The 55909-nt window shown below is 71.4% G+C and carries 60 protein-coding genes and 1 pseudogene (2 of these 61 running past the window's edge); 20 read left to right on the top strand and 41 right to left on the bottom strand.

The window, feature by feature from the left end; translation table 11 throughout:
• The 6 genes from EDF47_RS14500 to EDF47_RS14475 all read right to left on the bottom strand — a co-directional run.
• Positions 1-925 carry the 5' end (the start) of an HtaA domain-containing protein gene (locus EDF47_RS14500; RefSeq protein ID WP_133937517.1) on the bottom strand. The gene continues 2693 nt to the left of window position 1, outside the view, so the window shows 925 of its 3618 coding nt (coding positions 1-925); it begins with the start codon at positions 923-925; its stop codon lies beyond the left edge, outside the window.
• A 70-nt stretch (positions 926-995) separates the two neighbouring features.
• Positions 996-1571, bottom strand: coding sequence for a hypothetical protein (locus EDF47_RS14495; RefSeq protein WP_133937519.1), 576 nt, complete (start codon positions 1569-1571; stop codon positions 996-998).
• 56 nt (positions 1572-1627) lie between these two features.
• Entirely contained in the window at positions 1628-2626 is a 999-nt protein-coding gene (locus EDF47_RS14490) for a hypothetical protein (protein WP_133937521.1), read from the bottom strand.
• Positions 2623-3426: a heme ABC transporter ATP-binding protein gene (locus EDF47_RS14485; protein WP_131844759.1), complete on the bottom strand. Its 804-nt coding sequence runs from the start codon at positions 3424-3426 to the stop codon at positions 2623-2625. The genes EDF47_RS14490 and EDF47_RS14485 overlap by 4 nt, the downstream gene beginning before the upstream one ends.
• On the bottom strand, positions 3423-4493 hold the full coding sequence (locus EDF47_RS14480; RefSeq protein WP_133937575.1) for an iron ABC transporter permease: 1071 nt from the start codon (positions 4491-4493) through the stop codon (positions 3423-3425). Before EDF47_RS14480 ends, EDF47_RS14485 begins: the two co-directional genes overlap by 4 nt.
• A 29-nt stretch (positions 4494-4522) precedes the next feature.
• Positions 4523-5650 (bottom strand): ABC transporter substrate-binding protein, encoded by a 1128-nt coding sequence (locus EDF47_RS14475; RefSeq protein ID WP_133937523.1) that lies wholly within the window; start codon positions 5648-5650, stop codon positions 4523-4525.
• A 118-nt stretch (positions 5651-5768) separates the two neighbouring features.
• Here EDF47_RS14475 and EDF47_RS14470 point away from each other — a divergent pair, with 118 nt between their 5' ends.
• Together EDF47_RS14470 and EDF47_RS14465 are read left to right on the top strand one after the other, a co-directional pair.
• A complete protein-coding gene (locus tag EDF47_RS14470) occupies positions 5769-6806 on the top strand; it encodes a glycerate kinase (protein ID WP_133937525.1) in 1038 nt (345 codons plus the stop codon).
• Positions 6807-6920: 114 nt separating this feature from the next.
• On the top strand, positions 6921-7967 hold the full coding sequence (locus EDF47_RS14465) for an NAD(P)-dependent alcohol dehydrogenase (protein ID WP_111085390.1): 1047 nt from the start codon (positions 6921-6923) through the stop codon (positions 7965-7967).
• A gap of 78 nt (positions 7968-8045) precedes the next feature.
• Here EDF47_RS14465 and EDF47_RS14460 read toward each other — a convergent pair whose 3' ends face one another.
• The 4 genes from EDF47_RS14460 to EDF47_RS14445 all read right to left on the bottom strand — a co-directional run bounded on the left by EDF47_RS14460 (position 8046) and on the right by EDF47_RS14445 (position 12133).
• On the bottom strand, positions 8046-9488 hold the full coding sequence (locus tag EDF47_RS14460) for a hypothetical protein (protein ID WP_133937527.1): 1443 nt from the start codon (positions 9486-9488) through the stop codon (positions 8046-8048).
• Positions 9478-10314, bottom strand: a complete 837-nt coding sequence (locus tag EDF47_RS14455) for a TIGR03943 family protein (protein ID WP_133937529.1) — start codon at positions 10312-10314, stop codon at positions 9478-9480. The genes EDF47_RS14460 and EDF47_RS14455 overlap by 11 nt, the downstream gene beginning before the upstream one ends.
• On the bottom strand, positions 10301-11320 hold the full coding sequence (locus tag EDF47_RS14450) for a permease (protein WP_133937531.1): 1020 nt from the start codon (positions 11318-11320) through the stop codon (positions 10301-10303). The genes EDF47_RS14455 and EDF47_RS14450 overlap by 14 nt, the downstream gene beginning before the upstream one ends.
• A gap of 234 nt (positions 11321-11554) precedes the next feature.
• A complete protein-coding gene (locus EDF47_RS14445; RefSeq protein WP_165932435.1) occupies positions 11555-12133 on the bottom strand; it encodes a TetR family transcriptional regulator C-terminal domain-containing protein in 579 nt (192 codons plus the stop codon).
• Positions 12134-12229: 96 nt separating this feature from the next.
• Between EDF47_RS14445 and EDF47_RS14440 the strand changes: the two genes are divergently transcribed.
• A complete protein-coding gene (locus tag EDF47_RS14440; protein ID WP_123293830.1) occupies positions 12230-12544 on the top strand; it encodes a multidrug efflux SMR transporter in 315 nt (104 codons plus the stop codon).
• 1 nt (position 12545) lies between these two features.
• Positions 12546-12917, top strand: coding sequence for a multidrug efflux SMR transporter (locus EDF47_RS14435; RefSeq protein WP_131881334.1), 372 nt, complete (start codon positions 12546-12548; stop codon positions 12915-12917).
• A gap of 231 nt (positions 12918-13148) precedes the next feature.
• Here EDF47_RS14435 and EDF47_RS14430 read toward each other — a convergent pair.
• Together EDF47_RS14430 and EDF47_RS14425 are read right to left on the bottom strand one after the other, a co-directional pair.
• A pseudogene (locus tag EDF47_RS14430) lies at positions 13149-14293 on the bottom strand (CE1758 family FMN-dependent luciferase-like monooxygenase).
• 85 nt (positions 14294-14378) lie between these two features.
• Complete coding sequence (locus EDF47_RS14425; RefSeq protein ID WP_123937365.1) at positions 14379-15278, bottom strand: phosphatase PAP2 family protein; 900 nt, start codon at positions 15276-15278, stop codon at positions 14379-14381.
• 238 nt (positions 15279-15516) lie between these two features.
• Between EDF47_RS14425 and EDF47_RS19900 the strand changes: the two genes are divergently transcribed.
• A complete protein-coding gene (locus EDF47_RS19900) occupies positions 15517-15966 on the top strand; it encodes a DUF4383 domain-containing protein (protein ID WP_165901145.1) in 450 nt (149 codons plus the stop codon).
• Between the two features lie 63 nt (positions 15967-16029).
• On the opposite strand, the gene EDF47_RS14415 is transcribed toward EDF47_RS19900, so the two are convergent.
• The 12 genes from EDF47_RS14415 to EDF47_RS14360 all read right to left on the bottom strand — a co-directional run bounded on the left by EDF47_RS14415 (position 16030) and on the right by EDF47_RS14360 (position 26329).
• Positions 16030-17361, bottom strand: a complete 1332-nt coding sequence (locus tag EDF47_RS14415; protein WP_123937364.1) for an AAA family ATPase — start codon at positions 17359-17361, stop codon at positions 16030-16032.
• Positions 17358-19295 carry a cytochrome c oxidase assembly protein gene (locus EDF47_RS14410; protein WP_133937535.1) on the bottom strand — a complete coding sequence of 646 codons (1938 nt, stop codon included), beginning with the start codon at positions 19293-19295 and terminating at the stop codon, positions 17358-17360. The genes EDF47_RS14415 and EDF47_RS14410 overlap by 4 nt, the downstream gene beginning before the upstream one ends.
• Positions 19296-19503: 208 nt before the next feature.
• Positions 19504-19791 carry an HU family DNA-binding protein gene (locus EDF47_RS14405; protein WP_111085379.1) on the bottom strand — a complete coding sequence of 96 codons (288 nt, stop codon included), beginning with the start codon at positions 19789-19791 and terminating at the stop codon, positions 19504-19506.
• A 278-nt stretch (positions 19792-20069) separates the two neighbouring features.
• Complete coding sequence (rpsN, locus tag EDF47_RS14400) at positions 20070-20375, bottom strand: 30S ribosomal protein S14 (RefSeq protein WP_111085378.1); 306 nt, start codon at positions 20373-20375, stop codon at positions 20070-20072.
• A gap of 2 nt (positions 20376-20377) precedes the next feature.
• Positions 20378-20548 (bottom strand): 50S ribosomal protein L33, encoded by a 171-nt coding sequence (gene rpmG / locus EDF47_RS14395; protein WP_017886456.1) that lies wholly within the window; start codon positions 20546-20548, stop codon positions 20378-20380.
• Positions 20548-20784: a 50S ribosomal protein L28 gene (gene rpmB, locus EDF47_RS14390; protein WP_111085377.1), complete on the bottom strand. Its 237-nt coding sequence runs from the start codon at positions 20782-20784 to the stop codon at positions 20548-20550. The genes rpmG and rpmB overlap by 1 nt, the downstream gene beginning before the upstream one ends.
• 230 nt (positions 20785-21014) lie before the next feature.
• Positions 21015-21707, bottom strand: coding sequence for an alpha/beta hydrolase (locus EDF47_RS14385; RefSeq protein ID WP_131881342.1), 693 nt, complete (start codon positions 21705-21707; stop codon positions 21015-21017).
• Between the two features lie 10 nt (positions 21708-21717).
• On the bottom strand, positions 21718-22161 hold the full coding sequence (locus EDF47_RS14380) for a transcriptional repressor (protein WP_123293457.1): 444 nt from the start codon (positions 22159-22161) through the stop codon (positions 21718-21720).
• Positions 22158-23129 carry a metal ABC transporter permease gene (locus tag EDF47_RS14375; protein WP_243834061.1) on the bottom strand — a complete coding sequence of 324 codons (972 nt, stop codon included), beginning with the start codon at positions 23127-23129 and terminating at the stop codon, positions 22158-22160. The genes EDF47_RS14380 and EDF47_RS14375 overlap by 4 nt, the downstream gene beginning before the upstream one ends.
• Positions 23129-23974: an ATP-binding cassette domain-containing protein gene (locus EDF47_RS14370; RefSeq protein ID WP_133937577.1), complete on the bottom strand. Its 846-nt coding sequence runs from the start codon at positions 23972-23974 to the stop codon at positions 23129-23131. The genes EDF47_RS14375 and EDF47_RS14370 overlap by 1 nt, the downstream gene beginning before the upstream one ends.
• A 47-nt stretch (positions 23975-24021) precedes the next feature.
• Positions 24022-24933 (bottom strand): zinc ABC transporter substrate-binding protein, encoded by a 912-nt coding sequence (locus EDF47_RS14365; RefSeq protein ID WP_133937537.1) that lies wholly within the window; start codon positions 24931-24933, stop codon positions 24022-24024.
• Between the two features lie 127 nt (positions 24934-25060).
• Positions 25061-26329, bottom strand: a complete 1269-nt coding sequence (locus tag EDF47_RS14360; protein ID WP_133937539.1) for a PTS transporter subunit EIIC — start codon at positions 26327-26329, stop codon at positions 25061-25063.
• Positions 26330-26507: 178 nt separating this feature from the next.
• Between EDF47_RS14360 and EDF47_RS14355 the strand changes: the two genes are divergently transcribed.
• A complete protein-coding gene (locus EDF47_RS14355) occupies positions 26508-26744 on the top strand; it encodes a PTS transporter subunit EIIB (protein ID WP_071253138.1) in 237 nt (78 codons plus the stop codon).
• Positions 26741-27193 carry a glucose PTS transporter subunit IIA gene (locus EDF47_RS14350; RefSeq protein WP_123293454.1) on the top strand — a complete coding sequence of 151 codons (453 nt, stop codon included), beginning with the start codon at positions 26741-26743 and terminating at the stop codon, positions 27191-27193. The genes EDF47_RS14355 and EDF47_RS14350 overlap by 4 nt, the downstream gene beginning before the upstream one ends.
• Positions 27194-27281: 88 nt before the next feature.
• Here EDF47_RS14350 and EDF47_RS14345 read toward each other — a convergent pair whose 3' ends face one another.
• From EDF47_RS14345 to EDF47_RS14320, 6 genes are all read right to left on the bottom strand, one after another.
• On the bottom strand, positions 27282-28016 hold the full coding sequence (locus EDF47_RS14345) for a GntR family transcriptional regulator (protein ID WP_123293453.1): 735 nt from the start codon (positions 28014-28016) through the stop codon (positions 27282-27284).
• A gap of 129 nt (positions 28017-28145) precedes the next feature.
• Positions 28146-28727: a GNAT family N-acetyltransferase gene (locus tag EDF47_RS14340; RefSeq protein ID WP_123293452.1), complete on the bottom strand. Its 582-nt coding sequence runs from the start codon at positions 28725-28727 to the stop codon at positions 28146-28148.
• 158 nt (positions 28728-28885) lie between these two features.
• On the bottom strand, positions 28886-30478 hold the full coding sequence (locus EDF47_RS14335) for a dihydrolipoamide acetyltransferase family protein (protein WP_133937543.1): 1593 nt from the start codon (positions 30476-30478) through the stop codon (positions 28886-28888).
• Positions 30479-30524: 46 nt separating this feature from the next.
• Positions 30525-31484, bottom strand: a complete 960-nt coding sequence (locus EDF47_RS14330; protein WP_133937579.1) for an alpha-ketoacid dehydrogenase subunit beta — start codon at positions 31482-31484, stop codon at positions 30525-30527.
• An 86-nt stretch (positions 31485-31570) separates the two neighbouring features.
• Positions 31571-32707, bottom strand: coding sequence for a thiamine pyrophosphate-dependent dehydrogenase E1 component subunit alpha (locus EDF47_RS14325; RefSeq protein WP_111087051.1), 1137 nt, complete (start codon positions 32705-32707; stop codon positions 31571-31573).
• A gap of 23 nt (positions 32708-32730) precedes the next feature.
• Positions 32731-33810, bottom strand: coding sequence for a histidinol-phosphate transaminase (locus EDF47_RS14320; protein ID WP_133937545.1), 1080 nt, complete (start codon positions 33808-33810; stop codon positions 32731-32733).
• Between the two features lie 72 nt (positions 33811-33882).
• Between EDF47_RS14320 and EDF47_RS14315 the strand changes: the two genes are divergently transcribed.
• From EDF47_RS14315 to EDF47_RS14295, 5 genes are all read left to right on the top strand, one after another.
• Entirely contained in the window at positions 33883-34281 is a 399-nt protein-coding gene (locus EDF47_RS14315; protein WP_123293450.1) for a phage holin family protein, read from the top strand.
• Between the two features lie 47 nt (positions 34282-34328).
• Entirely contained in the window at positions 34329-34841 is a 513-nt protein-coding gene (locus EDF47_RS14310) for a low molecular weight protein-tyrosine-phosphatase (protein ID WP_111087056.1), read from the top strand.
• Complete coding sequence (purB, locus tag EDF47_RS14305; RefSeq protein WP_123672158.1) at positions 34838-36223, top strand: adenylosuccinate lyase; 1386 nt, start codon at positions 34838-34840, stop codon at positions 36221-36223. Before EDF47_RS14310 ends, purB begins: the two co-directional genes overlap by 4 nt.
• 134 nt (positions 36224-36357) lie before the next feature.
• The gene (locus tag EDF47_RS14300; RefSeq protein WP_131922120.1) at positions 36358-37623 is read left to right on the top strand and encodes a hypothetical protein; all 1266 of its coding nucleotides are present in this window, start codon (positions 36358-36360) and stop codon (positions 37621-37623) included.
• Between the two features lie 2 nt (positions 37624-37625).
• Positions 37626-38435, top strand: a complete 810-nt coding sequence (locus tag EDF47_RS14295) for a L,D-transpeptidase family protein (RefSeq protein WP_243648943.1) — start codon at positions 37626-37628, stop codon at positions 38433-38435.
• A gap of 86 nt (positions 38436-38521) precedes the next feature.
• Here the strand turns inward: EDF47_RS14295 and EDF47_RS14290 are convergent, their stop codons facing one another.
• Positions 38522-39436: a LysR family transcriptional regulator gene (locus tag EDF47_RS14290; protein ID WP_131881940.1), complete on the bottom strand. Its 915-nt coding sequence runs from the start codon at positions 39434-39436 to the stop codon at positions 38522-38524.
• A 71-nt stretch (positions 39437-39507) separates the two neighbouring features.
• Here EDF47_RS14290 and EDF47_RS14285 point away from each other — a divergent pair, with 71 nt between their 5' ends.
• A complete protein-coding gene (locus EDF47_RS14285; RefSeq protein ID WP_131881938.1) occupies positions 39508-40497 on the top strand; it encodes an EamA family transporter in 990 nt (329 codons plus the stop codon).
• On the opposite strand, the gene EDF47_RS14280 is transcribed toward EDF47_RS14285, so the two are convergent.
• Both EDF47_RS14280 and EDF47_RS14270 read right to left on the bottom strand, forming a co-directional pair.
• On the bottom strand, positions 40466-41443 hold the full coding sequence (locus EDF47_RS14280; protein WP_133937547.1) for a DUF1731 domain-containing protein: 978 nt from the start codon (positions 41441-41443) through the stop codon (positions 40466-40468). The genes EDF47_RS14285 and EDF47_RS14280 overlap by 32 nt on opposite strands.
• A 174-nt stretch (positions 41444-41617) precedes the next feature.
• Positions 41618-42172, bottom strand: a complete 555-nt coding sequence (locus EDF47_RS14270; protein ID WP_131881934.1) for a DUF4166 domain-containing protein — start codon at positions 42170-42172, stop codon at positions 41618-41620.
• Between the two features lie 47 nt (positions 42173-42219).
• Here EDF47_RS14270 and EDF47_RS14265 point away from each other — a divergent pair, with 47 nt between their 5' ends.
• Positions 42220-43140, top strand: a complete 921-nt coding sequence (locus EDF47_RS14265; RefSeq protein ID WP_111086907.1) for a cation diffusion facilitator family transporter — start codon at positions 42220-42222, stop codon at positions 43138-43140.
• Between the two features lie 140 nt (positions 43141-43280).
• Here the strand turns inward: EDF47_RS14265 and EDF47_RS14260 are convergent, their stop codons facing one another.
• Together EDF47_RS14260 and EDF47_RS14255 are read right to left on the bottom strand one after the other, a co-directional pair.
• Positions 43281-43886, bottom strand: coding sequence for a hypothetical protein (locus EDF47_RS14260; RefSeq protein ID WP_131881932.1), 606 nt, complete (start codon positions 43884-43886; stop codon positions 43281-43283).
• Between the two features lie 131 nt (positions 43887-44017).
• Complete coding sequence (locus EDF47_RS14255) at positions 44018-45301, bottom strand: MFS transporter (protein WP_131881930.1); 1284 nt, start codon at positions 45299-45301, stop codon at positions 44018-44020.
• Between the two features lie 48 nt (positions 45302-45349).
• Between EDF47_RS14255 and EDF47_RS14250 the strand changes: the two genes are divergently transcribed.
• Entirely contained in the window at positions 45350-46261 is a 912-nt protein-coding gene (locus EDF47_RS14250) for a LysR family transcriptional regulator (RefSeq protein WP_165932470.1), read from the top strand.
• A 72-nt stretch (positions 46262-46333) separates the two neighbouring features.
• Here the strand turns inward: EDF47_RS14250 and EDF47_RS14245 are convergent, their stop codons facing one another.
• The 6 genes from EDF47_RS14245 to EDF47_RS14220 all read right to left on the bottom strand — a co-directional run bounded on the left by EDF47_RS14245 (position 46334) and on the right by EDF47_RS14220 (position 52561).
• A complete protein-coding gene (locus tag EDF47_RS14245; RefSeq protein WP_131881926.1) occupies positions 46334-47101 on the bottom strand; it encodes a hypothetical protein in 768 nt (255 codons plus the stop codon).
• Positions 47091-47630 (bottom strand): sigma-70 family RNA polymerase sigma factor, encoded by a 540-nt coding sequence (locus tag EDF47_RS14240; protein ID WP_131881924.1) that lies wholly within the window; start codon positions 47628-47630, stop codon positions 47091-47093. Before EDF47_RS14240 ends, EDF47_RS14245 begins: the two co-directional genes overlap by 11 nt.
• A gap of 123 nt (positions 47631-47753) precedes the next feature.
• Positions 47754-48017 carry a hypothetical protein gene (locus tag EDF47_RS14235; RefSeq protein ID WP_131881922.1) on the bottom strand — a complete coding sequence of 88 codons (264 nt, stop codon included), beginning with the start codon at positions 48015-48017 and terminating at the stop codon, positions 47754-47756.
• Positions 48014-48673 (bottom strand): DUF308 domain-containing protein, encoded by a 660-nt coding sequence (locus EDF47_RS14230; protein WP_123293438.1) that lies wholly within the window; start codon positions 48671-48673, stop codon positions 48014-48016. Before EDF47_RS14230 ends, EDF47_RS14235 begins: the two co-directional genes overlap by 4 nt.
• Positions 48674-48819: 146 nt before the next feature.
• Complete coding sequence (locus EDF47_RS14225) at positions 48820-50796, bottom strand: DUF11 domain-containing protein (protein WP_131881920.1); 1977 nt, start codon at positions 50794-50796, stop codon at positions 48820-48822.
• A 109-nt stretch (positions 50797-50905) separates the two neighbouring features.
• Positions 50906-52561 (bottom strand): glycoside hydrolase family 13 protein, encoded by a 1656-nt coding sequence (locus EDF47_RS14220; protein WP_243698154.1) that lies wholly within the window; start codon positions 52559-52561, stop codon positions 50906-50908.
• 106 nt (positions 52562-52667) lie between these two features.
• Between EDF47_RS14220 and EDF47_RS14215 the strand changes: the two genes are divergently transcribed.
• The 5 genes from EDF47_RS14215 to EDF47_RS14195 all read left to right on the top strand — a co-directional run.
• Complete coding sequence (locus EDF47_RS14215; RefSeq protein WP_131881915.1) at positions 52668-53225, top strand: NAD(P)H-dependent oxidoreductase; 558 nt, start codon at positions 52668-52670, stop codon at positions 53223-53225.
• Between the two features lie 152 nt (positions 53226-53377).
• A complete protein-coding gene (locus EDF47_RS14210) occupies positions 53378-53890 on the top strand; it encodes a MarR family transcriptional regulator (protein ID WP_123339939.1) in 513 nt (170 codons plus the stop codon).
• A gap of 119 nt (positions 53891-54009) precedes the next feature.
• Positions 54010-54516 (top strand): DNA starvation/stationary phase protection protein, encoded by a 507-nt coding sequence (locus EDF47_RS14205; RefSeq protein WP_123293434.1) that lies wholly within the window; start codon positions 54010-54012, stop codon positions 54514-54516.
• A gap of 8 nt (positions 54517-54524) precedes the next feature.
• On the top strand, positions 54525-55325 hold the full coding sequence (locus EDF47_RS14200; protein WP_111086919.1) for an SDR family oxidoreductase: 801 nt from the start codon (positions 54525-54527) through the stop codon (positions 55323-55325).
• A 14-nt stretch (positions 55326-55339) separates the two neighbouring features.
• A protein-coding gene (locus EDF47_RS14195) for an FAD-dependent oxidoreductase (RefSeq protein WP_123293433.1) crosses the window boundary here: on the top strand, positions 55340-55909 show its 5' end (the start). 624 nt of this gene lie beyond the right edge of the window; the window shows 570 of its 1194 coding nt (coding positions 1-570); it begins with the start codon at positions 55340-55342; its stop codon lies off the right edge, out of view.

Below are 55909 nucleotides of genomic sequence, written 5' to 3'. Positions count from 1 at the left end.
CGCGCTTGCCGTCGTCGTCTACGACGAAGTAACTTGCCTTGGCGGTTCCGGCAGCCGGTATCTGCACGACGTTCAGGGCGCGCGCGGCGTCCCGCACCACCGTGGTGACCCGGCCGATCGTGCTGTCACCGACCGTGGTCTGCACGCCGGTGCTCACGAGTCCCTGGACGCCGGGGTCGCTGAACCCCTGGTCGCCGTCGGCGCCGCCGTCACCGTCGGTGCCCTCGGCGGCCCAGTCGCCCGCCACGGCGACCGAGAGCGGGTCCAGCGCGGTGCCCGCGGCGTAGAACTGGGTCGGGTTGCCGCCGCCGGTGACGTCGGCTGCGAAGGCCGCTGCACCCGCCGCGGTGATCGTGGTGGGCAGGCCGGTCCACGAGTACTCCCCGTCGGTGACCGATCGGGTGCCCTTGGTGACGTCGATCGTCGCGAACGCGATGCGCTTCGTCCCCGGGTCGGACGTCGTGGCACCGGTCGTCGGGTCCACCAGCCGCACGTCGACCCCGGCGGTCAGGGTGCCGGTGGTCGGCGTGAGCTCGATCGCCGGGTCGCGCAGCGAGATCACGAACGTGTGCGCCCGGTAGTCGAACACCGCGGCACCGGAACCCGTGACGGTGAGCTTCCGCGTGCCGGGGTCGTAGCTGCCGCCCGACGCGGCGAACCGGAACGTGCCGTCGGCGTTCTTCGACGCACCGCCGGACACCGACTGCCCTGCGGCCGGCACGTAGTTCCGGAACGACTGCTTGAACCCCCAGTCGAGCGTGCCGCCCGTGACGGGCGTGCTCGGGCCCGAGGCCGCGGTGGCCGCGGTGGCGGCGGTCGCCGCGGTGGGCACGGTGCCGGCGACGGCCGCCGTCAGGCCGATGATCGCGGCGACGGTGGCGCTGAGCGCGCGGAGGCGACGGGCCGGTCTGGTCTGGGTGTGCATCGGTTCCTCGGGTCGGGTGGTGCGAGTGTGGGGAGACGGTGCCCCGGGCGGACCCGGGGCACCGCGATGGTCACCAGGTGACGGGGACCTGGACCTCGTCGAGGTCGACCGGGTCGTTCGTGACGCCGTGCGCCGAGAACGTCTGGACGAAGCACTCGTACTGCCCGAGGGCAGCGTTGGCGGTCGCGGTCTTCGTGGCGTCGTAGTCGCAGCTGACGGTCGCGGCCGCGTCGCCGGTGTGGTGCGGGTCCGCGGTGTAGGACTTCGCGACGTCGATCGTCGTGGTGAAGCCGCCGCCGGCCGTGAACGCGCTCTTCGACACCCACTGGGCGGAGCCGAACCAGCCGGAGTTGGTGGCGTAGTCCGCCTGCTTGGGCCCGTAGACGACGTAGACGCCGAAGCCGCGCCCCTGCGCGTCCCCGTCGAAGCCGCTGCCGGTGACCGTGACGCTGCCGTCCGAGACGCCGTGGAGCGCCCCCGGGCCGTCGGTGACGACCGAGGCCGGACCGCTGACGGACAGGCTGGCGCCGTAGTCGTTCGTGACCGCGGTGGCCGCGGACGCGCTGACCGCGGGCAGGACGGCGATCCCGACCGCGGCGACCCCTGCCGCCAGCGTGATCCCGAACGAGCGTGCGATTCGTGTCATGTTCGTGTTTCCCTCTCGATGTGGGCGCCCCCTGTGAGCACCCGGGTCCGGTGGTCCTACGGCGCGACGTCGGTCGCGGTGCGTCGTGCGGTGCGGCGGGAGTGCACGATCGCGAAGACGACGAGCGCCGCGACGGCCACGACGAGCGCGGACAGGCCGCCGAGGACGATCCGCAGGACGCTCGGGTCGATCCCGCCCGCGGAGCCGTCGGCAGCCGCGGCCGCCACCGCCGATGCGGTCGCCCCGGCCGGCACGGTGGGGGTCGCCGACGCGGTCGGCTCCGCGGTGGCGCTCGGCTTCGTCGTCGACCGCGCGGACGGCTTCGTGGCCGCGCGGGTGTCGGCGCTCGCCTCGGACGTCGGCTCGGCGGACGGACGGGAGGCACTGCCCGCGTCCGTCGTGTCGGCCGGCGCCTGCCCGGTGGTCGCCCTGGTGCCGCCACCGGCCAGCGTGCCGCCGCTGCCGTACAGGTTCTGCACGGAGACGGGTGTGAACGACTCGTTGTTCGCGTTCGCGACGCCGTGCGCACCGATCGTGATGATCCCGCACTGCACGACCGTGCAGTCGACGGTCTTCGCGGCGCCGTTCCGGTCGAGCGCCTGGAACGTCGAACCGGGGACCTTGAGGGTCGCGGACCAGGTGCCCGTGGCGGAGTCGACCGTGCCGCCGTTCGCCGCCGACGCGGTGGTGCTGCCCTCGAAGGCCACGAAGTCGAGGTACCCGGTGGGGTTCGACTCGTCGTCGGGCACGTAGCTGTAGTCCGCGCCCGTCGCCCCGCCCTTGCTCGGCTGCCAGGTGCCGTTCACGGTGCCGAACGCCACGTAGATGCCGCCGTACCCGTTCTTGATGCCCTGGAACCCGGAACCGCTCAGGCGCAGCGTCGTCAGGTACGTCGAGTCGACCTGGTTCGTGACCTCGGGGTGCCCATCGATCGCGACGCTGACACGGCCGGCTGCCGATGCGGGGGCGACGCCCACCAGGGCGGCTCCCCCGGCACTGAGCGCGACGAGCAGTCCGGCGAGCGCGAGCCGCAGCGGGCGGGTGCGGGTGGTCACGAGGAGGCCTCCTGGAGGGTTCGGGACGGCACGACGACGGGCGTGCCGGTGTTCGGGTCGGGCACGACGGTGACCGGGTGCCGGTAGACGGTGCCGATGCGGTCGGCGGTCAGGACGTCGGTCGGGGTGCCGTCGGCGACGATCCGGCCGCCGGCGAGCATGGCGACGCGATCGGCGTACGCCCCGGCGAGGCTCAGGTCGTGGAGCACCACGACGACGGCGCCACCGGCCCGGGCGTGTGCGCGGGCGACGGCCAGCACGGCCTCCTGGTGCCGCAGGTCGAGGGCGGCGGTCGGTTCGTCGAGCAGGAGCACCGGGGTCGACTGCGCCAGGACCCGGGCGAACGAGGCCCGGGCGCGTTCCCCGCCCGACAACGAGGGGAACGCCTGGTCGATCCGGTCGGCGAGTTCGACCTGGTCGAGCACCCGCGCGACCACGGTGTCGTCGTCGACCGCTCGCGGGGTCCCCCGCCACGGAGCACGGCCCATCCGGACGACCTCACCGACCCGGAACCCGAAGGCCACGGCGGTGTCCTGCTCGAGCACGGCACGCCGACGAGCGGTCGCGAGCGGTGCTTCGCCGCCGGTGCGCACGCCGTCGATCGCGACCGTGCCGCTGTGCGCGAGGTCACCGGCGATCGCCCGGAGCAGGGTCGACTTGCCGGCGCCGTTCGGACCGACGAGCGCCAGGACCTCGCCCGCGCGCACGGTCAGGTCGACGTCGGCGAGCAGCGGTCGTCCGTCGATGACGACGCCGATCCCGGAGGCGACCACGGCGCCGACAGCGCTCGTCTCGATCATGCCCAGCCTCCCGACCGTCGGCGGGCACGGCGCAGGAGCCAGAAGAAGAAGGGTCCGCCGACGAGCGAGGTCAGCATGCCGATCGGCAGGTCCGCGTACGGCACCAGGGTGCGCGCGAGCAGGTCGGCGATCGTCAGGAGCAGGGCGCCGCCGAGCGTCGAGACCAGCAGCAGCGGGCCGTGTGCCGGGCCGATGACCATCCGCATCAGGTGCGGGACGACGAGCCCGACGAACGCGATGATGCCGGCGAACGCGACCGCTGCGCCGACGAGCAGCGCGACCACGACGATCGCGACGACCCGGACGGCCTCGACCCGCACCCCGACGTGCCGCGCGGCCCGGTCACCGAGGGCGAGCAGGTCGAGCGAACGCGTCAGCACGACGGCGCCGACGAGGCCCGCTCCGATGACGGGGGCGATCGCTGCTGCCTGGTCCCACATCGAGCCGTTCAGGGACCCGAGCTGCCAGAACACGATCTGCTCGCGCGCCTGCTGGTCGCCGAGGAACGTCAGGAAGGCGAGCCCCGCGCCGGTGAACGCGTTCACGGCGATGCCGGTGAGCAGGAGTGTGACGACCTCGGTCCGGCCACCGGCACGGGACAGCCCGTAGACGAGCAGCGTCGCGACCAGCCCAGCGGCGAAGGCCATCAGCGGCGTCGTCCAGTACCCGGCGAACTGCAGGCCGAACACGATCGAGGCGCAGGCCCCGAACGCCGCGCCACCGGACACCCCGACGACGCCGGGGTCGGCCAGGGGGTTCGCGAACACGGCCTGCATGAGCACACCGGCTGCGGCGAGCGCGGCACCGATCAGCAGGGCCATCACCACGCGCGGGAACCGGATCGTCCACAGCGCCTGGGTGACGAGGTCGTCGGCGGGACCGTCCACGGGCAGCCCGAGCGACCGGCCGACGGTCCGGAGCACCTCGGCGGGCGAGATCCCGAGCTGCCCGACGCTCGCCGACACCAGCGTCGCGACGACGAGCGCCACCACGAGCCCGATGGTGAGGAGCGCGATGCGGCCGGCCCGCGACCTGGACGTGACCGCCGGTGCGGCGGGGACGTGCATGGCGGGCGCGATCCGTTCCTCCCGGATGGTCACGAGGCGTCCGCCGGACCGTAGATCGCCGCGGCCAACGCGGCCACGATCTCGGGCGTGCGCGGCCCGAAGCTCATCACCGTCGTGTCCGCCATGTCCACGATGCGGCGGTGCTCGCCCGCGGGCGTCTTCGCGATCGCGGGGACCCGCTGGAGCAGGCCGTCGACGCCGTCGACGGACTCGAGGCCCTTGGTCATCATGATGACGAGGTCCGGCTGCATCGCGACGAGTGCCTCGGCGTTGACGGGGCGCATGCCCGTCCAGTCCTGTTCCGTCGCGACGTCCCGCCCGCCGACGGCGTCGATGAGCGAGTCGGCGCCGGACTCGCTGCCGAACAGGTAGTAGATCCCGGCGTTACCCCGCACGTACAGGAACACCATCTTCAGCTTGTCGGCGCGAGCCGACGGCGCGATCCGGGCCACCTGCGCGGCGACGGCCTGCTCCTGCGCGTGCACCTCGGCGGCCAGGCGGTCGCCGGTCGCCGGGACGCCGAGCGCGGTCGCGACCTGCTCGATGATCGCGTCGGTGTTCGTGGTGTCCCGGTGCGGGTCCAGGACGACGACGGGGACGCCGGCCTTCCGGATCTGCAGCACGACGTCCCACGGGCCGAGCGAGGTGTCGGTCAGCAGCACGGTCGGGCGGAGCGCGAGGATCGCCTCGGCGGAGAGTTCGTGGCCGTTCTGGGTGACGAGCGGCAGGTCCTCGGTGCCCGCGAAGCCGGTCGAGACGTCCCGTCCGACCAGGTGGTCCCCCAGGCCGAGGCCGTACACGGTGGAGGACAGCGTGCCGGAGATGTCGAGCGCGAGGATCCGGTCCGCGCTCGTGACGGTCACCTCGGTGTCCTGGTTGTCGGTGACGGTGACGGGCAGCTCGGGCTCGTCCACCGTGCTCGCCGTCGGCGGCAGGTCCGTCGCCAGGGTCGCGGTGCGCTCGCCGGTCACGTCCTTCGCGTCGGTCACCGGGGCGATGGCCTGGAGGCTCGCGGCCGGGTCCGTCGCGCTCGTCCCGCGACCCGCCGCGTGCGTCGCACCCGCGGTGCCGGCGCCGCCGCCGGTGCAGCCGGTCGCCACGGCGAGGACGACGAGGGCGGACGCTGCGGCCGTGAGGGCGCGACGGAGTGACGACATGGAGATGATCCCGAGTGCTGGTTCGTGAAGTTAGGTGAGCCTCACCTAACCGTTAACTTAGGTGAGCCTTGCCTACCTTGTCCAGCACGTGTCGCCGTCTCCCCACTACGGTGGTCCCGTGCGCATCGTGGTGGCTCCGGACTCGTTCAAGGGCACCGCGACCGCGGCGTCCGTCGCCCAGGCGGTCCGCGACGGCTGGCTGACCGAACGCCCCGACGACGACGTGGTGCTCGTGCCGATGGCCGACGGCGGCGAGGGCACCCTCGATGCCTTCGCGACCGCGGTCCCCGGTGCGGTCCGGGTCCCCGTCACCGTGACCGGGCCCGCCGGCACCCCCGTCGAGACGTGGTGGCTCACGCTGCCCGACGGCCGTGCGGTGGTGGAGCTCGCGGCGACGAGCGGTCTGCCGCTGCTCGACGAACTCCTGCCGGACACCGCGACGAGCCGGGGGTTCGGCGAGGCGATCGCCGCCGCGCTCGACGCCGGCGCCACGGGGCTCGTGCTCGGCATCGGCGGCAGCGCCTCGACCGACGGCGGTCGGCCCGTGCTCGAGGCGCTCGGCTACGACGGTGACCGCGGCACGCTGCGTGCCCTGCCGTCGCTCGGCGTCACCGTCCTGACCGACGTGACCTCTCCCCTGCTCGGCCAGACCGGCGCCGCCGCGGTCTTCGGGCCGCAGAAGGGGATCGAGCCCTCGCGGGTCGCATCCTTCGACGACCTGCTGGCCGCCTGGGCCGCACGGTTCCCTTCGGTGGACCCCGCGACCCCCGGCGCCGGTGCCGCGGGTGGCGTCGGCTTCGGCCTGCTCGTCTGGGGTGCGACCCTGGCCCGCGGCGCGGACGGCATCGCCGAGGTACTCGGGCTGGCCGACCGGATCACCGGCGCCGACGTCGTGATCAGCGGCGAGGGCCGGTACGACGGCCAGTCCGCCGCCGGCAAGGTCCCGTCGGTGGTGCGGTCACTCACGGCGACGCACGCCCCCGGCGCCCGGTCGATGCTCGTCGCCGGCGCGATCGAGGCCTCGCTCGACGACTACGCCGCCGCCGCCTCGCTCACCGTCCTCGCCACGCAGACCACCGGCGAGCCGGACGACGCCCTGGCCGACCCGCTGCGCTTCGCCACGATCGCGGGCCAGCGCCTCGCACGGCTGGCCTGACCACTCCGATTCCCGCACTGGGGAGCCCCATTGGAACCTCCCACGCTGTGGCGCGCTCCATCAGACTGGTTCCGGGCCGGAACCGGCCCGCAACGCACCCCCACGAGGAGATCATTGCGCACCGTCAACGCGTACGCGGCACCGTCAGCGACCGAGCCGCTCGTCAAGACCACCATCACCCGTCGTGACGTCGGAGCGAACGACGTCGAGATCGACATCGCCTACGCCGGCATCTGCCACTCGGACATCCACACCGTCCGCGGTGAGTGGGGCCAGATCCAGTACCCGCAGGTCGTCGGCCACGAGATCGTCGGCCACGTCTCCGCCGTCGGCGAGAACGTCACCAAGCACCAGGTCGGCGACCGCGTCGGCGTCGGCTGCATGGTGAACTCCTGCGGCGAGTGCGAGAACTGCGTCGCCGGCGAGGAGCAGTACTGTCTCAAGGGCAACATCGGCACGTACACGAGCGTCGACCCGGCCGACGGCTCGATCACCCAGGGCGGCTACTCGCAGGCGATCGTCGTGAACGAGGACTTCGTCCTCCGCGTCCCCGAGTCGCTCGACATCGAGAAGGTCGCGCCGCTGCTCTGCGCCGGCATCACCACCTACTCGCCGCTGCACCACTGGAAGGCCGGCCCCGGCACGAAGGTCGCCGTCATCGGCATGGGCGGCCTCGGCCACATGGCCGTCAAGATCGCCGTCGCCCTGGGCGCCGAGGTCACCGTCCTGTCGCAGACCACGTCGAAGGAAGCCGACTCGCTCCGCTACGGCGCGAAGGCCCACTACGCGACGAAGGACCCGGAGACGTTCGAGAAGCTCGCGAACTCCTTCGAGCTCATCATCAACACCGTGTCGGCGAAGATCCCGATGGGCTCGTACCTCGGCCTGCTCAAGGTCGACGGCACGCTCGTCAACGTCGGCGCTCCGTCCGAGCCGCTCGAGGTCCCGGCGTTCGCCCTGATCCCGCGCCGGCTCAGCTGGGCCGGGTCCGCCATCGGCGGCATCCGCGAGACCCAGGAGATGCTGGACTTCTGCGCCGAGCACGACATCCTGCCGGAGACCGAGCTCATCAGCGCCGACCAGATCAACGAGGCCTACGAGCGCGTCCTGTCCTCGGACGTCCGCTACCGCTTCGTGATCGACGCGGCCACGCTGGCGTAGTCGGCACCACTTGCGAGACGGGAGGCCCGTTGCCAGCCGGCAACGGGCCTCCCGTCTGTCCGCCTGTCCGTCGGGCCGTCAGCCGACCTCGTCGCCGGACGGCAGCGCGCCGCACCAGTCGACGGAACCCGCGTCGATGCTCGCCTCGAGCGCACCGGAGGTCGCGTCGACGATGCTCACCAGCTCGTCGGTCGCCGACTTCGTCGCAACCGCGACGAACTGACCGTTCGGAGACGGGCAGACCGCCGTGACGCTCGCGTCGTCGGGGATGGTCACCGGCAGCCGGGAGGCCCGCCCACCGTCCACGCGCACGATCCGTGCCGAGACGGTCCCGTCCGACCGCACGTCCCCCAGCACGCGCAGGTACGTGTCGTCCGTCAGCGGGGCGATCCTGCCGAGCACCGCCGCGTCGGTGCTCGCGGCCGGCGCCCGCAGCGCCGTCTTCGCGCCGTCGGTCAGGTCGAGGCGCTCGATGCCCGTGCCGGTCTCGACGACGGCCGTGGTGCCCGAGCCGACGAAGCCATGCAGGTACGTGGCGCTGCCGAGCCGGACGGGGTCGGCGCGGCCGCTCATGTCGACGAGCACCAGGTCGTCGCTTCCCGTCCGCACCAGGGCGCTCTCGGTCCGGGGCACGTAGGCCCACTGCCCGACCGTCATCGGCACGGCGCCCGTCTGCGGCTTCCCGTCCTCGGCGATCGCGGTGGGCAGGTGCGTGCCCGTCATGTCGACCACGTACAGACCGGTGTTCCGCGACTGCCCGGTGGACGTGTCGGCGTACTCGAACCCGAACGAGGCCGCGTCGTCGGCGACGTGCAGCGCGGTGACCCGACCGTGCGAGGACGGCAGGGTGAGGTGCTCGACGGGGGCGTCCGGGTCCTGCACCCCGCCGGACAGCGCGACCACGTCGACCGAGGAGCTCGCGTCGCTGCCGCTGACCACCACCAGGGACCGTCCGAGCCGGGCGTACTCCGAGATGTCCGTGCCCTGGTACACCGTCGTCGCACCGCCGGCGTCGAGGGAGCGGCGCACGATGCGGTCCTTCGCACCGTCGGCTCCCGGCACGAGGGCGAGGACGTCGGTACTGCCGGTGCGGATCGCGGCGGTCAGGTCCGCGGTGGCACGCTGCCCCGGAGCCCGGACGTTCGCGACCGTCACCGTGTAGTCGCGGTCGTAGGCCAGGGGTCCGGCGAACTCGACCGCGATCGTGTTGCCGCTCGAGGTCACGGTGTGCGCGGCCGCGGGGCTGACCCGGACGTCGGCGGCGGACACCTGCTGCAGCGCCTGGTTCGCCGTCAGGATCACCCGCTGCGCCGGGCGCGACACCAGACCGGTGGCGTCGTACGACACGTCGCGCAGGCGCGGCCCCTGCTGCGACCCGGCGACGGCGGCGAGCGCGGCGACGACCGCCAGGACGAGCACGACGGCGAGGTACCGGCGGTGGAACCGGCGCGTGACCGGGCGGCGGTCGGTGCGCTCAGTACTCGTGCCCGTCTCAGTACTCGTGCCCATCTCAGTACTCATACGGGTCCTTCGGCTGCGCGATCTCGGTGACCTTCGCGGCCTTGATGACGATGCGGGCGTCGGCGGACTGGTCCGGGTTCGCCGCGAGTGCGCCGGTCACCGTGACCCACTGCCCCTCGTCGGGCTCCGCCTCGGTACGGTCGCCGCCCTCGGTCACCACGCCGAGGCCGACTGGCTGGGCGTCCACGGCGCAGCAGCTGATCACGAACCGGGTCAGGGTGAACGAGCCGTCCTGGCCGGGCACGACGAAGCCGGACAGCCGTACCTGCTTGCCGACCAGGGCCGTGGTGTCGGTGGTCTGCCGGATCAGCGCCGCCCAGTCCTTGACGCCGTACTCCGAGGTGTCGACGCCCTCGCTGCCGAGCAGGGAGACGGCCGCCTCGGAGCCCGTCGCGTTCGACAGGGTCGCCGAGTCCACGCTCCGCTGCTGCGCGGTGCGGGCGGACAGCGTCGTCGGGGGCAGGACCAGCATCGACACGGTGACCCCGACCGTGACGATCGCGGCCGCTCCGCCGAGGGCAAGGCGGACGGCGCGACCACGGCCGGGCCCGCGCCGCCCGTGGTCGTGGTCCGGCTCGTGCTCGTGCTCGTCCGCGTCGTCACCGTGCGTGTGGCCGTGGCCGCGTGCGATGACCACCAGGCCCGCAATCGAGGCGGGTACCGCGACGGCGGCGAGCACGATCGTGAACACCGAGTACCGCGGGTTGATGTACAGGTCGAGGTGGCCCACCAGCGCGAGCCAGAGCGTGCACAGGGCGACCGCCAGCACGGACCCGAGCCCGAGGTAGGCCGGAGCATTGCTGCTGCGTGCGTCAGACGAGGACATTCATCACCAATCCCACGGTGCCGGCGAACAGCACGCACACGACGGCGAGCAGCACCAGGAACCGGACCCGGAACGTCGTGCGGAGCAGGGCGATCATCTTCACGTCGATGATCGGCCCGATGATCAGGAAGGCCGTGATCGACCCGGGCAGGAACGTCGAGGCGAACGACAGCGCGAAGAACGCGTCGACGTTCGAGCAGAGCGACACCGTCATGGCGAGCAGCATCATCGCCGCGACGGACAGCACCGGGTTCGAGCCGATCGCGACGAGCGTGGAACGGGGCACCGCGACCTGGATCGCCGCAGCCAGGCCGGCGCCGACGAACAGGGCCGGCATCATCGTCGCGGTCTCGCCGCCGAACTGCGCGGCGCTCTCCCGCCAGCGGTTCCGGCTCCGTGGTGCGCCGATCGCAGCGCGGCAGCGGGCCTCGAACGCGGGCAGCAGCAGGTCGGCCGGACGGCGGTGTGCGGCGACGATCCAGCCGACCAGGTTCGCGATCACGAAGCCGCCGACGATCCGGACCGGCAGGATCCAGCCGGACCAGCCGAACGCCTGCGCGGTGCTGATGATCACGAGCGGGTTGAGGATGGGGGCGGCGACCAGGAACGTGACGGCCTCGGCAGGGGTGAACCCGCGCATCATCAGGCCGCGGGCGAGCGGCACGTTCCCGCACTCGCACACCGGGAACAGCATGCCGATCAGCGAGATCACGGCGCGGCGGCCGAAGGCGTTCTGCGGCAGGACCTTCTCGAGCGCACCGACCGGCACCCACACCTCGACGACGATCGACAGCACGATGCCGAGCACCACGAACGGCAGCGACTCGACCACCACGCTGATCGCCAGGGTCAGGAAGTCCTGCACGACGTCCGGCAGGCCGGCGGTCCCGATGCTCGGGGACAGCAGCCGGATCCCCAGGAGCACGACGACGGCGAGCAGCACGAGGCCCGGGCCCGTCAGGGAACGGGAGCGGGAGCGCTGCTGCGGCGGCGTGGTCGTCGTCACCCGGAAAGGATAGGCGACGCGTGCTGCGTGGCGGTCCGCGCGCGGCCGCCTGCGCACCGTGCGAGTTCGTTCACCCCGTGCAGGGTTGCTCGCTCGGTGCAGGCCTGGAGCGCCGCACGGAGCCACCAACGACGCACGGGTTCGCGGACCCGGCACCGTGCACGTGCTCAACCGCCAGCCACAACGCCGCACCGGCCCGCGAACCCGGCACCGTGCAAGCGCACCGTGCCGCAGTCAGCCCCGGGCGATGCCCGCCACGTGCCGGTCGAGCGTGTCGATCGCCCACGAGGCGTCACCCCCGGGATCGACCCGCACGATGTGCATCGCGAGCCCGTCCACCAGGGCGTGCAGCCGCCGGGTCTCGTAGGGCACGTCGGCGTCCGGCACCCCGAGCGCCCGCAGGAGCCGCCCGCACCACTCCCGCATCTCGTCGACGACCCGGTCGTGGAACGGCCGCAGCTCGGTGTCGGTCAGCGCCGCCGTGCCGAGGCCCAGGTAGACGTCGAGCTCGATGCGTCGCTCCTCGTCGAGGGGCAGGAGCTCGAGCAGGACCGCGTGCGCGTACGCCGTGCCCCGCAGGTCCGCGGGCACGGCGTCGATCCGGGCCGCGGTCGCGTCGAACACGAGCTCGAGCGCGTGCGACCGGACGCTCGCCTGGGTCGGGAAGGTGTAGCGGACGGTGCTCGGCGGCAGCCCGGCCTCCGCCGCGACGTTCCGGACGCTCAGCGCCCCGAGTCCGTCGCGGGCGAGCACCCGGCACGCCGCTTCGGACACGGTGCGGCGCCGCTGCTCGACGTCCATGCTCCTGGCCACGACGCCATACTCGCACAGTCGTACGAACTCGTGCTACCGTCGAGGTCGTTATCGCACAGTCGTGCGACTATGCGACCGAACGAAGGGAACATCGTCATGGCATGGGTCATCCTCGTGCTGAGCGGCGTGCTCGAGGCCGTCTGGGCCACCGCACTGAGCGCCTCGAACGGCTTCAAGAAGGTCGTGCCGACGATCGTGTTCATCGCCGGCATGGCGCTGAGCATGGTCGGGCTCGCGTTCGCGATGAAGTCGATCCCGGTGGGCACCGCCTACGCCGTCTGGGTCGGCATCGGCGCCTCGCTGACGGTCGTCGTGTCGATCCTGCGCCGGCAGGAAGCCGCGTCGCTCGCACGCCTCGGCCTCGTGTTCGGCCTGGTCGCCTGCGTCGTCGGCCTCAAGGTGGTGAGCTGAGGTGGCCTGGATCGCCCTGTTCCTCAGCGCCACGCTCGAGACCGTGTGGGCGACCGCCCTCGGCGAGAGCGACGGCTTCACCCGACCCGGCCCGACGCTCGTGTTCGCGATCACGATCGTGGTCAGCCTGGGCGCGTTCGGCTACGTCCTCAAGCACATCCCGATCAGCACCGCGTACGCCGTGTGGACCGGCACCGGAGCGGCGCTCACGGTGCTGTGGGGCATGGCCACCGGCGCCGAGCCCGTCACCCTGCTGCGCGTGCTGTTCATCGCCGGGATCGTCGGCTGCGTCGTCGGCCTGAAGCTCGTGCCGGCCCGTCCGGTCACCGAGCCCGCCGCCCCGCTCGCGAAAGCGACAGATCTCCGCCGATGATCGGCGGGCAACTGTCGCTTTCGCGAAGGTGACGGCAGTGCCATCCGCAGGACTGTCGCTTTCGCGACTCGCGCCGTGGACGTGCGCCGGGGCGGACGGGAGGCGCGGTGCCAGCCGGCGCCGTGCCTCCCGTCCGCCTGTGGTCGCGCCCACCCCGCATGGTGAGCAGAAAAGGTCGGGTCACCTCGCGGGACTCGACCATTCCTGCTCACGAACCGAGCGCTGGGAGCGTCAGACGGAGGCGCCCGTCCACTCGTCCTCGGCGGCGACGTGGTCGCTGCCGACCGTGCCGGCGGCGAGCGCCGCGGCGGCGCGTTCCGTGTGGCTCGGCGGGTTCGACGGCACGTCGGACGGACGGCCCTCGTCGTTCAGCTTGCGGAGCTCGGGGACGATGTCCGTGGCCAGGATGTCGATCTGCTCGAGCACGGTCTTGAGCGGCAGCCCGGCGTGGTCGACCAGGAACAGCTGGCGCTGGTAGTGGCCGACGTGGTCCTTCATGGCCGCGTACCGGTCGATGACCTGCTGCGGCGAACCGACCGTGAGCGGGGTCTGGGCGGCGAAGTCCTCCATCGAGGGGCCGTGGCCGTAGACCGGGGCGTTGTCGAAGTAGGGCCGGAACTCGTTGACCGCGTCCTGCGAGTTCTTCCGGGCGAAGAACTGCCCGCCCAGACCGACGATGGCCTGGTCCGCGCGGCCGTGGCCGTAGTGCTCGAAGCGCTGGCGGTACAGCCCGACCATCTGCTCGGTGTGCTGGATCGGCCAGAAGATGTTGTTGTGGAAGAAGCCGTCACCGTAGTACGCGGCCTGCTCCGCGATCTCGGGCGTGCGGATCGAGCCGTGCCAGACGAACGGGGGCACGCCGTCGAGGGGGCGCGGCGTCGAGGTGAAGCCCTGCAGTGGCGTGCGGAACTTGCCCTGCCAGTTGACGACGTCGTTCTCCCAGAGCTGGCGGACGAGCGCGTAGTTCTCGATGGCCAGGTTGACGCCCTGGCGGATGTCCTGCCCGAACCACGGGTAGACCGGGCCGGTGTTGCCGCGACCCATCATGAGGTCCATGCGGCCGTCGGAGATCACCTGGAGCATCGCGTACTCCTCGGCGATGCGCACCGGGTCGTTCGTGGTGATGAGCGTGGTGCTCGTCGAGAGCGTGATGTCCTTCGTCTTCGCCGCGAGGTAGGCCAGCAACGTGGTCGGCGACGAGGCGACGAACGGTGGGTTGTGGTGCTCGCCGGTGGCGAAGACGTCGAGTCCGGCCTGGTCGGCGTGCTGCGCGATCGTGAGGATGTCGCGGACGCGCTGGGTGTCGTCCGGCGTGGTGCCGGTCGTGGGGTCGGTCGTCACGTCACGTCACTGACCGTGAAGATGCCGAACTGCATGATGCGCCGCCTTTCGCGATATCGATGCGTTTGCATCGACTTGCTTGGTACAACGTAGCGTACGCCGGTGCATTCCCACCAGGCGTCAGCGAGCTGCGGACAGTGCTGCGGGGTCGGTCCGGGCCGCGTGGTGCATGCCGTCGAGGAACCACACCGCGGTCACCACCGCCAGGACGCTCGCGCTCGAGGCCAGTCGTCCGGCCATCAGGATCGCGGCGTGGTCGTGAGCGCCGTCCCCCGTCAGGCCGACGACGAGCGCGGCGACGCCGACGGCCAGCGTGACCCCGGTGGCGACGAGCAGGACGACGCTGACCACCCGGCGCGGTCCCCGACGGCCGTCCCGGTCACCTCGGAGTCCCCGGTCGACCCTCGGCCCGAACGCCCGGACGACGCCGAGCCAGAACATCGCGATCGCGCACGCCCCGATGATGTCGCTCACCCGGTGCCAGCCGTAGACGACCGTCTGGTTGGCGACGAAGACCGCGTAGGCGGCACCGAGCAGGGTGACGATCGGCCGGAAGCGACGGGGCGTGACCATCAGGACGGCGAACAGCGCGGCCAGCGCGATGGTCGCGTGCCCCGAGGGGAACGAGTTCGGCGTCGTCGACTGGGCGATCTCCGGGCGCTCGGCGATACGCTTGACGAGCGTCGAGGTGGCCGCCGACGCGAGCACCACTGCACCCGCGCCGAGCCCCACCGAGAGCCGTCGCCTGGCGAACGCCACCGCGACGATCACGACAACGAGCAACAGGATCACCGGCACCGAGATGACGTTGAGCGCAGTGTCCGAGCTGAACAGGTCGGACTCACGGACCCCGCCGAGGGCGGCGTCCTCCATGCGCTGCCCCACCGGCGTCAGCACCGCGGCCGCGTAGACGGAAGGCACGATCACGAACCCCAGAGCCGCCAGCACACCCCACCGCAACCGCCGCGAGACGCTCGGTCCACGCGACTCCGGTGCATTGCGCTCGGGTGTCAAGGTCACCGGGCTGGTCCTCCTCGGAGTGGTCGTCGTCGGTCTCGTCGCACGCCTGGTGACGGCGCTGCGATTCGGACGGTCGGGGTCGGACACGATACCGTTGACTCACCGGCCGGAGGCTGGGAACCGCGCGGCCGTCACCCGCGGATCCCGCGCTGTGCCGCTCAGTGCCGCGCCGCTCAGTCCGGCGGGCACCGCCGGACTGACGCACGTCGCGTCGGCAGTGTACGAGGAGGAGACCGAAGTGGCCATCAAGGAACCGGGCATCACCGCCTCACCGAACCGCGGGCTCGCGCTCACGGTCGGTGGCGTCCTCGCACTCTGGGGCATCCTGGGCTTCTTCTTCGCCGCCGACGGCGACCCCGGCTTCTTCAGCCGCCAGGGCGGGATGCTCTGGAACGCCTTCGGGGTGAACCCGCCGCTCGCCCTCATCTGGGTGCTGCTCGCCGCGGTCCTGCTCATCACCGGGCTCGGCACCACCATCGGTTCGCGGAACGGCAACCTGGTCGTCGGCGCCGTGCTCGTGGTGCTGGCCGTGTACGGCTTCGTCTTCGTGAACACCTCGGCGAACATCTTCGCGCTGAACACCACCGACAACGTGTTCCACGCGATCGTCGGGGTCATCCTGCTGCTGACGGCGCTCGGTGCCGACAAGGAGAACCTCCGCGCGCTGCGTGCGGCGGCTCGCGCCTGACGCACCGACACGCTCCCCGACGCCCGTCTGCCGCTCCGGCAGGCGGGCGTCGTCGTGTGTGCGTCAGGCGTCGTCGCCGGAGTCGGGATCCGGCGCAGGCTCCGGCTTCCGGGCTTCGAGTGCCGTCGCGACGATGCGTGGCGCCTCGGACATGAAGCGTCGGACATCCGTGTCGACGATGATGTCCTGCGGCCGCAGCGGCCGGGTCAGGTACAGCCCCTCGAGCGACGTCAGGCGTGACAGCGCGACGTACGTCTGTCCGGCGCTGAACACCCGGTTGCCCAGGTCGACCACCGCGCGGTCGTAGGTGCTGCCCTGGGACTTGTGGATCGTCACCGCCCAGGCGAGTCGCAACGGGAACTGCTGGAACTCACCGACGGTGTCCTTCTTGAGTTCCTTCTTGTCGGCGTCGTAGGAGTACTTGAACTTCTCCCACACCGACGGCTGGACCTCGAAGGACTCTCCGTCGACGTCGACCCAGACCGTGTCACGGATCGCCGTGACGATGCCGAGCGTCCCGTTCACCCATCGCTGGTCGGCGTCGTTGCGCAGGAACATCACGTGCGCGCCGGGCTTGAGCTCGAGGGCTTCGTCGGCCGGGAAGTTCCGCCCGCCGAAGTCGCCGTTGACGTCGGCCTTCGCGGTCTTCACCTTGCCGGGCAACCGTTCGAGCGCCGCCTTGTTGATGCGCGCGACGGTGTCGTTCCGGGTGGCGAGGGTGATGGCGTCGTCGGGCGAGGGCCGTGCGCCCGCGGTGTTCAGCTGGTCGGCGATCTCGGCGGTCACCCGGCCGTGCCGCACCGCCGTGAGCATGGCGGCGAAGGCGTCGTCGCGCTGGCGGTGCACGGTGGCGAGCTCGATGATGTTCAGCTTCGCCTCGAGCCACACCTTGGCGTCGAAGAACCACATCGACCGGTAGTGGTCGGTGAAGTAGGCGCGTTCGTCGGCACCGCCCGGGACCGGCGGCAACTGGTACGGGTCGCCGAACATGACCACCTGCACTCCGCCGAACGCCTCGAACTGCCGCCCGCGGGCCTTGCGCAGCGAGCGGTCCATCCCGTCGAGCAGGTCGGCGTTCACCATCGAGACCTCGTCGATGACCAGGGTGTCGATGGTGTTCAGGAGCTTGCGGGTGTCCGGTCCCTGGCGCAGCTCGGCATCGGCGATGAGCCCGATCGGCAGGCGGAACAACGAGTGGATCGTCTGGCCACCGACGTTCAGGGCCGCGACCCCGGTCGGTGCGCAGATCACGACCTGCTTCTCGGTGTTCCACGACAGGTGGTTGAGCAGGGTCGACTTGCCCGTGCCGGCACGACCGGTGATGAAGACGTGGTCACGGGTGTGCTCGATGTACTCGAAGACGGCCCGCTGCTCGTCGCTGAGCTCGACGCTCATCGTGCGTCCTGCTCGAGGGTCTGCGCGTCCGCTCCGAGCGTGCGCGCCGCCGATCCAGCGCGCCGCAGCTGCACGAGCACCACCACGACGACCGCCACCAGGAGCAGCACCCCGGCGACCACGAGCACGAGCCCACCGCGGGCCTGGTCGACGAGCGGATCGGGGCCCCACGTCCGCCCCATCGCCCCGAACCACGACGCCTGCAGCAGTCCGAGCGGCCCGCGCATCGCGACGCCGAGCGACACCGCTCCGGCGGCGACGACCGCGGCCCCGACGATCCGGACGATCGCTGCTGCGCGGGTCGGGTACTGCTGGCCGGCCGCGACCGGTGTGAAGAGCGTCGGCATCGCCAGGAGCCCGACGAGCAGGAAGCCCACGTCGATGACCGTGCGCCCCGTGGAGTCGCTCACCGACCACCGGACGGCATCGGTGGCGGAGTACGCCCACCACACCGCTGCGGCGAGCAGGAACGCCGGGAAGGGCTGCACCAGGTAGCGGACCGCGGCGTTGTCGACCAGCACACCGGTCCACTCGCGCACCCCGGTGCTGTCGTCGTCGCGCGGGTGCACCGCGGCCCGGATGAGCACGACGGGAGCCGCCGCCCACACCAGCGCCGGCACCACCAGGCCGAGCAGCACGTGCGCGCCGACGTTCGCCGACACCAGGAACCGGTCGTACTGGTGCAGCGAACCGGACGTCGCGACCACGAGCGAGATGATCGCGAGGGCCGCCGCCACCGAACGGCGCACCGGCCAGTGGACCCCGGCGCGGCGCAGGCGCACGACACCGGCCGCGTAGGTCGCAGCGAGCAGCACGGCGGCCATCAGCCAGAACAGGTCGATGTTCCACTGCGTCAGCCAGCCCCAGGCCCCGGGCGCGTGCGGCAGCAGGTCGTCGGTGAGCAGCTCGGCGGGGCTCGGGTCGGCCGTCTTGCTCAGCGCGATCTGGTCGACCGGCGTGGCCGTGCGTCCGAGCGCCGCGGCGAAGCCCGATGCGACGCCCATCACGGCGAGCTCGACCACGATCAGGGTCCAGAACGGGCGGTGCCGTGCCGGCGCCTCGGTCAGGGAGCGGATCGCACGCTGACGCTGCACGGCACCGAGGACTCCGATGACGACGATCGCGCCGATCTTGACCAGCACGAGGGTGCCGTACGGCGTGAACAGGTTCGACAGGGCACCCACGCGGATCTGTGCCGAGGCGACACCCGACACCGCCACGAGCACGAAGCACCCGAGCGCGATGCTCGAGTACCGCGCGACGACCACGGCCAGGCGGTCACCGGGCAGCACGCCGCGCAGGAGCACGAGCATGGTCAGGCCACCGACCCAGAGCGCGGCGCCGACCAGGTGCAGTCCGAGGGCGGTCACGGCGGCGTCGTGGCTCGCGGTGCCGGCGGCGTGGCCCTGCTGCGCGAGCGGGATGAGGCCGATCATCGAGACACCGGCGGTCAGGGCGACCATGCCCCGGGAACGGACGGCGAAGCAGAGCACCGTGACGGCAGCGGCGACGAGCACCGTCACGAGCCAGGCGAGCCCGAGGTCCGTGCCGGTGAGGAACACGCCCATCGACTGGCCGAACTGCTCATCGATGCTGATCTTCGAGCCGGCGACGCTCAGGAACGTGAAGAAGGTGGTGACCGCGGACGACACCGTCCAGAGCCCGCTGGCGGCGGCCGCGACGTCGATGGCGCGGTTCCACTCCGGGCCGGAGCGCGAGAGTCCGACGGTGGCCAACGCGAGGCCGCCGATCGTCGCAGCGGCAGACAGGTCCACGACCAACCGGGAGATCGGCAGACCGAAACGGACCAGGGCACCGGGGTCGGCGATCAGCGCTGCGTTCGCACCACCGCCGATGACGAGTGCCGTGAGCAGCGCCACGAACCCGACGAGCAGGAGCACGGCGGGACCGGCGATGCGCGCGATCCGATTCACCCGTCAAGCCTAGGCGGTGCCCACCCGGCCACCGAACCGGCCGGGCCGACCTGTGGGAACCGGCACGGGCCTCCCGGTCGACGCAGCGCGACGAACGCGACCCGACACGACGAACGCGACCCGACGAACGCGACCCGACGCACCGAACGCACCCTGGAAACGACGAAAGGGACGGCCGAAGCCGTCCCTCCCGATGCGCGGAACAGTCTTACTTGACCGCAGCCTTGAGCTTCGAGCCGGCGCTGACCTTGACCGAGTCGCTCGCGGCGATCTCGATGGCCTCACCCGTCTGCGGGTTGCGGCCGGTGCGGGCGGCGCGGTGCGTCTTCTCGAAGGCGATCCAACCGGGGATCGTGACCTTCGTGCCGTCCGCGACGGACGACGAGACGACGCTGAAGAGCGCGTCGACGACGCCGTTGACGGTGGCCTGGCTCTGGCCGGACTCGGCGGCGACGGCAGCGACGAGCTCGGTGCGGTTCAGTGACTTGTCAGCCATGGATGTCCTCCTCGGACTTCTTGCAGTATCGGTCGGACGGACGTGCCGTCCGGCGCCCGGAGCGGTTGCCCCGTGCCACGGTGCCAGTGGGCCGAGGGCCCGGCGGAACCGGAGTTGAACCTACCAGCCACATCGGACGTTTTCAGCCGACTCGCCCGGATTTCCGGGCTTGTCGCGGGTCCAACGGGGCAGATGTGACCCCTGAGGCGCCCTTGTACCCCGGACACAGCGAACGCCCCGCCACCAGGAGGTGACGGGGCGTCGGGTACTGCGAGTGCTTACCAGGAGCTCTTCGTGATGCCGGGGAGCTCTCCACGGTGGGCCATGTCGCGGAAGCGGACACGGCTGATGCCGAACTCACCCAGGTGGCCACGGGGGCGGCCGTCGATCGCGTCGCGGTTGCGGTAGCGGATCGGGGATGCGTCGCGGGGCAGCTTCTGCAGGCCGACGCGAGCGGCCTCACGCGACTCGTCGGAGCCGTTCGGGTCCACGAGGGCCTTCTTCAGCTCGAGACGACGCTCGGCGTAGCGCGCGATGATGACGGCACGCTGGTTGTTCTTCGCGATCTTGCTCTTCTTCGCCATGCTTAGCGCTCCTCACGGAAGTCGACGTGCTTGCGGATCACCGGGTCGTACTTCTTCAGCACGAGACGGTCGGGGTTGTTCCGACGGTTCTTCTTGGTCACGTACGTGAACCCGGTGCCCGCCGTCGAGCGGAGCTTGATGATCGGACGGATGTCCTGACCCTTTTTCGCCATCAGATCTTCTCCCCACGGGCGAGGACGTCCTTGACGACGGACTCGATGCCCCGCGCGTCGATGACCTTGATGCCCTTAGCGCTGACGTTGAGCGTCACGTTGCGACGCAGCGACGGCACGTAGTACGTCTTCTTCTGCACGTTCGGGTCGAAGCGGCGCTTCGTCCGGCGGTGCGAGTGCGAGATGTTGTGACCGAAGCCGGGAACGGCGCCGGTCACCTGGCACACTGCTGCCATGGTTTCCTCCTGAGGTACCGTGCGACCGGACGGCCGCACCCAAGTTCACTTGCCTGGTGCGCACGCGCAGGACCACCGAGGTGGTGCATGCGAGGGGGTTGTGCACACCGCCCAGACCCGCAGCCCCTGTCGAAGGGGGAACGGACACCACGCGACCGCGGCGTTCGCGACGGTCGGAGGGCTTGGAACAACGGGTCCGCCACGCGGACGTGGAGGACCAAGGGAAGAGCTTACGCGAGCTCCGGGCGTGTCGCAAGCGCACGCACCATGAGCTCCCCGAGTTCGCGCGGCGCCGTGAACATCGGCCAGTGTCCGGTCTCGAGTCCGACGATGCTGAGCTCCTCGGTCGCGACGAGTTCCGCGGCCCAGGTCTGGTGGTCGGCCACCATCGTCGCGAGCTCGGTCGCCGGGATCTCACAGGTGATCACCGTCGCCGGGATCGTGTGCCGGGCGGCGTCGGCGTAGTGGAAGCGGTCGGACGGCACGGCGGCCGGCTCCGGGATCGCCCGGTGCTCGAAGGACTCCCGCAACACCGGCGTCATCCCGCGCACCGTGGCCGGCTCCCAGACGTCCCACGACGGCAGCGGCACCACACCGTCCACCACGGGCAGTTCGTCGTTCACGCAGCCGCCGGCGGGACCGGGGAACGTGTCGACGTAGAGCAGGTGTTCGACGAGCGAGGGCCGCTGGTCGGCGGCCATGTACGCGATCGGTCCGGCGCCCGAGTGACCGGCGAGCACGACGGGCTCGTCCGGGCTGGCGACGTCGTCCAGGCGCTCCACGAGCGCCGCGACCTGCTCGTCGAGCGTGTCGCCGTCGCGGGTGATCGCCTCGACCGTGTGGCCCGCCTGCAGCAGCACCGGGGCGACGTCGTCCCACGCGCTCGCATCGAGCCAGAACCCGGGGACCAGGATGACGTGCATGGCGCGGACGCTACTCGCCGTCGGCGTCGCCGGTCCGCGGTCCGGCTGCAGCGGCAGATGCCGTGCACACCGCGCACTCGCCGAAGATGTCGACGACGTGGCTGGCGTTCGTGAACCCGTTGGCGGCGGCGACGTCCTGCGCCCACTGCTCGACGGGGTCCGCCTCGATCTCGACGGTCCGGCCGCAGTTCCGGCAGATCAGGTGGTGGTGGTGCGCGTCCGTCGTGCACGCCCGGTACAGCGATTCGCCGTCCTGCTGCAACGAGTCGGCGTCACCCTCGGTCGCCAGGTCGGCGAGCGCCCGGTAGACGGTGGCGAGGCCGATGGTCGAGCCCTCGTCACGCAGGTGTTGGTGCAGCGCCTGCGCGCTGACGAACCCCTCGGTGGAGTCGAGGGCACCGCGCACCGCTTCGCGCTGCCACGTGTTCCGCTTGACCTTCTGCACGGCGTTCATGCTGGTGCACCCACCTTCGTTTCGGCTGACGTTCCGGAACCGGTTCCGGCTCCGGTTCCGGTTCCGTTCGTTCCGGACGGGAGGCCCGGTGTGCCCCCGCCACGCTGGTCGCGGCGGACGACCCGGTCGCGTCCACGGCGGTCGCGCCTGGCCCCGACGATCCGGCAGACCACCCAGATCGCGAACGAGATCGTCGTCACGTAGGGGCTGATCGGCAGGCCGCCGCCGAGTGCCAGCAGGATGCCACCGACGACCGACACCACGGCGAACACCGTGGACAGCACCGGCACGACGACCGGGTGCGAGCTGAGCCGCAGGGCCGCAGCGGCCGGGGTGACGAGCAGCGACAGCACGAGCAGCGCGCCGACGATCTGCACCGACACCGCGGTGGCCAGGCCGAGGACGAGCATGAACACGATTGCGAGCGTCCGCACCGGGATGCCTGCGGCCGCGGCCACGTCGGGGTCGACCGACGCGAACATCAGCGGCCGCCAGATGACGAGCAGGGTCGCGACCACGATGGCGGCGATGACGATGAGGAACGTCAGCTGGGGGTTGTCCACCGACACGATCTGGCCGGTGAGCAGCCCGAACTTGTTGGCCGCACGTCCCTTGTAGAGCGCCAGGCACAGGATGCCGAGCCCGAGGCCGAACGGCATGAGCACGGCGATGATCGAGTTGCGGTCGCGCGCTCTCGAGCCGAGCACCCCGATGAGCAGCGCCGCGATCACCGACCCGACGAGCGAGCCCGTGACGACGTTGACACCGAGCAGCAAGGACGCGCTCGCGCCGGCGAAGGACAGCTCCGAGATGCCGTGCACCGCGAAGGGCATGTTCCGGGCGACGACGAACGGGCCGATGAGCCCGCCGACGATGCCGAGCACCGCGCCGGCCCAGATCGAGTTCTGCACCAGGGCCACGAGCTCGCCGTAGTCCTGGAACGAGAAGACCGTCGACAGGACGTCCATCAGATCCGCCCTTCGTCCGACGCCGGGGCGTGCGGGTCGACCTCGCCGTGGTGGTGGTCGTGCGCGTCGTTCGCGCCGACGATGACGATGCGTCCCATCGTGCGGACGACGTCGACGGGGGTGCCGTACAGGTCGCTCAGGACGTCGGCGCGCAGGACCTCGTCGGAGGAACCGATCCGGAACCGGCCGCCGGCGATGTACAGGACTCGGTCGACGACGTCGAGGATCGGGTTCACGTCGTGCGTCACGAAGAGCACCGCGGCACCCTGCTGCCGACGCTGCCGGTCGATGAGCTCGGTGACGCCGCGCTGGTGCCGCAGGTCGAGTGAGATGAGGGGCTCGTCGCACAGCAGCAGTGCCGGGTCGGCGGCGATGGCCTGACCGACGCGGGTGCGCTGCTGCTCGCCGCCGGACAGCTCGGCCACCGGGGCGTCCGCGAACGCGGTGGCGCCGACCTCGTCGAGGATCCGGTCGATGCGGGCGCGGTCGGCCTTCGACGTCGGCAGGACGCCCCACCGGTGCCCCGTCACGCCCTGCGCGATCATGTCCCGCGCGCGCAGGGGGGTGCCTGCCTCCATGAGCCGCTGCTGCGGGATGTAGCCGATCTTCCGGTGTCCACGCCGGACGGGCTGGCCGAGGAACGACATCGTGCCGCTCGTCAGGCGCTGCTGCCCGAGCACCGTGCGCAGGAGCGAGGTCTTGCCGGCGCCGTTCGGGCCGAGGACCGCGACGAACTCCCCCGGCGCGATGTCCAGGTCCAGGTGTCCCCAGAGCTTCCGTTCGCCGAAGGACAGCCCGGCGTCGCGCAGTGCCAGGACCGGACGGGCCGCAGCCCGGTCGTCCACCGAGGTGGTCGCCGGGCTGTCGGTCGTCGCTGCTGCGGTCGAGGTCGTCACTTCTGGAGCGCCGCCTGCACCGCGTCGATGTTCGCCTGCTGCCACGAGACGTAATCCTGCCCCTTGGGGAGCGTCTCCGTGACACCGACCACCGGGACGTCGTTCTGGTCGGCGGCCTTCTTGACCTGTTCGGTCTCGGCACTCGAGGTCTGGTCGTTGTAGGCGAGCAGCTCCACGCTCTTGCCACTGAACAGCGCGAGGGTGTCCTTGAGGGCTGCCGGCGGGACGTCGTCGCCCTCCTCGATCGCCTCGGAGAACGCTTCGGGGGTGACGTTGTCGAGACCGATCGCGTCGAAGAGGTAGCCCGGCACCGGCTCGGTGTACGCCACCTCCTCGCCGTCGTACGTCTTCTTCAAGTCGGCGGTCTGGGACTCGAGGCCCTCGAGTTTCGTCGTGAGCGCGTCGGCGTTCTGCTCGAACGTGGTCTTGTCGCCCGCGTCGAGCGCGGACAGGCGCTTCGTGACGTCGTCGACCAGCTTCACCATCGTCGGGTAGCTGTAGAACACGTGCTCGTTGAACTCGGCGTCGCCACCCTTGTCCAAGCCCGAGAGCTTCACGACGTTGATGGTGTCGGCCTTGGTGTCCGAGGCGTCGGCGAGCGTGGTCATGAAGTCGTCGTACCCGCCGCCGTTCTCGATGAGCAGGTCGGCCTTCGACACCGCGAGCTGGGTGCGAGCGCTCGACTCGAACGAGTGCGGGTCCTGCGAGGGGTCGTTCAGGATGCTCGTGACCGACACCTGGTCGCCGCCGATCGACTGGACGATCGAGCCGTAGACGTTGGTCGAGGCGACGACGGCGATCTTCCCGTCGCTACTGGCGTTGCCCGAGGCCGAGGAGGTCGCGCAGCCCGTCAGAGCGAGCGCGGCGGCGCCGGCGACGAGCGGGAGGGCGAGGAGGCGGTTGTGCATGCTCCGACGGTAGCGCTTGCTGATAACGATTGTCAAAACCGGTATCAGCGCTCTGGTGGTGACGACAGACGGACAGGAGGCGCGGTGCCAGCTGGCACCGCGCCTCCTGTCCGTCACGTGGTGACGTCTACGGCTTGGTGGCCGCGTCGATCGTGTTCTCGGCGATCGTGTCCTCTTCACGCCCGGGCGTGCGGAGGTTCCACTTCTTGATCACGAAACTGAACAGGAAGTAGTACACGACCGCGTAGCCGAGGCCGATCGGGATGAGCCAGATCGCTCCGTCCGCCTTGCCGAAGTTCAGCACGTAGTCGATCGCACCGGCCGAGAACGAGAACCCGTCGTGGATCCCGAGCGCGTTGACCAGCGCCAGCGACGTCCCGGTGAGCACCGCGTGGATGACGTACAGCGGGAACGCCACGAACATGAACGAGTACTCGAGCGGCTCGGTGATGCCGGTCACGAACGAGGTGAGCGCGGCCGAGATCATGATGCCGCCGACGAGCTTGCGGTTCTGCGGCTTGGCGTTGCGCCAGATGGCGAGCGCACCGGCCGGCAGCGCGAACATCATGATCGGGAAGAAGCCGGTCTGGAAGATACCAGCGGTCGGGTCGCCGGCGAGGAAGCGCGGGATGTCGCCGTGCACGATGTCGCCGGCCGCGTTCGTGAAGCTGCCGAGCTGGAACCACGGGAAGAAGTTGAGCAGCTGGTGCAGGCCGATCGGGATGAGCATGCGGTTCGCGAACCCGAAGATGCCGCCACCGATCACAGCGTTGTCCGCAACGGCGGTACCGGCAGCCGTGAGGGCGATGTCGAAGTAGCGGTAGACGAATGCCATGAGCACGGCGATGACGAGACCAGCCGCAGCGGTCAGGATCGGGACGAGGCGACGACCGGAGAAGAAGCCCAGGAAGTCGGGCATCTTCGTGCGGTGGAACTTCTCCCACATGACCGCCGAGACGAGCCCCATCACGATGCCGCCGAGGACACCGAAGTTGATGGTCGCCTGGTCACCGTTCGCGTCCTTGACCCCCGCGAGCACAACCGGCGACATGACTGCGAACACCTGGTACATGACCATGTACCCGACGACTGCGGCCAGAGCGGTCGTGCCGTCCGACTTCTTCGCCCACCCGATCGCGATGCCGACCGCGAAGAGGAGCGGCAACCAGGTGAAGATGGCCTGTCCGGCAGCCGAGATGACTCCCGCTCCCGTCTCGAAGCCGGGGATCGCGCCGAGCAGATCAGGCTGCCCGATGCGGTTCAGGATGCCCGCGGCGGGCATGACCGCGATCGGCAGGAGCAGGCTCCGTCCGAGGCGCTGGGCGTTGGCGAAGAGCCGGGACTGCTTCTTCGGCTTCTTCTTCTCCGGCACGTCCGTGGCAGTGGTGGCGCTCATCGGAGGTCCTCTCGTCATTGGGTGGAGCTGTCGGGGTGAGTTGAGTCGTGCAGCCAGCGCAGGTAACCTCGGCGGTGTCGCCAGGTCCGGTCCTGTCCGGTCATGACCAGTTCCGTAGTCTGAACCGAGACCGGTCCCGTGTCAACCTGGTACGAAAACCCTTAACGAGGAGGAAACGATGGCCGACATCAAGGCAGCCGACATCATCGCCGCGCTCGGCGGTGCCGACAACATCGAAGAGGTCGAGGGCTGCATCACGCGCCTCCGTGTCGAGGTCGAGGACGGCGACCTCGTCGACAAGGCCGCGCTGCAGGCTGCGGGCGCCCAGGCCGTCGTCGGCGGCGGCACCGGCTGGCAGGTCATCGTCGGCACGGTCGCCGACAACCTCGCGCAGGACATCCAGGACGAACTGTGACGGCGGTCCGCACGCCGTTCGCCGGCCCGGTCGTCGCCCTCGCTGACGTGCCGGACCCGGTGTTCGCCGGCCAGCTCGTCGGCGCCGGTGTGGCCGTCGACCCGACGGGCGTCGAGGGCGCGGTCACCGCGGTGGCCCCGGTCGACGGCACCATCGTGAAGCTGCACCCGCACGCGTTCGCCCTGCAGGGCTCGGCGGGCACGGACGTCCTCGTGCACGTCGGTATCGACACCGTGAAGCTGTCGGGCGAGGGCTTCGAGCTCCTCGCCACCGAGGGCTCGACGGTCACGGCCGGCGACCCCGTCGTCCGGTTCACCCCGTCGGTGATCTCGGCCGCCGGCTACTCGCCGATCTGCCCCGTCGTGGTGCTCGGCTCCGCGCCGGACACCGTCGACCAGGGCACGGTGGGCACCTCGGTGCTCGACGGCGACACCCTGTTCGAGGTCTGACCCGGGCGCACCCCGGTTCTTCCTTGCCGAAGCGACTCTGTGCTGCGGAACGTTCGCAGCACAGAGTCGCTTTCGCGTTCGTGCCGGACTACGCGACCGCCGGGGTCGCGGTGACCTCCATCTGCACGCGGTAGCGGTCCGAGCGGTACCAGCTGCGGGTGTGCTCCACGGGGCGCTCCCCCGCGTACGACACCCGGTCGAACTCGAGCACCGGAGCACCGGTCTTCGTGCCGAGCAGGGTCGCGACGTCGTCGGCGGCCGGGTTCGCGGCCACCGTCTGCTGTGCCCGGTCGATCGGGGTGCCGTACTCGTTCGCGATGATCGAGTACACCGACCCGGACAGGTCGTGGTCGAGCAGGCCCGGGAACGCATCGGCCACGAGCCAGGCGTCGTCGATCGACACCGGAGCGCCGTCCGCCATCCGGAGTCGCTTCACGTGGAAGGCCGACACCTCGGCGTCGAGCCGCAGCGCCGCCACGGTGTCACTCGGCGGCACACGTTCCTCGCGCACCAGCACAACCGTGGTCGGGACGTGGCCCATCGCGCGCATCTCCTCGGTGAACGACGCGAGGTGCAGCGTCGACTGCACGGGGCGGTGCGCCACGAACGTGCCCTTGCCGCGCACGCGCTCGAGGTAGCCCTCGTTGACGAGCTGCCCGAGTGCTTCGCGCACGGTGATCCGTGAGACGCCGTACTCGGCGATGAGCTGGCGTTCGGACGGGATCGCGGCGCCGGGGGCCAGGCGCGCGGTGGCGAGGTCGAGCAGGATGCGCCGCAACTGCTGGTGCTTCGGTTCGGCACCCTCGGTGATGCGGCTCGTCATGCGTCCCTCGTGCTCCGTTGCTGGTCCTGGGTGGTGGTCATGCGCGGACATGACCAGTTCCCATCACAGTAGCGAGTCGACCTCGGAACGCCAACGTGCGTGACGTTCCGCGTGGACCGGCGGGAGGGTTCAGGCGTTGCGGACGAGCCAGGCGAACTGTTCGTCGGAGAGCAGCCGGTCGGTCCAGACCTGCCCCTCGACCCCCGCGGCGGACGACGTCTGCACCCCGGGAGCCCCCTGCCACACGAGTGACAGCCCGGCACGACGGAGCACCGCGGCGGACGCGGGGTTGTTCGTGAGCACGCGACCCGTCACGGGGACGTCCGGCGCGGTCTCGCCGGCGGCTCGCACGGCAGCGAGGGCGATCTCGGACGCGAAGCCCTGCCCCCAGGCCGCGGGAGCCAACCGGTACCCGAGGTTCCAGACCCCACCGGCGGTCATGTCGACCCCGCCGACCCCGACGAACGCGTGGTCTGCAGCCGTGCGGACGGCCCACGAACCGAGTCCGTGTCGGGCCCGACCACCGATCTTCCGCTGCACCAGGTCCACGCTCGAGCTCCGGGCGACGTGCCGTCCGCTCGGCAGGTGCTGCCAGGTGCGGGCGTCAGCGAACACCGCGTGCACGTCGTCGATGTCGGCCGGCGTGAGCGGGGTGAGCAGGAGGCGATCCGTTCGGATCTCCTGCGAGGGGGTCAGGAGCTGGTGGACCATGCCCCGATCATCCCCCGCACCACCGACATCCGTGTGAACACCACGCGACGTTTGCGGAAGGCCGCAGATGGTGAGCAGAAATGGTCGAGTGGCTCGAAGCCACCCGACCATTTCTGCTCACGAAGCGGAACGACCGACGCATCGACTCCTGAACGCGCTCAGTCGAGCAGGAGCGCGGGCTCCTCGAGCACCGAGGCCACGTCGTGCACGAACCGCGACGCCACGTCGCCGTCGACGACGCGGTGGTCGAACGAGGCGCCGATGGTCGTCACCATGCGCGAGCGGACCTCGCCGTCGACGACCCACGGCTTCGGCTTGATCGTGCCCATGGCGACGATGGCGACCTCGCCCGGGTTGAGGATCGGGGTGCCGGTGTCCATGCCGAACACGCCGATGTTCGTGATCGAGACGGTGCCGTTCGCCATCTGCTTCGGCGTCGTCTTGCCGTCACGGGCGGTGAGGGTGAGTTCCTCGAGCGCCTGCGCCAGCTCGAGCAGCGACATGTCCTGCGCGTCCTTGATGTTCGGCACGATGAGCCCGCGCGGGGTCGCCGCGGCGATGCCGAGGTTCACGAAGTGGTGGACGATGATCTCGCGATCGGTCCAGGTGGAGTTCACCGAACGGTTGCGGCGGACGGCCCAGATGACGGCCTTCGCCACGATGAGCAGCGGCGACACCTTGACGCCGGCGAACGTCGGCGACGCCTTGAGCCGCTTGACGAACTCCATCGTGTGGGTCGCGTCGACGTCGACGAACAGCGACACGTGCGGTGCGGTGAACGCCGAGGAGGTCATCGCGGTCGCGATGGCCTTGCGGACGCCCTTGACCGGGATCGTCTCGCTGCGCACCTCGCCCCACTCGGGCGTCTCGATGTTGCGGAAGACGCTGGCCTGCTTCGCGTGCCGGATGACGTCGTCGCGGGTGACCTCGCCGGCGAACCCGGTCGCGACGATCTCGGTCAGTTCGACACCGAGGTCCTTCGCGAGCTTCCGGATCGGCGGCTTCGCGAGCACGTTGGTCGCGAGGGTCTGCTTCCGCGCGGGCGCGGAGGCCAGACCGGCGATCGCCTCGGCGGTGGTGTCCTCACCGGGATCGCTGGCCGCTTCGGCCGCTGCTTGCGCATCCACACTGGAGGCACGGCTCGCCTCGGCAGCCAGGGCTGCGGCCCGGCGGGCGCCCGGCTTGCGACGGGACGGCGACGAGGTCGCCGAGCCGTAGCCGACGAGGACGGCGCCGGAGGACTCGTCCGTCCCGACGACGGAAGCGCCGTCGGCGACGGGCTGCACCGGCGCTGCCGCGGGGGCGGCAGCGACGACGGGAGCAGGTGCAGCAGCGGGTGCCGGGGCCGCCGCGGGGGTGGGCTGGGTCTGCGCGACCGGAGCCACCGGGGCGGGCGCTGCCGGCGGGGTCGGGGCGACCACGGGCGAGGTCGGGACGCTGTCGGCGACCGGTGCCGGGCCTCCCGACTGGGCGGCCGGAGCCGTGACCGGCGCGCCGGACGCGACCGACGCATCGGACTCGACACGGATGATCGGCTTGCCGACCTCGACCGTGTCACCCTCGGAGACGAGCAGCCCCGTGACGGTGCCGGCGAACGGCGACGGCAGCTCGACGAGCGACTTCGCGGTCTCGATCTCGACCAGGACCTGGTCGACGGTGATCTCGTCCCCGATCGCGACGCGCCACTGCACGATCTCGGCCTCGGTGAGGCCTTCGCCCACGTCGGGCAGGGGGAATTCGGCGACGGCCACTTACGGCTCCTTCGGCGTTCGGACGAGTTGGGTCAGTCGAGCTGGATCAGTACGCGAGGGCGCGGTCGACGGCCTCGAGGACGCGGTCGGCGTCCGGCAGGTGCATATGCTCCAGCTTCGAGACCGGGAACGGGATGTCGAACCCGGACACCCGTAGCGGCGGCGCCTGCATCGTGTAGAACGCCTTCTCGGCGACCGTGGCGGCGATCTCGCTGCCGACACTGACGAAGCCGGACGCCTCTTGCGCGATGACGAGGCGCCCGGTCTTGCGGACCGAGGTGAGGATCGGGTCCCAGTCGATGGGCGAGATCGAGCGGAGGTCGATGACCTCGCAGCTCGTGCCCTCGGACTCGGCGAGCTCGGCGGCCTGCATGAGGGTCGCGACCATCGCACCGTGGCCGACGAGGGTGACCTCGGTGCCGGTGCGTGCCACACGCGTGGTGTGCATCGGGACGTGCCCGTCGACGAGGTCGACCTGGCCCTTGGGCCAGTAGCGCGACTTCGGCTCGAGGAAGACGACCGGGTCCTTCGAGGCGATGGCCTCTTGGATCATCCAGTAGGCGTCGTTCGGGGTGCTCGGGCTGACCACGCGCAGACCAGGGGTGTGCGCGAAGTACGCCTCGGGCGACTCCTGGTGGTGCTCCACGGCGCCGATGTGGCCGCCGTAGGGGATGCGGATGACGACGGGCAGCGACATGTGCGCTGGCAGCCGGTTCGCCATCTTCGCGAGCTGCGAGGTGATCTGGTCGAAGCCGGGCCACACGAACCCGTCGAACTGGATCTCGACGACCGGGCGGTAGCCGCGCAGGGCGAGGCCGATCGCGGTGCCGATGATGCCGGCCTCGGCGAGCGGGGTGTCCCGCACGCGCTCCGGGCCGAAGCGGTCCTGCAGGCCCTCGGTGATGCGGAAGACACCGCCGAGCTGGCCGATGTCCTCGCCCATCAGCAGGACCTTGTCGTCCGCCTGCATGGCCGCGGCGAGCCCGGCGTTGAGGGCCTTCGCCATCGGCAGGGTCGGCGTGGGGTCGCTCGGGACCTCGCCGGCGCCCGGGTGGGACCGCAGCGTGTAGTCGAAGAGCTGCTCGGTGGTGCTCATGCGTGGGCGCCCCCTTCGAAGCCGGCCTCGTACTGTTCGAGCCAGGCCTTCTGCTCGGCGACCAGCGGGTGCGGCTCGCGGTAGACGTTGTCGAACATGACGTCGACGGACGGCGGGGTCAGCGCCACGGTGCGGCGGCGGACGTCGGCGGCGATGTCCTCGCCCTCTTCGTCGAACGCGGCGAACTGCTCGTCCGTCGCGCCCTTCGAGCGCAGGTACGCCTCGGAGCGGACGATCGGGTCGCGGCGGACCCAATCCTCGAGTTCGCCGTCCGCGCGGTACCGGCTCGGGTCGTCCGAGCTGGTGTGCGCGCCGATGCGGTACGTGTCGGCTTCGATGAAGGCCGGGCCCTGGCCGCTGCGGGCGTGGTCGGTGGCGACGACCGAGGCCGTGTACGACGCGAGGATGTCGTTGCCGTCGATCAGCACGCTCGGGATCCCGAAGCCGCGGGGACGGTCGACGAGCGGCGTCGGCGACTGCACCGACACCGGCACCGAGATCGCCCAGTGGTTGTTCTGCAGGAAGAAGACGACGGGGGCCTTCGTCGACGCCGAGAACACGTACGCCTCGTTCACGTCGCCCTGGCTCGTCGCGCCGTCGCCGAAGTAGACGATGGAGCACGCGTCACGGTCGGGGTCGCCCGTGCCGACGTCGCCGTCGAGCTTCTGGCCGAGCGCGTAGCCCGTTGCGTGCAGGGTCTGCGAGCCGATCACCAGGGTGGAGATGTGCGTGTTGCCGCGCTGGTCCGGGTCCCATCCACCGTGGGTCTGCCCGCGGTACATCGCGATGATCTCCATCGGCTCGACACCGCGCTGCATCGTGACGGCGTGCTCGCGGTACGAGGGGAAGACGTGGTCCTGGGCGCGCAGGGCGAAGGCGGAACCGGTCTGCGCCGCTTCCTGCCCGTGACTCGGCACCCAGAGGCCGAGCTGGCCGGTGCGCTGCAGGTTGTGGCCGGCGTGGTCGAACCGTCGGGTGAGGACCATGCGGCGGTGCATCGCCAGCAGGGTCTCGTCGGGGATCGCCCGCGCGGCGGCGGCGAACTCGGCGTTCTCGTCGGACTCCACGAACCGACCCTCGGGGTCGAGGAGCCGGACGGTGGTCGTCGCGGGAGCCGCGGCGCGGAATGACATGCGGGCCAGCGTAGCGGCAGGCATCAGTCGGCCACCTGGAGGTCCCCCACAAGCGAGCGGGCCGTTTCGAGGAGCGTTTCCACAGCCTCGTGCTCGCCGATCGAGATGCGGATGCCCTCCGGCGGGAAGGCCCGCACGATGATGCCGGCCTCCTCGAAGGCGGTGGCCGCAGCGACCGTGCGGTCCCCCGTCGGCAGCCAGACGAAGTTGCCCTGGGCGTCCGGCACGGCCCACCCTTGCTCGCGCAGCTCGGTGACGATGCGGTCCCGCAGCGCGGCGATCTCGGAGACCCGCTCGAGCAGTTCGCCCTCGCGTTCCAGGCTGGCCAGTGCGGCCGCCTGCCCCTGGGCCGTGACGGAGAGGGGGATCGCGCACGCGCGGACCGCCTCGAGCACGTACACCGGGCCGAGGGCGTAGCCGACGCGCAGCCCGGCGAGACCGTACGCCTTCGAGAACGTCCGGAGGACGACCAGGTTCGGGTAGCGGGCCAGCAGCGGGTGCCCGTGCACGGCGGCCTCGTCGGTGGCGAACTCGGCGTATGCCTCGTCGAGCACGACCAGGACGGACTGCGGCACCGCGGCCATGAAGGACGCGAACTCGGACTCGGTCACGATCGGGCCGGTCGGGTTGTTCGGCGTGCACACGATCACCATGCGGGTGCGGTCGGTGACGGCGGCGGCCATCGCGTCGAGGTCGTGGCCGCCGTCCGGTCGGTTCGGCACCTGCACGCTCGTGGCACCCGCGACGGTGACGACACCGGGGTAGGCCTCGAACGACCGCCAGGCGTAGACGATCTCGTCGCCCGGGCCGGAGGTCGCGCGGGCGAGCTCGTGCAGGATCGCGACGCTGCCGGGTGCGACGTGCACCTCGTCGGCGGTCAGTCCGAAGCGGTTCGCGAGCGCGGCACGGACGGCCAGGGCGGTGGCGTCCGGGTAGCGGTTGAACGCGGTCTGCGCCTGCACGGCCTGGACCACCCCGGGGAGCGGGGGGAACGGGTTCTCGTTGCTCGACAGCTTGAAGGCGTCGTCGGCGGCCTGGCGTCCCTGCTTGTAGGCGGGGAGGACCGCGATCTCGGGCCGGATGTGCACACGCTCGTCAGTCACCTGCACAGGGTAACCCGCGGCCGTGCGGGCAGTGTCGGTGACTGCGCGGGTGTCGGAGGGCATCATGGGTGCATGCGATTCCTCGTCCGCCTCGTCGTCAACGCCGTGGCCCTCTGGCTCACCACGCTCATCGTCAGCGGCGTCTCCGTCACCGCGTTCGGCGACGGCGGGACCACGGCGACCGTGCTCACCTACCTGCTCGTGGCCTTCGTGTTCGGGCTCGTCAACGCCGTGATCGGCACGCTGATCCGGATCGTGGCGTTCCCGATCTACATCCTGACCCTCGGGCTGATCTCCTTCATCGTGAACGCGGTCCTGCTGCTCATCGTCGCGGGCATCTCGGACGCGTTCGGCTTCGGGCTCGAGGTCGAGTCGTTCGGCTGGGGCATCGTCGGCGCCTTCGTGCTCGCCGTCTTCGCCTGGCTGATCGGGCTGTTCGTCCGTCCGGTGCTGAACCGCCAGCGGGCGTGACGCGGACGGACCTCGCGGAGGAACCCTCCCTGCGTCATGATGTGACCATGGCCCCGGACGTCGACGCCCCGTTCCGCGTCTCGTTCGTCTGCAGTGGCAACATCTGCCGGTCCCCGATGGCCGGCGTGGTCTTCGCGCAGATCGCCGCGGACGCCGGGCTCGCCGACCGCTTCCACGTCGAGTCAGCAGGCACCGGTGACTGGCACGTCGGCGAACCGGCCGACGAGCGCACGATCGCAGCCCTCGCGGCACGCGGATACGATGGCAGCAGGCATCGCGCCCGTCAGTTCGACCCGGACCGGTTCCCGGACCTCGATCTGGTGGTCGCACTCGACCGCTCCCACGAACGCGTCCTGCGATCGTGGGCACCGACCATGGACGACTCCGCCAAGGTGACGCTCCTGCTGCGGTACGACGACGCCTGGCCCCAGCAGACCGACGTGCCGGACCCGTACTACGCGGACCGGCACGAGTTCGACCGAGTGCTCTCGACCGTCGAACGGGCCTGCCGGGCGCTCTTCCACCAGCTCGAGCCGGCCGTCCGTCAGGGAGCCCCATGACCCCCCTTCCCCCGCAGCCGATCAGCCCGCTCGACGGGCGCTACTACCCGATCGTGCACACGGTGGGCGAGCACCTCTCCGAGGCCGGACTCAACCGTGCGCGCATCGTGGTCGAGGTCGAGTGGCTGGTCTTCCTGACCGACCACGCGATGTTCACCACCTCGCCGCTCAGCGTCGACGACAAGGCCGCGCTCCGGCGCATCGTCGAGACCTTCGGCCACGACCAGATCGCCGAACTCGCCGAGATCGAGGCGACGACCCGCCACGACGTCAAGGCCGTCGAGTACTTCGTCCGCCGCCGGCTCTCGGAGCTCGGGCTGGACGCGATCGCCGAGCTCACCCACTTCGCCGCCACGAGCGAGGACGTCAACAACCTGTCCTACGCCCTGACCGTGCGCGACACCGTCGACCAGGTCTGGCTGCCGGCGTACCGTGCCGTGCTCGAGAAGCTGCGGACCCTCGCGGTCGAGCTGCGCGCCGTCCCGATGCTCTCGCACACGCACGGGCAGCCCGCGACCCCGTCGACGCTCGGCAAGGAGCTCGCGGTCGTGGTCTACCGGCTCGAGCGCGTCCTGGCCCAGATCGAGGGCGGCGAGTACCTCGGCAAGTTCTCCGGCGCGACCGGCACCTTCTCGGCCCACCTCGCCGCCGACCCCGAGGCCGACTGGCCGACGCTGTCGCGCGAGTTCGTCGAGGGCCTCGGGCTGACCTGGAACCCGCTCACCACGCAGATCGAGTCGCACGACTGGCAGGCCGAGCTGTACGACCGGATCCGGCACGCCAACCGCATCCTGCACAACCTGGCGACCGACGTGTGGACCTACATCTCGATGGGGTACTTCACGCAGATCCCGGTCGCCGGTGCCACCGGGTCGTCGACGATGCCGCACAAGATCAACCCGATCAAGTTCGAGAACGCCGAGGCGAACCTCGAGATCTCGTCGGCGCTGTTCTCCACCCTGTCCGAGACCCTCGTGACGAGCCGTCTGCAGCGCGACCTGACCGACTCGACCACGCAGCGGAACATCGGCGTCGCGTTCGGGCACTCGCTGCTCGCGCTCGACAACCTGCGCCGCGGCCTGGGCGAGATCTCGGTGAACGAGGCCAAGCTCGCCGACGACCTGGACCACAACTGGGAGGTCCTCGCCGAGGCGATCCAGACGGTCATCCGTGCCGAGGTCACCGCCGGGCAGTCGAACATCGAGGACCCCTACGCGATGCTCAAGGACCTCACCCGCGGCAAGCGGGTGACCCAGCAGGACCTCATCGTGTTCGTGAACGGTCTGGACATCTCGGACGGTGCGAAGGCCCGGCTGACGAACCTGACGCCGGCGACGTACACGGGCCTGGCGGACGAGCTGGTCGACCACCTCGACGTCTGACGCTGTTCACCTGCACGATGTGAACACTGTGCTCCAAAGGGGTGCGGAATCCTCATGAAGTCGGTAGGTTCGTTCCGCTGAGCATCGTCTCAGCACGGGGGCGTCACAGAGGACGACCCCTGTCCTCTGACCGGATGGATCTCCACACCGTGCTTCGTTCCCGCATCACCGCGGCCGCCGTCGGCGCCACCGTGCTCGGCGTCACCGCTGCGCTCGTCCCCACCGTCTCCACCGCGAACCAGACGACCACCGCCGCGTCGGCGATCGTGACCTGGACCGACTCGGCCGCCGACTTCACTGCGGCACCCGAGGGCACCGTCCCGCTGAACGACAAGTGGTACTGGGCGGCGCTGTCCGACCCGACCGCCGGCGGGGAGATCACCGACTTCGCGACGCTCGACGAGGACGGCCTGTCGGTCTCCGACGGCGAGGCCGTCGGCCTGGTCCGCGGCCTGACGAAGCCGGTGCCCGGCGGCGAGGTCGGGGCGCTCGCCTCCGGCCTCAGCACCACGACGACCGGGGCGACGAGCTTCGGCCTCGCGATCCAGGAGGGCGGCGACACCAGCGCCCAGACCGTCGTCTTCGCCACCGACGCCCGCAACACCGACGGTGTCAGCGACGGCCTCACCCGGTGGATCGACCCCGCCACCGGCGAGGTCGAGTCGACCTCGAAGCTCGCCACCGACCTGAAGGCAGCAGACGCCGAGGTCGTCGGCTACGTCGTCTACGTCGGCATCGACATCACCGCCGAGGTCCCCGGACCGCCCGCGACCGACGAACCGACCGAGACGCCGGCCCCGACCGAGACGCCCGCCCCGACCGAGACCCCGGCTCCGACCGAGACCCCCGCGCCCACCGAGACGCCGACGACCGCCCCGACGCCGCCGACCACCGAGGCTCCTGACGCGACCACCGCCCCCGGCGGCGAGCTGAAGAGCCTCGCCTCGCCGCTCGAGTCCGACGCCCAGGCCCTCGCCGCCGACGCCAGCGGTTCGATCTCGGCCCTGCGCATCGACGACACCACGACGTACTTCACGCCGCAGCCCACCGCGGCAGCACGTCTGCTCACCACCTCCGCCACGCTGACCGAGGCCACCACCACCGGTGTCCGCGTGCAGGGCTCGGGCTTCGCCCCGAACGAGGTCGTCACCGCTGCCGTCGGCGACGCAGCCGACGCCGTCGCGATCCCCGGCGTCCAGTTCCGCGCCGACGCTGAAGGCAACGTCTCCGGGACCATCGTCCTGCCCGCCGACCTCGTCGACTCGGCCGGCACCTACGTGCTCGGTCTCGTCGGCCTGTCGTCGGGGCAGACGGCCGCGACGACCCTCACCGTGACGGCCGACGCGGCCACGGCGCCGGTCGCCGTGCCGGTGCCCGGAACGGCGACCTTCACGGGCTGATCTTGCCGATCCTCCCGACCGAGCCACGGCGGCGCGCGACACTGATCGCCGCCGCCGTGGCCGTCGTCTGCGCCGGGGCGGTGGCGTTCGTCGCCCTCGGCCCCCTGTCGGCGGCCCCCGCGCCGACCCCGACACGGTCCGTCGCCGCGAGCGCGACGCCGACCCCCACGGCGACACCGGGCCCGACGCGCTCCGCAGGCCCCACCGATGCGGTCGACGCGCCCGCGAGCACGACCGTCGCGGCCGTCCGCGGTGACAGCGTGCCGGTCAGCCGTACGCCCGGTGGCGCGGCCACGACCACCCTGTCGAACCCGCAGCAGTCCGGCGCACCACTCGTCTTCCGTGTGGTCGACCAGCGGGACGGCTGGGCGCAGGTGCAGCTCGCAAAGCGTCCGAACGGCAGCACCGGGTGGGTCCCGACGAGCGCGGTCGCCCTCACCGAGGACCCGTACGCCATCGTGGTCACCCGCGCGGAGAACACGCTCGACCTGTACAAGGACGGCAAGGTCGTCGACAGCTACCCCGTCGCGACCGGCACCGGCGGCACCCCGTCACCGACCGGCCGCTTCGCCCTGACCGAGCTGCTCGCCCCGACGAACAGCGGCTACGGCCCGTACGCGTACGGCACGACGGCGTTCTCGGACGTCCTCAACTCGTTCGGCGGCGGCCCGGGCCAGATCGGCCTGCACGGCACCGACGACAGCTCGAGCATCGGGACCGCTGCCTCGCACGGCTGCATCCGCATGCACAACGCCGACATCAGCGCCCTGGCCGAGCTCCTGCCGCTCGGCACACCGTTCCAGGTGCGCTGAGCGCGTTTCCGCGCACGGAGCGGGTCTGCCGTGGTGCACACCCGGACTGGAGGCACGGCGTGCGCCCGGCAGTGGGCGCGACCGTCTCAGGTGGTGACGTCCAGGGCCTCGGCGACCAGCGCCTCCAGGACGGTGCGCACCACGGGGCGGACCGCACGGTCGGGGCGGACCAGCGCCTCGATCCGGCGACCCGCACGCACGTCGGCCAGCTCGGCCAGGTGGAACCGGCCGGACGCCCGGGTGCCCGAGGTGTACCGCGGCACGAGCGCGACGCCGTGGCCCGCTGCGACCAGGTTCTCGATGACGGGCAGGTGGATCGTCCGGAAGGCGACGCTCGGCGGGGCGTCCGACGCCGCGGCCATCGCCTGCAGGACCCGGTCGATCGGGTAGCCCTCGGGCACGCCGATCCACGTCTCGCCGACGACCTCGTCGATCCCGACCCGCTCGCGACCGGCGAGCCGGTGCCCCGGCGGCACCGCGACGTCGAGCGGTTCGCGCAGGAGCGGCACGGTCTCCACCGATCCCTGGTCCGCCAGCCGCACCCCGTCCGACCGGTGTCCGACGACGACGTCGTGGTCGGCGGCCAGGGGTGCGAACTCCCCCTCGCTGACGTCCACGTCGACGAGGGTCAGCTCGATACCGGGGTGCGCGCGCATCCTGGTGAGGACTCCGGGCAGCAGCAGTTCGGCCGCCGACGGGAAGATCGCGAGGTCGACGCGGCCCGTCGCGCCACCCAGATGCTCCTGCCACGCGGCGTCGACCCGGGCGATCGCTGTGGCGACGCCGGCGGACAGGCCGGCCAGCACCTCGCCGTCGGCAGTGAGCCGGACGCCGCGTCCGATGCGCTCGACGAGCGGGACGCCCACCTGCCGCTGCAGCGTTTGCAGCTGCTGCGACACCGCGCTGGGCGTGCGGTGCGTGGCCTCGGCGACGGCGGTGACGCTGCCGCGCTCGGCGAGTTCGCGGAGAACGGCGAGCAGCTGCACGTCGAAGTCGACCATGCAGGGAGGCTACAACGTCGGTTGCGAACAATTCGCTGGTCCTACACGTTCGGAGCCGTCACGATCGGAGCATGACCACCCGTGACCGCCTCCTCGCCCTGGTCGTCGCCGTCGTCTGGGGCCTGAACTTCCCCGCGACCGCGCTCGCCCTCGAGCACTTCCCGCCGTTCCTGCTCGCGGCCCTGCGGTTCACGATCCTGGCGATCCCGACGCTGCTGTTCGTGCCGCGGCCGAAGATCCCGTTCGGACGGCTGCTGCTCGTCGGGTTCGGGCTCGGGGTGCTGCAGTTCTCGTTCCTGTACCTGAGCATGGCGTCGGGGATGCCGTCCGGGCTCGCCTCGCTCGTGCTGCAGGCCTCGGCGCCGTTCACCGTGGTGCTCGCCGGGGTGTTCCTGCGCGAACGACTCACCGGGCGACAGGTCATCGGCGTGACGATCGCAGTCGCCGCCCTCGGCCTGATCGCCCTGCACCGCTCGCAGACGGCGGCCCTGCTGCCGGTGGTGCTGGCGCTGTGCGGCGCGCTCGGGTGGGCGATCGGCAACGTCGCGACCCGACGAGCAGGAGCCGCGAACCCGCTGCACCTGACGCTCTGGTGGTCGGTCGTGCCGCCGATCCCGATGGCCGTGCTGTCGCTCGTGGTCGAGGGGCCGGACCGCATCGGCGCCGCACTCGGCACGGCCTTCACCACCGAGGCCCTGCCGGCGGACCTCGGCCTGCTCTACATCGTGCTCGTCGCGACCCTGGTCGGCTACGGGATCTGGTCGCGACTGATGGCGACCTACCCGTCGAGCACGGTCGCCCCGTTCTCGATGCTCGTGCCGGTCGTCGGTGTGCTCGCGTCGTGGGCGGCCTTCGGCGAGGTGCCCGACCTGGTCGAGGTGCTCGCCGGCGCCGTCGTGGTCGGGGCGGTGCTGTGGTCGTCGCGACCGGCGCGCGCGTCGCGACCGGCACGCGCGTCGGGTCCGTCGCACTCGTCGCCTTCCGAGGTCCTGGTGCCGACGCCGATCGACGGGGTCCCGGTGCCGGCGCTCAGCCCCGGTGCTGGCGACGCTCCGCGATGATCCCGGCGAGCGCACCGCGCAGGTGCGGGTACCGGAACTCGTAACCCGCCTGGGTCAACCGGGTCGGCACCACCCACCGGCTCTTGAGCACCAGTTCGGTCTCGGTGCGGATGGCGAAGGAGCCGACCTCGAGCATCCACCGCGGCGTCGGCAGTCCGAACCGGCGGCCTACGGCGTCGCGGATCGTCGCCATCACGGTCCGGTTGTCGGACGGGTTCGGGCTCGACACGTTCACCGGCCCCTCGAGCTCCGGGTGGTCGCGGACGAACCGGATCGTGCCGAGCACGTCGGCGATGTGCACCCAGCTGAACCGCTGTCGGCCGCGGGTCGGTCGGTGGTGGTGGTACGTCCCCGCCCGCAGCCGGGACCGGGTCGGCACCCAGGCGCCGTCGTACTGTGGCCCGCCGAGGCCCGTCTGCGCCAGCCGGAGGAGCGGCACGAGTGCGCTGCCGTCGCCGAACACGATCGCCATCCGGAGTGCCACCCGACGGGTCGACGGCAGGTCCGCGCCGAAGAAGGCGTCCTCCCACGCGCGTGCCACCGAGACCGAGAAGCCCTCTCCGAGCTCGCCGGTCAGTTCGTCCTGTGGGCGGTCGTCGGCGTGCCGGTAGATCGTCGCGGTCGAGGCGTTCAGCCACAGCGGTGGCGGCTGCTCGGCGGTGCGGATGGCCTCGGCGAGCTCGAGCGTGGTGTCCACCCGGGAGCGCGTGATCTCGGCGCGGTTCCGGCGGCCGTACCGGCAGTTGACGCTCTTGCCCGCCATGTTCACGACGAGGGCTGCACCGTCGACGAGCTCGCGGATGCGCAGGGTGTTGCCCCACACCGAGTCACCGGTCCGGCCGACCGTGACGACCTGGTAGCCCTCTTCGGTGAAGGCATCGCGCAGGTACTGCCCCACGAACCCGCTCGCTCCCGCGATCACGACGCGGCCCTTCTGGTCGCTCATCTCATCCCCGTCCTGTGTCCGGCGCGATCTCGTACCGGAACGCCCCCTCGTACCGGTACAGCGTGCCGAGCACCGGTGCCGAGAGCACCAGGGACACGCGCTGCAGGTCCGCTTCGTCATCGAATCGTTCTGTGAGCGTCACACGTGGTGACAGGGCGGCCGGGCGCGGCCCGCTCAGCGGCGACGCGCCAGCGGCGCGCGGGCCGCGCCGAGCGAGCCTGCGAGCCCGGTCACCTCGCGGCCCAGCGCACGGAACGTCACGCGCGTGGAGACCAGGCGCAGGGCGCCCGCGTCCGGCCCGTGCGCGTCGACCTCCGCCCGGAGCCGGGCGCTGACGCGCCCGTGGCGACCGAGGTGGTCGACCAGGCCGTCCGGTTCGGCGGTGATGGCGTCCACCATCGTGCGGCTGCCGGAGCGGAACCGGAAGGTGCGGTGCGCGCGGACAGCGGGGTGAGCCTCCCGTCCGGCACGACCACGACGGACGTGAGCCGGCCGGTTCTCGACCGTGAAGGGGACGTCCCGTTCCCAGACCGGGAACATGACGGCATCGCGGGCGAACCAGGCGAGCAGCGGCCACAGCCACCGGCGCGGTGTGCCGACGACGTCGAACACCCCTTCACCGCGGCCGACGTGGCCCGGCGGGATCGCGCCGAAGTACGCCGACAGCCGCGGGTGCAACCGGGCCAGCACGTCGGATGGTGTGGACAGCTCGTAGGGCGACCGGGTCACGTCCCGATCCTGGCATGTCGTCGGTGCCGATCCCTACGATGTGGCACATGGGTCACGACCACGGAGCAGGGCACTCGCACGGGCACGCGTCCGAGCGCGCGCTGCTCATCGCGTTCTGCATCTCGGCGACGATCCTGCTGGCCGAGGTCGTCGGCGCCGTCGTCACGGGTTCCCTCGCGCTGCTGGTCGATGCCGGGCACATGGTCGTCGACACCGGTGGGCTCGGCATCGGACTCGTCGCGACGCGGCTCGCCCGCCGCAGCCCGACGACGCAGCGCACGTGGGGCTTCCAACGCGCCGAGGTGCTCGGTGCCACCGCCCAGGCGGCGATCCTGCTCGCGGTCGGCGTCTTCGTGATCATCTCCGCGATCCAACGGCTGTTCGTGCCCGCCGAGATCCACTCCGGACCGCTCCTCGTGTTCGGCATCATCGGACTCGTCGGCAACCTGGTGGCCTACGGCGTGCTGCTGCGGGCCTCGGGCGAGGGCTTCACCTCGCGCGCCGCCCGGCTCGAGGTCCTCAACGACACCCTCGGCTCGGTCGCCGTCATCGCCGCCGCGGTCGTGCTCATGCTCACCGGGTGGGAGCGTGCCGACTCGGTCGCTGCGATCCTCATCGGCCTGCTCATCCTGCCGCGGGCGATCCGGCTGTTGCGTGAGACCGCGAACGTGCTGCTCGAGTCCACGCCGCCGGGGCTCGACCTCGACGACGTGCGGGGCCACATCCTCGAGCTCGAGCACGTCATCGCCGTGCACGACCTGCACGCGACCCTGGTGGCGACGGGGGTCCCGAACCTGACCGCCCACGTGGTGGTGGACGACGAGTGCTTCTCGACGGCGCACGCTCCGCGGATCCTCGACGAGCTGCAGCAGTGCGTGGCGGAGCACTTCGACGTGCCCGTGGAGCACTCGACCTTCCAGCTGGAGCCCGCGTCGCACCGGCGGCACGAGCACGAGGTGCACGCGTAGGGGTGCTGGCGCGGGTCCGTCGCTGGTGCGGCGGGCCACACCCGTTCTGCGACGGTGCTCGAGTCGATCGACGCATGTTCTGTCGGAAGATGCGCACGCAAGCACTCACGCCCGCGACCTCGACCGCGCCCCCGCCCGCGTCAGCAGTCGTCGGTGCGCGTCGGGTACGCCGTGATGACGCGGTCGGTGGTGGCGGAGACGATGACCTTCACGAACGGGTCCGCCTCCGGGCGCGACCCGTCGTCGAACCGCACCGGCGCCGCGTAGCAGACCTTGCCGTCGCCGGCGTCGACCGGGAACCCTGCTCGCGGCGACACCAGCGCCGTCTGCACGGCAGTGAGCATCGCGTCGTCCCAGTCGCGGGAACCGTGGCCCGCGACGACTCCCTGCCAGTCGGCGGTGTGCCGCTGCCGGATGTGCTCGTAGCCCTGTGCCGAGGTGCCGCACTGCAGGGTGACCCGGCCGAGCGCCGCGGTGTCGTACTGGGCGACGGCCGCCTGGGTCGTGGAGTCGCACCGCGCCAGGGTGGTGTCGCCGGGCAGGTCCGGCCCGGTGCGGGTGATCGTGACGGTGCCGTCGCCGGAGGCGGTCGCAGCGTCGCTCGGCGCCCCGGAGCTCGATCCGGCGCCGATGGTCGGGTCGTCCGCGCCCTGCCGCGCCGTCAGGAACAGCCCGCCGGCGAGGAGACCGGCGGCCACCACGGCCGCGATCCCCGTGATCACGGGACGGTTGCGGTTCTGGGGCACGCGCCCAGTATGCCGGGAGTGCGCCCCTGACGACGGAACCAGGTTCCGGACACGACACCGCGCGATCGCGTGGTGCGGTGTCCGGAACCTGGTTCCGGGATGCGACGGGCGGACGGGAGGCCCGCCCCGCGTCAGGCGCGCGCGGCCAGTCGGGTGCCGGCGACGACGGCCAGGACGGCGACGAGCACCACGTACCCGATCAGGACGGGCAGGGTCGGGATCACCAGGAGCGCCGCCCCGACGGCCACGACCGGCACCGTCAGCCCGGCGTACGCGATGAGGAACGTGGCCGCGAGCACCCCGCCCCGACGCTCGGGACCGACCAGGGCTCCGGCACTCGCGATGCTGGCCCGGAAGAGCAGCCCGACCCCGGCGCCCGCCACGACGCCACCGCCGATGAAGCCGGCGACCTGCAGCAGGACCGCGGCGACGGCGAGCACCGCCAGACCGCCGACCAGGAGCACCATGCCGAGTCGGATCTGGGTGCGCTGCGTCAGCCGGGCGAACACGATCTGCGAGACCGCACTCGCGGCGAACACCCCGAAGGTCGTCGCACCGGCCGCCAGCCGGTCGGTGACGTGGAAGGTGGTGCCGAGGAACGTCGGGGCGACCGAGGTGAAGAGCCCCTGGACCGCGAGGGCCGCGAACGCTGCGGCACCGGCTGCCCAGAACGCGGCGGCCTTGCCCTCCGGCGCCTGCATGCGCTGCGGGCGGTAGGGCACGCGGGTCTCGGGGCGGGCGACGGTCTCCGGCACCACGAGGACGAGCACGAAGGCCACGGTCAGCGCGACGACGAAGACGACGTACGGCACCATGAGCGGCGCTCCGACGAACTCGGCGAGCGCCCCGCCGACGAGGGCGCCGAGCGACAGCCCGCCGAGGTTCACGGCACCGGCGGCGACGCTCGCGCCCTTCGCCGAGTCGGACGAACCGGTCGCACGGACCCGCAGCTCACCGAGGTGGGCGGTCGCCGTGGCGGTGAGCGTGCCGACGCCGAGGCCGGTCACCAGGCGAGCGACGATCAGGCCGGTGACGTCGTTCCAGACCAGGAACAGCACGGCAGCGACGAGCTCGAGCGCGATCGACACGAGGATGAGCGGCTTCCGCCCGTGCACGTCGCTGAGGTGCCCGGCCAGGTACAGGGACCCGACGACCCCGACGCCGTACGCGGCGAAGATGATCGTGGTGGTGAACGTCGGGAAGCCGTCCCGTGCCTGGTAGATGACGTAGAGCGGTGCGGGGACGGTCGCGAAGGCCATCACCGACAGGAACGCGAAGGCGACGGCCCAGAAGCCGAAGCCGTGGCGCCGACGGGTGTGCGAACGACGACCGCGCGGGGCCGGGACGCGGTCGCTCGCGGGAGCGCTTGGGGTGGCGGGGAGAGCGCCCGTCGGGGTGTCGGTCACGGTTGACATGCTCCGATGATCGCGCGCGCCGAGCATCGAGTCCAACGGATGCTCTTGATGCCGCCCATCGATCGGATCGATGATGGGGAGATGGAGACCCGCCTGCTCGAACAGTTCGTGACCGTCGCCGCCGAGGGCAGCGTGACCCGCGCGGCCGAACGGCTCTGGGCGGCGCAGTCCACGGTGTCGGCCGGGATCGCCTCGCTCGAGCGGACCTTCGGCGTGCGGCTGTTCGACCGCACCGGACGGCACCTCGTGCTCACGACCGCCGGCGAGGACCTGCTCCCCCACGCCCGCGCCGTGCTGGAGTCGCTCGACCGGATGCGCGACCTGGCGACCGTGGACGACGCCGACCTGCGCGGACGGGTGCGGCTCGGCATCTTCACGAGCATGGACATCGTCGACCTGACCGGCGTGCTGCAGCGGTTCCGGCGGCGGCACCCGCTCGTCACCGTGGAGCTGATGACCTCGCCGTCCGGCACGACCGGGCTCGTGCAGGACCTCGTCGCCGGGCGCCTCGACCTCGCGTACACGGGGCTGCCGACGGTGCCGGCGGGAGTGGTGGTCGAACCGTTGCGCGAGATGCCGTTCCGAGTCTTCACGGCGTCGGACCACCCGTTGGCGGGGCGCGCCTCGGTGTCGCTCGCCGAGCTCGCGGACGAGCCCTTCGTCGATACCGCGCACGGGTTCGGCAACCGGATCATCCTGGACGGCGCACTCGAGCGGCTCGGGATCCGGCGGCGGATCGTCGCCGAGATGAACGACATGCCCGCGGTGATCCGGTTCGCTTCGGCGGGGCTGGGGGTCGGGGTCGTGCCGGACTCCGGGGTGCGGCACGACGGCGCGGTCCTCGAGCTCGAGGACGCGATCGAACCACTCCGAATCGGCCTGGCGATCCGCACGAGTCCGGAGCCGAACCGTGCCGTCCGGACGCTCGCACGCGACCTCGTCGCGGCGCGCGTCGTGTGACGCGGCGCCGGTTGGTGGGTCCCACCGACGGACGGGAGGCGCGGGGCGGGTCCGCCACGGGCCTCCCGGCCGTCAGTCCCCCCAGATCGTCGCGATGAGAGCGGGCAGGAGCCCGTCGGTCGGGACGTTGGTCTGCTCGATGGTGATCCAGGTGTCACCTCGGGCGAAGTACGTGTACGCCTTTTCCACGCCGTAGGGCTCCACGATCCCGCGGGACTGGCAGAACGTCCCGCCGTCGCGCTCGGTGCACGTCCCCCCGCCGTCGTGCGCCGGGAACTCGTCGATCTCCTGCTGGATGGCGGCCTCGGTGGCGGTCCCGACCCGGACCTCGATCCCCGAGACGTCCGCGCGCGGGTCACGCCACGTGCAGGAGACCTTCGACTCGACGCCTGCCGGGTCCTGGCCGTCGGGGACCCGATCGGTTCCCGACGGCGGATCGGCCTGCGTCAACGGAGTGTCCCCGAAGAAGCGGTCGTAGTCCGCTGCCGAGACGAGCGCGCGACAGTCCGTCGGTATCGTCGCCACGTCCACCGGGGCGCTCGGTGTGGACGTCGGGGTCGGTGCACCGGTGATCGGCGCGGAGGACGGGGTCGTCGCGGTGGGCGAGGGCTCGGGCACCTGCGTCTGGGTGGGCGCGGCGACCGGGGTGTCCTGCTGGGAGAGCGTCAGGGCGACGGCTCCGGTCGCGGTGCCCACGGCCAGGAGCGCCACGACACCGATGACGATGCCGGATCGGCCCCGCCGCCGTGCGGACCGCGGGGTGGCGCGCTCGAGGACGTTCTGCTTCATCGAGACGAGCATGCGCTGCAGGTCGTCTCCCTCGGGAGGTTCAGTGTTCATCGTGCGTCACCACCTTCTTGAGTCGGCGTCGGCTGCGGGAGACCCGCTGCGTGACCGCTCCGACACTGAGTCCGAGCATCTCGGCGGCCTCGGCGTACGAGTACCCCTCGAGCAGGCAGAGCTCGCAGATGCGGCGGTCGGTGGCTGGGAGTTCGGCGATCTCGTCGCGGACCCAGCGCAGGAGGTCACGGGCCTCGTCCTGGTCGGCGGGAGCGGCCAGGTGCTCGGGCAGCTCGTCAGCGCGCCGACGCGCCTGCTTCCGGCCGGTGTTGAAGGCGTGGTTCCGGCAGACGACGAGCAGCCACGGCAGCACGGTGTCCGCCGGGAGCTCGAGCGTCGCCGCCCGCTGCCAGAGCGTCAGGAACGTGTCCTGCACGATCTCCTCGACGTCGGACCGGTCGTCGACGAGTGCCCAGGCGTACCGGGTGAGCGTGGCGGCGTAGCGGTCGAACACCCGTGCGAGCGCACCGGTGTCCCCCTGCGCGATCGCACGGACGAGTCCTTCGTCCGTGTCGGTGCCGGTCGTCACGTCCACATCCCACCTCCTTCACCCAGAGGTGTCGGCAGGACCCACGATCCTGACAGGACCGTGGCGGAAACGTGATCCCGGGCGTGTCCGGACCGCGGTGCGATCGACCGCGCCCGATGCGGATCAGTGGAAGTCGTCGCCCTCGCCGTCGCCGGGCGCTTTGTGCCCGCCGAGCATGTCGTTGTCATCCTGGTCGCTGGTCGACGCGAGCTGGAGCATCGCGAGCACGACGACCACCACGATGAACGCGACGCCGAGGAAGATCACGGCCAGCTGCAGTTCCCGCGTCGAGAACAGCACGACGAGCCCGGTGAACACCGCGATGATCGCGGAGATCCCGAGGAGCTCGACCGGGCGCAGACGGTCACGACGGCTGGGGGTGGTCATGCGTGTGGTGCTCCGTCCGGGGCGACGGCCGGCGTGGCCGTGCCCCACTTGTGCGAGAGGCCGGCGATCACGTGGAAGACCGCCGTGATGGCGAGGTAGGCGCCGAGCAGGCCGACCAGGACGATCGAGGCGTCCAGCGTGCCGGTGACCTGCTCCACCCCACCGAGCTGCTGCGAGTAGTCCGGCGGGGTGATGAGGAACGCGATCGCGAGCAGCAGGGTGAGTGCGCCGATCGTGGTCCAGTCCCGCGCGAAGGGGGAACGACGACGAGCCCGCAGCCCTTGTGCCAGCTCGAGGGCCCCGGTGAGCACCGCGAAGGCGACGATGACCGAGATGAACGCCGGCAGCCCGAGACCGTTGCCGGCGAACCCGGCGACCGCGGCGAGCAGGGTGATGACGGCCTGCAGCAACGTGGTGCGGCGGGACCGACCGTCGAGCGGGAGCCGCGCGACGCCCGCCCACAGGAGCACGAGTCCTTCGACCAACGCGAAGCCGGCGAACAGCAGCAGGCCGTAGCCGGCGGCGTGGTTCGTCGAGAAGGTGATGACGAGCGCGACGACCGCGGCGGGCACGGCCCGGAGGATCGGGATCGGCCAGTACCGCGCGCGTTGGGTCGCCTCGTTCACGGTGGTGGCGTCGTCCACGGTGTCGGACACGGGACCTCTTTCAGGCATGCGGATCGTGAGATCGATCCTACCGCCGCGGTGGCAGCCGACCGACCGCCGGGGGTCCCGCAGCACTGAGGATGCTCGAATACCCGGTGGGGTGGCGTCGCCCGAACGACGCCACCCCGTTCGCTGGATCAGGACCGCGGCTGGTCGTCCGTCACCACCGACCGCCGTGCACGCCGACGAGCGAGCCACCAGCACGTCGAACCGGCCGCGACCACCACCGCTGCGAGCGCGGCGAGCAGTCCGAGGTCGTCGACGCCGGTGTACGCGAGGGCGCCGCGTGCGACCTGCGGTCCCGCGTCGGCGACCGGGCCACGGGGATCCCGGTCGCCGTCGTCGTTGCCGTCGTCACCGCGGGGAGCATCCGGCACCGATGCCTCGTCGTCGTCGTCGGGTCCGGGCGCCGGGGACGGGGACGGGGACGGGGACGGCGCGGGCCCGTCGTCGTCCTGCTCGACGACGATCGCGACCTCGGTCGACGGGTCGCCGCCGTCCGGGTCCGTCGGGGAGGTCGCTGTGGCCACGTTCACCACGTCGGACCCGTCCCCCTGGTACTCCGGGTCGAGGACGGCACGGAGCCGGAAGTCGTGGGTCTCCCCCACGGCGAGCGCCACGTCCGACCGGCAGGTCACCCGCTGCCCCTCGGCCGTGCAGCCGTCGTCGGACCCGACGAAGCGCATCGCCTCGGGCAGGTCGTCCACCGCGCCGACCTGCTGGGCGACCGACGGTCCGCGGTTCCGTGCGGTCACGGTGTACTCCACCTCGTCGCCGGGTTCGACGGTGGACGGCGACACCGTCTTGTCCGTCTCGACGTGGGCGACGACCGGCGGCGTGGTGACGGTCGTGCTCGCCCGCGAGGTGTTGTCGGACTCGTTCGTGTCGGACAACGACGTCGGTGGTGCGATGGTGGCGACGCTCTCGAGCGGCCCCTCGACGCCGTCGGCGATCCGCCCCTCGACCGTCACCACCGCCGAACCACCGCGGGGCAGGTCGAGGTCGGTCGCCACGTCACCCTGCCCGGACGGGGTGGCGCAGCCGGAGCCCTCCGCCGCCTCGCACGTCCAGGAAGCCCCCTCGATCGCGTCCGGGACGTCCACCTGCAGCGGGCTGGGATCGGCGGCGTTCGGTCCGGGGTTGCGCGCCGTGACGGTGTACCGGACGGGTTCCCCGGCGACGGCGGTGGCGGGCAGGTCGTGCTCGACGGACAGGTCGGCGGGCTTCCACACCCTGAGGGCGTCGACCTCGTGGTTGTTCACGTGGCTGCCGGTGGCGCCGGCGAACCCGAGGCGGAGGGTGCTCGGCAGCGGTGCCTGGTCGTCCCCGTGCAGGGGGACCGCGTCGAGCACGGTGCGCATCGTCGAACCGACCTGCAGCCGGACGGTCATCGAGAGCTCGCCGGCGTCCCCCGGCAGCAGGGTGATGCGCACCGTGCGCGGCGTCGACCCGTTCGTCACCGTGCCGCCGGGAGCGGGAGCCCCGGCGACGTACCGGTAGCCCTCGAGCCCGTTGCCGGAGCCGCGGACGACGACGTGGTCCTGCTGGGCTCCCGGTCCGGAGGCGTTGATGCGCGACGAGAAGTTGCCGTAGTGGTCGATCGCGATCCCCGCGAAGCCACCGGGCACCCCCGGCAGGTCGCACAGCCGCCCGCCGCCCTCGGTTGCCTCCTTGCGGCAGGCGTACCCGAGCCCGGCACCGAACGACCCCACGCCCTGTGCCGCTGCACCGTCGGCGAGGTACAGCAGCAGGCCGTCGGCCCCGGGGTCGTCCTTCGCGGTGTGCATCGCGTAGGTAAACTCGATCTCGAGCCCGGTGTCCGAAGGGAACGTGTCGTTCGTCGACCAGGCGCCGGCCTGGTTGCGGACGTCCGCGGTCAGCCGGAGTCGTCCGCCGGAGACCGCGGCGTCACCGTGCAGGGCACCGCCGGACGCACTGGAGAACTGGTTGACGTAGGGGAAGTCGAGCGTCGCCGCACTCGACCCCGTGGGCAGGATCGTCGGTGCCGCGAGCACGGCGAGCGCGGTCAGCGCGGTGCACGCCGCCGCGAGGCGACGGGCCACCCGCGACCGGACCGGACGTGGGACGGATGCTGGAGCAGTGGGTTCTGTCATGCCCCGATCGTCGCGATCCGGGCGTCACCGGACGGCGGGCCAGAACCGATCTGTGGAACGCGGCCACGGGCCTCCTGGCTGTGGAGGAGAACGGACGGAGCTGGTCCGCTCAGGCCAACCAGACCGTCGTCTCGCCCGGGAGGACACCCGACAGCACGCCGGCCGCGTCACCGAGCGGCCCGGACGCGACCACGACGTCACCCGACGGCAGCGGAACGGGCGTCGTGCCGAAGTTCGTGACCGACCGCCACCCGTCGTGCCGGGCGAAGGCCACGACGCCGTCGCCGGACTCCAGCCAGGTGAGCTCCTCGCCCCGCTGCAGCCGACGGCGGGCGTCCAGCGCTGCCCGGTACAGCGTCAGGGTGGACGTGGGATCCCCGTCCTCCGCCTGCACCGACGACGCTCCGAAGTCCGCCGGCTGCGGCAGCAGCGGCGCGACCTCGCCGAAGCCGAACGACGGCCCGGAGGCCGTCCACGGGATCGGCACACGGCACCCGTCCCGGCCCTTGACGGTGTGTCCCGAGCGGAGCCACTTCGGGTCCTGCAACTGGTCACGCGGGATCGCGGCGGCTTCGTGCAGGCCGAGTTCCTCGCCCTGGTAGACGTACGACGACCCGGGCAGCGCGAGCATCAGCAGGGTCGCGGCGCGGGCTCGGCGCAGGCCCCGCTCCCGGTCGAGCTCGGGCGTGGTGCCGTCCGTCAGCAACCACGCGTCGGTGTCGGTGTCGTCCGGCAGGCCGTACCGGCTGGCGTGCCGCACGACGTCGTGGTTCGACAGCACCCAGGTGCTCGACGCACCGGACTGCTCGGACGCCGCCAGGTTCCGCTCGATGATGCTCCGGAACGCAGCGGCCTCGAACGGCGCCTCGAGCAGGTCGAAGTTGAACGCCTGCCCGAGTTCGGTGGGCCGGGCGTACAGGACGCGTCGCGGGGCCGGTGCCCAGGCCTCGGCGACGGCGGCACGGGGCGGGTCGTACTCGTCGAGCACGGTGCGCCAGGAGGCGAAGACCTCGTGCACCTCGTCGCGGTCGTACAGCGGGTCGGAGCCGTCGAGCGGCAGCGCGTGCTCGTTCGATGCGCGGTACGGCGTCGACAGGTCCTTCGCCAGGCCGTGCGCGACGTCCACCCGGAAGCCGTCGACCCCACGGTCCGACCAGAAGCGCAGCGTGTCCTCGAAATCCGCACGGACCTCGGGGTTGGACCAGTCCAGGTCGGGCTGCTCGGGTGCGAAGAGGTGCAGGTACCACTGACCGTCCGCGACCCTGGTCCAGGCGCTCCCGCCGAAGTTCGACGCCCAGTCGCTCGGCGGCAGTTCCCCGGACACACCCGCCCCGTCGCGGAAGACGTACCGCGCCCGTTCCGGCGAGCCCGGCGCGGACGCGAGCGCCGCCCGGAACCACTCGTGCTCGTCCGAGGTGTGGTTCGGCACGATGTCCACGATCACCCGCAGGTCGTGCTCGTGCGCGGACCGGAGCAGGGCGTCCAGGTCCGCCAGCGAGCCGAGTCGTGGATCGACCGCCCGGTAGTCGGCCACGTCGTACCCGCCGTCGGCGAGGGGCGACGGGAAGAACGGCGAGAGCCACAACGCGTCGACGCCGAGTGCCGCCAGGTAGGGCACGCGGCTGGTGATGCCCGCGACGTCGCCCAGGCCGTCGGCGTTCGAGTCCGCGAAGCTGCGTGGGTAGACCTGGTAGACGACGGCGTCGCGCCACCAGTCCGGGTTCGTCGTGCGGGGCGTGCTGGCCGGCGTCCGAAGCGTGCTCACGTCGCCACCGTACCCAGCGGTCTGGGAATAGCACGCCGTAGGCTCGGATTGGTTGTCGCAGACACCTTTCCGTCCCAGAACAACGTCTCGAACCAGAAGGATCACCATGACGAACGTCCTCGCACTCGTCGGCAGCCTCCGCGCCGACTCCATCAACCGCAAGCTCGCCGAGGCCGCGGCGCACCACGCGCCGGAGGGCATCGAGGTCACCACGTTCGACGGCATCGTCGACCTGCCGTTCTACAACGAGGACATCGACGGCGACACCCCGCCGGCCGCAGCGGTCGCCTTCCGCGACGCGATCGCCGCCGCGGACGCCGTCCTGCTCGTCACCCCCGAGTACAACGGCACGATCCCGGCCGTGCTGAAGAACGCCCTCGACTGGGCATCGCGTCCGTTCGGCGCCTCGCCGCTGTCCGGCAAGCCGCTCGCCGCCATCGGTTCCGCGTTCGGGCAGTACGGCGGCGTGTGGGCCCACGACGACGCCCGCAAGGTCGCCGGCATCGCCGGCGCGAAGGTCCTCGAGGACGTCAAGGTCGCGATCCCGCAGTCGGTCGTCCGCTTCGCGGAGACCCACCCGCGCGAGGACGCCGAGGTCACCTCGCTCGTCCAGGGCGCGCTGAGCGCACTCGCCGACGCCTCGACCGAGCAGGCCGCCGCGTAGAGCGACCGGGTGCGGTCGACCGCACCACAGGACGGACGGGAGGCCCGTGGCGACCCCGCCACGGGCCTCCCGTCCTGCATGCGGGAACGAAGCAGGCGCACCCACAGGAAGTCGCTAGACGGCCTCCATACGAGACGGACTAGCCTGTGCCAATGGCAACGCAGGAGATCACCGAGGCGTCCGGGTACTGGTTCCCCGACGACGACGCGACCCAGCGCGGGGTCGCCGTGCTCAACGCCCTGCGTCGCTACCGGGCCGCCGAGACCGCGATGCGCCGCCGCACCCGCGACTCGATGGGCATGGGCGAGACCGACCTGCTCGCCGTGCGCTTCCTGCTGCAGTCGCAGCGCTCGGGCCGCAGCATCAGCCCGAAGGACCTCGCCGCCTACCTCAAGATCTCGTCGGCCTCGACCACGATCCTGATCGACCGCCTGGTGAAGTCGAACCACGTGCGCCGCGACCCGCACCCCACCGACCGTCGAGCGCTCGTGATCACCCCGACGACCGAGACCGACGACGAGGTCCGCGCGACCCTCGGCATCATGCACCGCCGGATGATGTCGATCGCCGAGGGACTGCCCGCGGACGAGGCGCGCATCGTGGCGTCGTTCCTCGAGCAGATGCGCGGCGCCGTCGACCAGGTCGACCCGGCACCGGCCCACTGACCGGCGCGAACACACCCGGTGGAACGCCCGGGGGACAGTGCGGTTCCGTGCGCACTGAGAGTGGTCTCGGCCGCACCGCGTAGACCGGAAGGGTCACCGACGCGAAAGGAGCCACCACCATGCACGCTTCGGACAAGATGGCCAAGAACCTCCAGGCGGTCCTCGTGGACCTCATCGACCTGCACCTCCAGGGCAAGCAGGCCCACTGGAACATCCTCGGCACGAACTTCCGCGACCTGCACCTGCAGCTCGACGAGATCGTCGACGCCGCACGCGAGTTCGCCGACGACACGGCAGAGCGCATGCGCGCCCTGTACGCCGTGCCGGACGGGCGCTCGAGCACGGTCGCGGCCTCGAGCCACCTCGACCAGTTCCCCGAGGGCGAGATCACCACGCACGACGCGATCGACCAGGTGACGCTCCGCCTCTACCAGGCGACCGGCACCATGCGCGACGTCCACGACGAGGTCGACGACGAGGACCCGACGACCGCGGACCTGCTCCACGGCTTCATCGAGCGCCTCGAGCAGCTCGCGTGGATGGTCTCCGCCGAGAACCGCGCACCGAGCACGCCGCTGGCATCTGCCACGACGCCAGCCGTCGCCGACGCCTCGGCGCACGCCTAGGGGACCGAGTGGACCTCGGCATCCAGGGCAAGACCGCGCTCGTCTTCGGTGCCGACTCCGGCATCGGCTGGAACACGGCTCGCATCCTCCTGGCGGAGGGTGCGACCGTGGTCGTGAGCGACCTCGACCAGGCGCAGCTCGACAACAGCGCCGACCAGCTCGAAGCGCCGCTCGGCAAGCTGCACGCGTTCGCGGCCGACGTCACGAGCGCGGCGAGCCTGGCGGACCTGCACGGCAAGGTGCGGGACGCCGTCGGCGCGATCGACATCCTGGTGCAGTCCTCGGGCGTGACCGGCGCCCAGGGGCTGTTCCACGAGATCGACGAGCAGGGTTGGGCCGACACCATCGACGTCGACCTGATGGGTCCTGTCCGCATCACGCGCGAGTTCATCGGCGACCTGCGGCAGGGCGGTTGGGGCCGGATCGTGTACCTCGTGTCCGAGGACGCCTCGCAGCCCTACGACGACGAACTGCCCTACTGCGCCGCGAAGGCCGGGGTCCTGTCGTTCGCGAAGGGCCTGTCGCGCACCTACGCGCAGGAGGGCGTCCTCGTGAACACCGTCAGCCCCGCGTTCATCCACACGCCCATGACGGACGCGATGATGAACAAGCGGGCGAAGGAGACGAACCAGAGCTTCGACGACGCGATCACGAGCTTCCTCGACGAGGAACGTCCGTACATGGAGCTGAAGCGCCGCGGTGAGCCGGAAGAGGTCGCGAACGTCATCGCGTTCCTCTGCTCCGACCTCGCGAGCTTCGTCAACGGCTCCAACTACCGGGTCGACTCCGGCTCGGTCGCCACGATCTGACGCCGGGAGGCACCGTGACCGACTACCGATACCTCATCATCGGCGGCGGGATGGTCGCCGACGCCGCTGCCCGCGGTGTCCGCGAGCTCGACGCCGACGGCACGATCGGCATCCTCAGCGAGGACGTCGACCGGCCCTACGCCCGCCCGGCCCTGTCGAAGAAGCTGTGGACCGACCCGGACTTCAGCTGGGACGAGAAGGTCGACCTGCACACCGAGGAGACCGGGGCGTCGTTCGTCCTCGGCACCGCGGTGACGGGGATCGACCGTGCATCGAAGACCGTGACCACGGCCGACGGCCAGACCCACGGCTACGAGCGGCTGCTCATCGCGACCGGCGGCAAGCCCCGCGGGTTGCCGGGCCTGGAGCCCTCGGACCGCGTGCTCGACTACCGCAGCGCCGACGACTACCGGAAGCTCCGCGAGCTCGCCGACGCCGGGGCGCACGTGGTCGTCGTCGGTGGCGGCTACATCGGCCAGGAGATCACCGCGGGGGTCGTGCAGAACGGCGCCCGCGTCACCCTGGTCGACCCCGACGACATCGTGGGCGGCCGGATGTTCCCGGACGACCTCGCGCGCGCGTTC

The organism is Curtobacterium sp. PhB190, from assembly GCF_004365385.1.
Lineage (GTDB): Bacteria > Actinomycetota > Actinomycetes > Actinomycetales > Microbacteriaceae > Curtobacterium.
Note: the sequence above shows the minus strand (reverse complement) of the source record. Positions and strands in the feature narration are given on the sequence as shown.

Coding starts and splice junctions, on each gene's coding strand:
- EDF47_RS14290 (WP_131881940.1), bottom strand. CDS start 39,436: ATGGTCGACTTCGACGTGCAGCTGCTCGCCGTTCTCCGCGAACTCGCC.
- purB (WP_123672158.1), top strand. CDS start 34,838: ATGACCCCCCTTCCCCCGCAGCCGATCAGCCCGCTCGACGGGCGCTAC.
- EDF47_RS14385 (WP_131881342.1), bottom strand. CDS start 21,707: ATGCACGTCATCCTGGTCCCCGGGTTCTGGCTCGATGCGAGCGCGTGG.
- EDF47_RS14415 (WP_123937364.1), bottom strand. CDS start 17,361: ATGAGCGTCGAGCTCAGCGACGAGCAGCGGGCCGTCTTCGAGTACATC.
- EDF47_RS14440 (WP_123293830.1), top strand. CDS start 12,230: ATGGCATGGGTCATCCTCGTGCTGAGCGGCGTGCTCGAGGCCGTCTGG.
- EDF47_RS14475 (WP_133937523.1), bottom strand. CDS start 5,650: ATGTCGTCACTCCGTCGCGCCCTCACGGCCGCAGCGTCCGCCCTCGTC.
- rpsN (WP_111085378.1), bottom strand. CDS start 20,375: ATGGCGAAGAAGAGCAAGATCGCGAAGAACAACCAGCGTGCCGTCATC.
- EDF47_RS14315 (WP_123293450.1), top strand. CDS start 33,883: ATGCGATTCCTCGTCCGCCTCGTCGTCAACGCCGTGGCCCTCTGGCTC.
- EDF47_RS14330 (WP_133937579.1), bottom strand. CDS start 31,484: ATGGCGAAGGCCCTCAACGCCGGGCTCGCCGCGGCCATGCAGGCGGAC.
- EDF47_RS14455 (WP_133937529.1), bottom strand. CDS start 10,314: ATGTCCTCGTCTGACGCACGCAGCAGCAATGCTCCGGCCTACCTCGGG.
- EDF47_RS14245 (WP_131881926.1), bottom strand. CDS start 47,101: ATGAACACTGAACCTCCCGAGGGAGACGACCTGCAGCGCATGCTCGTC.
- EDF47_RS14485 (WP_131844759.1), bottom strand. CDS start 3,426: ATGATCGAGACGAGCGCTGTCGGCGCCGTGGTCGCCTCCGGGATCGGC.
- EDF47_RS14250 (WP_165932470.1), top strand. CDS start 45,350: ATGCCGCCCATCGATCGGATCGATGATGGGGAGATGGAGACCCGCCTG.
- EDF47_RS14405 (WP_111085379.1), bottom strand. CDS start 19,791: ATGGCTGACAAGTCACTGAACCGCACCGAGCTCGTCGCTGCCGTCGCC.
- EDF47_RS14265 (WP_111086907.1), top strand. CDS start 42,220: ATGGGTCACGACCACGGAGCAGGGCACTCGCACGGGCACGCGTCCGAG.
- EDF47_RS14480 (WP_133937575.1), bottom strand. CDS start 4,493: ATGCACGTCCCCGCCGCACCGGCGGTCACGTCCAGGTCGCGGGCCGGC.
- EDF47_RS14255 (WP_131881930.1), bottom strand. CDS start 45,301: ATGTCAACCGTGACCGACACCCCGACGGGCGCTCTCCCCGCCACCCCA.
- EDF47_RS14235 (WP_131881922.1), bottom strand. CDS start 48,017: ATGACCACCCCCAGCCGTCGTGACCGTCTGCGCCCGGTCGAGCTCCTC.
- EDF47_RS14460 (WP_133937527.1), bottom strand. CDS start 9,488: ATGAGTACTGAGATGGGCACGAGTACTGAGACGGGCACGAGTACTGAG.
- EDF47_RS14280 (WP_133937547.1), bottom strand. CDS start 41,443: ATGAGCGACCAGAAGGGCCGCGTCGTGATCGCGGGAGCGAGCGGGTTC.
- EDF47_RS14215 (WP_131881915.1), top strand. CDS start 52,668: ATGACGAACGTCCTCGCACTCGTCGGCAGCCTCCGCGCCGACTCCATC.
- EDF47_RS14355 (WP_071253138.1), top strand. CDS start 26,508: ATGGCCGACATCAAGGCAGCCGACATCATCGCCGCGCTCGGCGGTGCC.
- EDF47_RS14345 (WP_123293453.1), bottom strand. CDS start 28,016: ATGACGAGCCGCATCACCGAGGGTGCCGAACCGAAGCACCAGCAGTTG.
- EDF47_RS14300 (WP_131922120.1), top strand. CDS start 36,358: ATGGATCTCCACACCGTGCTTCGTTCCCGCATCACCGCGGCCGCCGTC.
- EDF47_RS14340 (WP_123293452.1), bottom strand. CDS start 28,727: ATGGTCCACCAGCTCCTGACCCCCTCGCAGGAGATCCGAACGGATCGC.
- EDF47_RS14380 (WP_123293457.1), bottom strand. CDS start 22,161: ATGAACGCCGTGCAGAAGGTCAAGCGGAACACGTGGCAGCGCGAAGCG.
- rpmG (WP_017886456.1), bottom strand. CDS start 20,548: ATGGCGAAAAAGGGTCAGGACATCCGTCCGATCATCAAGCTCCGCTCG.
- EDF47_RS14360 (WP_133937539.1), bottom strand. CDS start 26,329: ATGAGCGCCACCACTGCCACGGACGTGCCGGAGAAGAAGAAGCCGAAG.
- EDF47_RS14375 (WP_243834061.1), bottom strand. CDS start 23,129: ATGGACGTCCTGTCGACGGTCTTCTCGTTCCAGGACTACGGCGAGCTC.
- EDF47_RS14365 (WP_133937537.1), bottom strand. CDS start 24,933: ATGCACAACCGCCTCCTCGCCCTCCCGCTCGTCGCCGGCGCCGCCGCG.
- EDF47_RS14310 (WP_111087056.1), top strand. CDS start 34,329: ATGGCCCCGGACGTCGACGCCCCGTTCCGCGTCTCGTTCGTCTGCAGT.
- EDF47_RS14210 (WP_123339939.1), top strand. CDS start 53,378: ATGGCAACGCAGGAGATCACCGAGGCGTCCGGGTACTGGTTCCCCGAC.
- EDF47_RS14495 (WP_133937519.1), bottom strand. CDS start 1,571: ATGACACGAATCGCACGCTCGTTCGGGATCACGCTGGCGGCAGGGGTC.
- EDF47_RS14325 (WP_111087051.1), bottom strand. CDS start 32,707: ATGTCATTCCGCGCCGCGGCTCCCGCGACGACCACCGTCCGGCTCCTC.
- EDF47_RS14285 (WP_131881938.1), top strand. CDS start 39,508: ATGACCACCCGTGACCGCCTCCTCGCCCTGGTCGTCGCCGTCGTCTGG.
- rpmB (WP_111085377.1), bottom strand. CDS start 20,784: ATGGCAGCAGTGTGCCAGGTGACCGGCGCCGTTCCCGGCTTCGGTCAC.
- EDF47_RS14205 (WP_123293434.1), top strand. CDS start 54,010: ATGCACGCTTCGGACAAGATGGCCAAGAACCTCCAGGCGGTCCTCGTG.
- EDF47_RS14225 (WP_131881920.1), bottom strand. CDS start 50,796: ATGACAGAACCCACTGCTCCAGCATCCGTCCCACGTCCGGTCCGGTCG.